This is a genomic window from Micromonospora sp. DT43 (assembly GCF_049841645.1).
Lineage (GTDB): Bacteria > Actinomycetota > Actinomycetes > Mycobacteriales > Micromonosporaceae > Micromonospora.
The window spans coordinates 57,672-113,970 of the sequence record NZ_JBNCKR010000017.1; the positions used below are offsets into that span (position 1 = coordinate 57,672).

Genomic DNA, 56,299 nt, shown 5'->3' on the forward strand with positions numbered 1-56,299 from the left:
AGACCTCCGGCGCGAAGGCCGCCGCGCGCATTCGCAACCCCACCGCGGTACGCGCGAACATCCAGGCCAACGCGCTGACCACCACGCCGATCGTGGCGAAGACGAACAGGTCGTACGGCGACAGCACGGCGACCCCGCCGACGGTGAGGGCGGACCGGCTGAACGGGACGTCGGCGGGGCGGAACTCGTTGCCGTACGCCATTCCCAGCACGGCCTGGAGCACCAGCACCAGCCCGAGCGCGACGATGACCGGGTTGAGCTGCGACGCGTGGTCGACGTGCCGCATCACCACCCGGTCCACAAGCGCGCCGAGCAGCAGACCGGCGACGATCGCGACCACGAAGCCGAGCCAGTAGGAGCCGGTCGCGGCGGACACCGAGTACGCGACGTACGCGGCGGCGACGGCCATCGCCCCCTGGGCGAAGTTGACGACCCGCGCCGCCCGCCAGATGAGCACCAGCGCCAGCGCGAACGCGGCGTACACGGCGCCCCGCGACAGACCGTCGACGGTGAGGAAGACGAAGCGGTCCAACAGTCCTCCTTCCAGGGGACGAGGTGGGTCAGAAACCGAGGTAGGCGTGGCGCAGGTCGTCGTCGTCGCGCAGCGTGGCCGCCGGGGCCGCGACCACCACCCGGCCCAGGGACATCACGACACCCTGGTCGGCCACGGCGAGCGCGCTGCGCACGTTCTGCTCGACAAGCAGCACGGTCAGGCCGGTACGGTCGCGTAGCTGGCGCAGCAGGGCCATGGTCCGGGCGACCACCCGGGGCGCGAGGCCCAGCGACGGCTCGTCGAGCAGCAGCAGGCGCGGCCGGCCGACAAGCGCCCGGCCGAGCGCGAGCATCTGCCGTTCACCGCCGGAGAGCTGGTGGCCGAGGTGCCGGCGACGCCGGGCGAGCGGCTCGAACAGCTCGTAGACCTCGTCGAGGGCACGGCCGGCGTCCGCCCGGTCACGCCGCCACAACCCGCCGAGCCGCAGGTTCTCGTCGACTGTCAACTCGCTGATCACGCCCCGCCCCTCCGGCACGTGCGCCATGCCGCGCCGGACGAGCTGCTCCACAGGCGTACCCCGCAGGTCCTCCCCCGCGAGGAGCACCTGGCCGGCGGCCGGACGGATCATGCCGGAGAGCGCGCGCAGCAGCGTCGTCTTTCCGGCGCCGTTGGCGCCGACGACGGCGGCGATCGTGCCGGCCGGCACGGTGAGGTCGACGGCCCGCAACACAGGCGTGGCCCCGTAACCGGCCACCAACCCCCGCACCACGAGCAGATCCGCTCCGCTCATGAGTTCTCCTCGACGAGCGCCCCGAGGTAGGCGTCGGTGACGGCCGTGTCGTCGCGGATCTCGTCCGGCGTGCCGGCCGCTATCACCCGGCCGAAGTCGAGCACCACCAGCTCGTCGCAGACGGCCATCACCAGGTCCATGTGGTGCTCGACGAGCAGCACCGCGCACGGGTCGGCGTCGCGCCGGGGAAGCTGCCGGACCAGCTCCGCCAGCTCGGCGATGTCGTCGGCCCCGAGGCCGCCGGCGGGTTCGTCGAGCAGCAGCAGCCGGGGCCGCGCGGCGAGCGCGCGGGCCAGGGCGACCCGCTGGCGTACGGCGAAGGGCAGCGTGCCCGGCGCGGCGTCGGCGTGCCCGGCGATCCCCAGGTCGTCGAGGACGTCGAGGGCGTGCTGGCGCAGCCGACGCTCGTCGCGGTCGCTGCGGGGCAGCCCGAACAGCGCCGACGCGAAGCCCGCGCGGGCCGTGTGCGACGCGCCAGTCATCACGTTCTCCAGGACGCTGAGGCCGGCGAAGAGCCCGGTCCCCTGCAGGGTCCGGGCGATGCCGAGTCGGGTCAGCCGGTGCGGCCGTGGTCGCAGCGGCCGGCCGTCGAGGGTGAGCGACCCCGTCTGCGGCGACACGAAGCCGCAGATCACGTTGAACAACGTGGTCTTGCCGGCGCCGTTGGGCCCGATCACGCCCACCACCCGGTCGGGTGGCACCCGCAGCGAGACGTCGTCGAGGGCGGTGAGGCCGCCGAATCGGACGCCGATGCCGTGCAGTTCGAGCCCGCGTTCCATCACCCATCCCTCTGCCGTGGCGGGTGTTATTTACACTCGCAGTGTACGTTTCTCGGGTACGGCGTCAAGACCTTCAATGCCCTGGTCCGGAGCGCGCTGAGGGGCGGCCGCCACCGGCGGCCGCCCCGGTTTCGCGGTCAGTAGCTGGGACAGGTGTTGCGGTACTCCTCGATCGCCGAGCCGCTCGGGCCCGGGCAGAGGAACTGCTCGTAGCGGGTGTCGTCGTCGACGAACCGCTTCAACCAGGCCACCATCTGCCGCGCGGTAGGCGTGTTGACCGTCTGCGGGAAGAAGTGGCTCGCGCCGTTCAACTCCAGGTACGCCTTCTCGGCCGAGGCCGGGATGCTCGTGTAGAACGGCACCGAGTGCGAGGCGACGGGCGCGACCGTGTCGCTCTCGCCTCCGATGATCAGCGTGGGCACCCGCAGCTCGGACCAGCCCTTGTCCAGGTTCCACGGCGCCAGCGGCACCGCGGCCTGCAACGACGGCCGCGACGAGGCCGCCTCCAGGGTGCCGCCGCCACCCATCGAGTGGCCGGCGACCGCGAGGCGGCTGCTGTCGATCCGGCTGCGCACCGAGCTGCGCTCGGTGAGGTAGTCGAGCGCGGCGAGCAACTGCCGGCCACGACTGTCCGGCTGGTCGAACCGGGTGTTGGTCTCGATCCCGATCACCACGAAGCCGTGCGAGGCGATCCGCGGTCCGAGCCAGCTGATGCTGGACCACGCGGCCGTGTAGCCGGGCGAGATGGCGATGGCGCCGAACGTGCCCTCGCTGGTGCTGGTCGGGTAGTAGATGACCCCGCCGCCGAAGCCGGTGACGCTCAGCGAGGACACGCTCTGCGAGGCGGTGGCGAAGGGGCCGCGGCTGGCCTCCAGGATCGCGGTGGTCGGGGCGGGGCCCCGCTCGTACGGGCTGGCCGCCTGGGCGGGGGCGGGTCCGGCGAGGACACCGGCGGCGAGCAGGGTGGCGGCCAGCGCGAGGCGGACGGCGCGCGCGGGCACGGAACGGGTGCGGGTGGTGGTTGGTGACGACACGTCGGGCACTCCCTAGAGTCGAGCGATATCGACGTTCGTCAGTCTTCGCCGCTCCGGTCACCCCGCGCATCGGTGAAATCACCAGTCCCGCCCGCAGATCGGATCTTCCGCGCGTTTCGGCCCTCCGACCAGGGGTAGGGGTGCAGGGGCCTGCCCAAACGCTCCATGGAGAGGTTCGCCCAGTGGATTCCAGCAAGCCCGCCGAGGCGGTCAAGAACGTCGTGAAGACCGCCTCAGAAAAGATCACTGACGCTCTGACGCCCGAGGTGCCCGGTGCCCCGGGCAGCGCAACCCCGCCCGTCGAGGAGCCGACCTCGCCCCACGATCCCCTCCCCCCGAAGCCGGAACAGGGCGCGCCGCAGACCCGTACGCCCACCGGCGCCGAGACCGGCGCGCCGGCGACCGCGAAGGGCCAACAGGGCGCGTACCTGACCACGGCGAACGGTGCGCGGCTGCGCGACACCGACCACTCGCTCAAGGCCGGCCCCCGGGGGCCGGTCCTGCTCCAGGACCACCACCTGCGCGAGAAGATCACGCACTTCGACCACGAGCGCATTCCGGAGCGTGTGGTGCACGCCCGGGGCGCGGGCGCGCACGGGGTGTTCACCGCCTACGGCACCGCCGAGGCGGTCACCAGGGCCGGCTTCCTGAAGAAGGGCCGCGAGACCGACGTCTTCGTCCGGTTCTCCACAGTGCTCGGGTCACGCGGCTCGGCCGACACGGTCCGCGACACCCGTGGCTTCGCCACCAAGTTCTACACCGACGAGGGCACCTTCGACCTGGTCGGCAACAACATGCCTGTCTTCTTCATCCAGGACGCCATCAAGTTCCCCGACATCATCCACGCCGCGAAGCCGCACCCCGACCGGGAGATCCCGCAGGCGCAGAGCGCCCACGACACCTTCTGGGACTTCGTCTCGCTGCACACCGAGGCGCAGCACCACGCCATGTGGAACATGTCCGACCGGGGCATCCCGCGCTCGTACCGGACGATGGAGGGCTTCGGTGTGCACACCTTCCGCCTCGTCAACGAGGCCGGGGAGACGGTGCTGGCCAAGTTCCACTGGAAGCCGAAGCTCGGTGTGCACTCCCTGACCTGGGAGGAGGCGCAGATGCTCGGCGGCATCGACCCCGACTTCCACCGCCGGGACCTCTACGACGCCATCGAGGCCGGCGCGTTCCCCGAGTGGGAACTCGGCATCCAGGTCTTCCCCGACACCCCCGAGGAGACCTTCGCCGGGATCGACCTGCTGGACGCCACGAAGATCGTGCCGGAGGAGCTGGCGGAGGTGCAGCCGATCGGCCGGCTGGTCCTCAACCGGACGCCGACGAACTTCTTCGCCGAGACCGAGCAGGTCGCCTTCCACCTCGGGCACCTCCCGCCGGGCATCGACGTCACGAACGACCCGCTGTTGCAGGGCCGGCTCTTCTCGTACGTCGACACGCAGCTCACCCGGCTCGGTGGGCCGAACTTCGCGCAGATCCCGATCAACCGCCCGCACGCGGCGGTCAACGACATGCTGCGCGACGGCTTCCACCAGCACGCCGTGCACGCCGGGGTGGCGCCGTACCGGCCGAACTCGCTCGACGGTGGCAACCCCTTCCCCGCCGGCGACGCCGAGCACGCGTTCCTCGACGTGCCGGTGACCGTGGCGCAGGCGCCCAAGGTCCGCGCCAACCCGGCGTCGTTCGACGACCACTACAGCCAGGTACGCCTCTTCTGGCTGAGCATGTCGCCGGTCGAGAAGGAACACATCATCCGGGCGTACACCTTCGAGCTGGGCAAGTGCTACCACCAGGCGATCAAGGAGCGCCAACTGCAGTGCCTCGCCAACATCGACCCGGTGCTGTGCGAGCAGGTCGCCACGGGCCTGGGGCTGCCCGCGCCGCAGCCGACGGTGCCGCTGGCCGACGTCGCGCCGAGCCCGGCCCTGTCGCAGGTCGGCAGGGCGTGGCCCGCCGACGGCCGCATGGTCGGGATCGTCGTGGACCCCGACGGTGACCTGGACGGCATCGGCGAGGTCCGCCGGGCCGTGTTCGAGGCTGGCATGGTGCCGCTGCTGATCGCCCCGCACGGGGGCATGGTGGACGGCATGCCGGTCCAGCGGACCTTCGCCACCGGCCGGTCGGTCGAGCTGGACGCGCTCCTGCTGGCCGGAGCGCCGGTGCCCGCACCGGACGCGCTGCCCGCCCGCGACGCCAAGGCCGGGCGGCCGGACGCGGCGACAGTCGATCCCCACGTGCTGCTGCTGGTTGAGGAGTGCTGGCGGCACGCCAAGGCCATCGGCGCCTGGGGCGCCGGCGTCACGGTGCTGGAGCAGGCCGGGGTGGCGGGCACCCCCGGCATCGTGGCCGCCGGCTCGGGCGCCGAGGCGCTGACCGAGGTGCAGCAGTTGATGGCCGCGCACCGGGTGTGGGAGAGGTTCCCCGCCCCGGTCGGCTGACCCGGGTAGTCACACACGAGGGGCTGTCCTCCGAGCGGAGGGCAGCCCCTCGTGGCGTTGGGCGGGATCAGCCGATGTCGGCCAGCCGGGGCAGCACCTCGTCGCCGAGCCGCTGGGCGAACTCCACCGGGTGCCGGTCCGGCGTGACCTGGACCTCGGTGACCCCCAGCGCCGCGTACGCGGACACCTCGGCGAGGAACTCGTCGAGGTCCTCCAGCGGCGGCTTGGAAGCCAGCACGGTCTTCTCGATGCTGTCGTAGTCGCGGCCCTCGGCGGCGCAGTGCCCGCGCAGCACGTCCAGCTTGTGCGCTATCCCCTCCGCGCCCGTGCCGAACAGGTTGCAGGCGTCGGCGTACCGGGCGACAAGCAGCAGCGTCTTCTTCTCGCCACTGCCGCCGATCATGATGGGCGGGTGCGGACGACGCAACGGCTGCGGCGAGTTGATCGTCTCCGTGAGCTGGTAGTGCCGCCCGTCGAACGGCCCGTTGTCGTCGCTCCACATCTGCCGGCAGATCCGCAGCGTCTCCTCCAGGCGCTCGAACCGCTCGGCCACCGGCACCACTGGCACGCCGAGGCCGCGCTGCTCCCGCTCGTACCAGGACGCCCCGATGCCCAGCCGGGCCCGGCCGCCGGAGAGCACGTCGAGGGTCGTCACGGTCTTGGCGAGCAGACCCGGATACCGGTACATCACACCGGTGACCAGCACACCCAACGTCATCCGCTGGGTCTTCGCCGCGACGTAACCAAGCGTCGTGTACGCCTCCAGCATCGGCTCCTCGGCCGGAGCCAGCGCCTCCATCTGGAAGAAGTGGTCCATGACCGTGAACGACGCCACACCGGCCTGCTCGGCGGTGGTGGCCGCCTCGGCGAGCGTCGGTGCGATGGCGGCCGGGTCGGCCGGGGTCGAGAAGTTCCAGTAGTGCAGCCCGAGCTTCATGTCGGCACCTCCACGACCGAGCCTAGAGGTTTCCCCGCCGCGCGACTCCGCACTGCTTCGCCAACCTCTCGCGGTCGGGGATCCGGCGGCCCCGCCGACATCCATTACCGGTTCATGACAATTCGTGGATCACGTACGGATATCCGGCTGACACCTTCGACCGAGTGATCCCGCAGCCAACAACCACCGACCTCCGCCACCCGACGCGTCCACCGCGCGCGCAGTGGGCGGACGCCGCGAAGGGCGTCTGCATCATCCTCGTCGTCGGATGGCACGTCGTCGTCAAGGACTACCTACGCATCGACTGGCACGTCGGCGCACCCGTGCCGGGCCTGTGGGGCACGCTCGGCGAGCAGTTCCTACCGCTGCGGATGCCGCTCTTCTTCACCATCTCCGGCGTCTTCGCGGCGAACGCCGTCCAGCGGCCCTGGCGGACCGTCGCCCGCAGCCGCATCGCCGGGTTCTTCTACCTGTACGCCGTGTGGCTGCTGATCCACAGCACGGTCCTCGCCCTGGTGCCGGACTTCCCGACCGACCGCGCCACATCCGCCCTCGGTCTGCTGGCACAGCTCACGGTCACGCCCTCCAACCTCTGGTACCTGTACGCCCTGGCGCTCTACTTCACGCTCGCCAAGGCGGCCCGCCGACTGCCCCGGGTGCTTGTCGTCGTACCCGCTGCGTTGTTGTCCGCCGTCGCGGCCGCCGGCCTGCTGGCCACGCCGGGCAACCGCGCGGGCCTCTACCAGAACCTGGTCTTCTTCCTCGCCGGCCTGTACCTGCGCCCCCACATCGAGCGGTGGGCGGCCACCGCCAGCCGGCGTCGACTGATGCTCACCTCGGGCGCGTACGCCCTCGCGCTCGCCGCGATGGCGGCGGCCGGCGCCCAGCGGTGGTTCGGCGTGTGGCCGGTGGTCTCGGTCGTGGCGGTGGCGTTCGGCATCACCGCCGCCGCCCGCCTCACGCGGTCACCCACCCTCAGTGACCGACTGACCACGCTGGGGCGCACCACCCTGCCTGTCTACGTCATCCACATGCCGGTCCTGGCCGTGCTCGACCGGCTGGTGCTCGACCCGGTCTCCGGGTTGGACCCGTTCGCCCAGAGCCTGGTCGTGCTCGGCTACCCGGTTCTGCTGACCGCGCTCGTCATCGGCCTGAGCCTGGCCATCCATCGCGGGCTGCTGGCGGTGCACGCCCGCTGGCTGTTCGCGCTCCCCGGGGCGCGTCGTGCGGCGGTGGGCGCATGAGCGGGCTGGCCGAGGCGGTGGTCGACCTCGGGGCGATCGCCGACAACGTGCGGACGATCGCGTCGGTCACCGACACCGCGCTGATGGCAGTGGTGAAGGCGGACGGGTTCGGCCACGGGGCGGTCCCGGTCGCCCGGGCGGCGTTGCGCGCCGGCGCCACCTGGCTGGGGGTGACGTCGGCGGCGGAGGCGCTGGCCCTGCGCGGCGTGGGCATCAGCGCGCCCACATTGAGCTGGCTGCACCGACCGAACGACGACTTCGCCGCGTTGATCAACGCGGGCGTCGACGTGGGCGTCTCGACGACCACCCACCTGCACGCCGTGGCCGACGCGGCCCGACGCCTCGGCGTGCCCGCGACGGTGCAGCTCAAGGCCGACACCGGCCTGACCCGCAACGGCGCCGGCCCCGACGAGTGGCCCGACCTCGTCACCTGGGCCCGGAAGTACGAGGTGGAGGGCGGGATCCGGGTGCGCGGCGTGTGGTCGCACCTGGCCGACGCGGACGTACCGGGCAGCCCGGGGCTGGCCCGTCAGGTGCGGACGTTCTCCGAGGCGCTGCGTTTCGCCCGGGCCGCCGGCCTCGACCCCGACCTCGTGCACCTGGCCAACTCGGCGGCGGCGCTGTCGGCGCCCCGGACCCGCTTCGACCTCTGCCGGATCGGGCTGGCCCTCTACGGCGTCGACCCGTTCGGCGCGACAGGTCCGGGCGAGTTCGGGCTGCGGGCAGCCCTGACGCTGCGGACGACTGTCGTCAACGTGAAGCGGGTGCCCGCCGGCACGGGCGTCTCCTACGGGCCGGAGTACGTCACGGGTGCGCCGACCACGCTGGCGCTGCTGCCGCTCGGTTACGCCGACGGGCTGCCCCGCGCCACCGAGGGCCGCGCGCAGGTGTGGCTCGGCGGCCGACGCCGCCCGGTCGTCGGGCGCATCGCCATGGACCAGTGCGTGGTCGACGCCGGTGACGTGCCGGTGGCCATCGGCGACCCGGTCGTCGTGCTCGGCCCCGGCGACCACGACGCCACCACGCCGACCGACAGCCCGCCGACCGACAGCCCGCCGACCGTCGCCGAATGGGCGCGCTGGGCCGGCACCAACCCACACGAAATCTTGACCGGCATCGGGGCCCGGGTGGGCCGCGACCATCTCCAGGAAAGGGCGGACGTCGCATGACAACGCGACTGGCAGTGCTGTACGGCGGACAGAGCGGCGAACACGAGGTGTCGCGGCGCTCGGGGGAGAGCATCCTGGCCGGGCTGGACCGCGAGCGGTACCAGGTCACCGAGGTGCTCATCGACACCGACGGCGGGTGGCACGTCGGCAGCCGCCCCACTCCCCTGCCCCAGGCGTTGCGGGTGCTGCGCGCCCAGGACGTGGTCTTCCCGGCCCTGCACGGCCCGTACGGCGAGGACGGCACCGTCGCGTCCCTGCTGGAATGGCTCGGCGTGCCGTACGTCGGCAACGGCGTCTTCGCCAGCGCGGCGGGCATGGACAAGGGCGTCACCAAGCGGCTCCTCGCCGCGGACGGTCTGCGGGTCAGCCCCGGTGTGACCCTCCGCTCCGGAGAGCACCTGTCGCCGGCCGAGCAGCAGCGACTGGACCTGCCGATCTTCGTCAAGCCGGCACGGGCCGGGTCCAGCCTGGGCGTGGTCCGGGTGACGGACTGGGCGGCCCTGCCGGCCGCGCTCGACCAGGCCCGGGAGGTCGATCCGAAGGTGCTCGTCGAGCAGGGGGCGCGCGGTCGGGAGATCGACGTCGCCGTCCTGCAGTACCCCGACGGCCGGGTGCAGGCCGGGCCGCCCCTGGAGATCCGGGTCAGCGGCGCGGGCTTCTTCGACTACGACGCGAAGTACGACGGTGGGGCCGTCTTCGAGATCCCCGCCCCGCTCGACCCGGCCACCACCGAGGTGCTCCAGGACCGGGCGATCCGCGCCTTCCACGCCCTCGACTGTCGGGGCCTGCTGCGGGTCGACTTCTTCCTCCCCGGCGAGGGGGCGGAACCCATCGTGAACGAGGTGAACACCTTCCCGGGTTTCACCGCCGCGTCGCAGTTCCCGCAGATCTGGCAGCGGGCCGGCATCGCGTTTCCGGCCCTGCTCGACATCCTGATCTCCGGCGCGCTCGCCGACCGTGGCCCTGTCGCCTCGCCCGGACTGCCCCGACCGGACCGGGCTGTCGATCTGGTGTGAGCGGCGCTCGCCCCGGTCACTCGAGTGGGCAGGGCCAGGGCGGCCGGGTGCCGTCCGGGCCGACGAGGGTGACCGGGGTCGTGCCGTCCTCCGCCACGGCGAACGCCACGGTGCAGATGATCTGGTTGGCCGCGACTGTCGACAGCGACAGCACCGCACCCGACATCGTCACAGTGATGCCGGGCTCGTCGGCGCTCGGCGACACGCTGACCGGCGTGGAGTCCGGCGGCACCTCGCTGCTGAACCCCGCCCTCTGCTCGCTCGGCGTGGGCCCGGACGCCAGCTGCGCGAGGGCCTCGGTAGGCGACGAGGGGCCGGGGCCGGGCTTCGTCGCGCGCAGGATCAGCGCCAGTTCACCGTGCGAGATCAGGTAGAGGCCCGTACCCGCCGGCGGGCCGCTCACCGCGGAGCGGCCGGTGATGACGTCAGTGGGCCGGACTCCGCAGCCCGCGGTGAGCACTGCGAGCAGGAGCCCGCCCGCGAGCAGCGTCCGCGTCACGCGCCGGCGGCCAGGGCGGATCACCGTACGCCTCCGACGTCCGCTGTCTCCGCCGCCACCCGGGGCAGGCGCAGCGTGAACACCGCGCCGCCGTCGGGGGCGTTGCCGGCCACCAGACTTCCCGACTGCCCGGCGTGCCGGTGCAGGCGCGCGTTCTCCCAGGCGATGGCGAGGCCGAGGCCGCTGCCCTCGGAGCGGGTCCGCGCGGTGTCGGCCTTGTAGAAGCGGTCGAAGACGTGCGGCAGCACCTCCGGGTCCAACCCGGGCCCCTGGTCGGCGACCTCGATCGTGATCCAGTCCGGTTCGGCGCGCAGGCGTACGGACACCGGCTCGGTGCCGTGCCGGAAGGCGTTGCCGACCAGGTTGGCGACGATGACGTCCAGCCGGCGGGGATCGAGCCGGGCGATGACACCGGACGGCAGGTCCGTGTGCACCCGATCGGCCCACCGCCGCAGCCGCAGGGTCGCGTTGACCGCCGCGGCGACGTCGACGTCGTCGAGGGCGAGCCGGGCGGCGCCGGAGTCGAACCTGCTGACCTCGATGAGGTCGTTGACCAGCTGGGTGAGGTTCTGCGTCTCCTGACTGACGAGCCGGGCGGCCTGCCCGGCATCCCCCGGCAGCCGGTCCGCCTCTTCGTCCAGCACGTCGGTGACCGCAGTCATCGCGGCCAGGGGCGTACGGAGTTCGTGCGACACGTCGGCCACGAAGCGCCGCGCGTCGGCCTCCATCCGCCGCAGCTCACCGACCTGACGCTCCAGGGTTCCGGCGGTGTCGTTGAAGGTGCGGGCCACGTCGGCCAGTTCGTCGACGCCCCGGACGGCCAACCGGGTGGTCAGGTCGCCCTCGCCGAGCCGGCGTGCCGCGCGGCCCAGCTCCCGTACCGGCCGCAGCACGCCCTGCGCGGCCAGCAGGGCCAGCAGGACGGCGAGGACGAGGGAGAGACCGCCGGTCACCCACGCCAACGTGGCGAGCCGGTCGATGCTCTGCTGCTCGGAGGAGAGGCTGCGCAGCGAGTAGACCTCCACGCCCGACGGCACGGAGGTCCCGTCGGACCTGTCGAACCTGAGTTGCGTGCCGATGAGCAGCACGGGTTTGCCGTAGCGCTCGACGCGTTGCCAGGCGATGTGACCGTCCGCCACCTCCTGCCGCAGCTCCGGGGTGAGCATGTCGACCTCGTCGGCACCCTGCGACCACAGCTCCCCGTAGCGGACCATGGCGTCCCCCTCCCGGTCGGACAGGCTCTGGGACAGCGCGTCGAGTTCCTCCTGGGTCGGCGGCAGGCTGGCGAACGGGTACACCTTCACCAGCTGGTCGGTGAGCGACGCCACCGTCGCGTCCTGCGCCTGCTGGAGGATGACGGTCCGGGCCTGGAAGTAGCTTCCGCTGGCCACCACCGCCGCGGTGGTCACGCTCAGCAGGGCGAAGGCCAGAAGCAGGCGTACGCGCAGACCCAGCGCCATGGCGCGGGCCCAGTGCCAGGGGTTCACAGCGGCCCGAACCGGTATCCGAAGCCGCGCACGGTCTGGATGTAGACGGGCGCCGACGGCTCATCCTCGATCTTGGCGCGCAGCCGCTGGACGCAGGCGTCCACCAGCCGCGAGTCGCCGAGGTACCCGTGCTCCCACACGGCCTCCAGCAGTTGCTGGCGGCTGAGCACCTGGCCCGGCGTGTGCGCGAGTTCGAGCAGCAGCCGCAGCTCCGTCGGGGCGAGGCCGACCGGAGACCCGTCCTTGCTGACCACGAGCGCGGCCCGGTCGATGGTCAGCGCGCCGTGTTGGTGCAGTCCGGACCGCTCGGGGCCGGGACGCCGCGAGTCGCCGCCGGTGCGGCGCAGCACGGCCCGGATGCGCGCCTCGAGCACCCGGGCCTGCACCGGCTTGACGACGTAGTCGTCGGCGCCCGCCTCCAGGCCGGCGACCACGTCCATGTCGTCGTTGCGGGCGGTGAGCATGATGATGGGCAGGTCGCCCTGCTGCCGAATCCGGCGGCACACCTCGAAACCGTCCATGCCGGGCAACATGAGATCGAGGACCACCACGTCGGACGCCGTCGTCGACAGCCGTTCCAACCCCTGCTCGCCGGTCTCCACGGCCACCACCGTGTGGCCCTGACGGGTGAGCGCCAACTGCAGTCCGTCGCGGACCGTCTGGTGATCTTCGATCAGCAGGACCTGTGGCATGCCGCCAAGTATCCCATCATGAAAATGGCTCGCTTTTGCTCGATGCCTGATGGGCGGTATCTACCGGTTTAGTCCGGACTTCTGTTGTGACCAGGCGTTCCATGGCCCCCGGGTCGGCCGGCCGCTCCCGCCGCGGCGGACCGACCGGCCCGACGAACTCCACCGACCGCACCAGGAACACCGCCACGCCCACCGCCACCACACTCAACCCGGCCGCGGCCAGGATGGCCACGAGCGGCCCCCACCGCAGCGAGGCGGCCAGACCGGGCACCAACACCCGAACCACCCAGCCGAGCACGATCAACCCCACCGCTCCCTCGACGACCACGCGCCAGGCGCGGCCGGCGACAGGCGTGGCACGCGGGGGCGGCGTGTCGCCGCCGGGCCGGAACGTCAGCGCCGCCGCGGCCAGGCAGAACAACGTCACGCTCAGCAGGACGCCGCCGAGCACGTCACTGAACCGGTGCCATCCCGCGATCATGGTGGCCGCGCCGATCACCGAGACTCCCGCCGCGCCCGGCACCACCAGCCACCGTCGAGCCCAGCCGGGTAGGACCAACAGGAAGGCCAGCACCAGAGCCGTCGCGACGGCCACGTGACCGCTGGGAAAGCTGTTGTGGGAGGTCGCACCCTCGATCGCGAGGTCCGGGCGGGGCAGCGCCGACTTCACCGCCCCGGCCGTCGCGACCGCGCAGAGCACCACGCCCACGCCCACGACGCCGGCCAGCAGCCGGCGGCCGAGCACGCCCACCACAAGCACCCCACCGAGCAGGACGGCGAGCAGCGTCGGGCTGCCGAAGGTCGCCAGGACGGTCTTCGCCGGCTCGACCAGGTCACTCTCCTGCTCGTAACCGCCACCGGATTCGGCGCGTGGCAGGAGCAGCCCGTCGATCCACTGCCCCGGGTCGGTCCAGACGAACAGCACACCGGTGAGGCCCAGGGCGAGGAGGAAAGAGACTGCCGCGCCGAGCAGCCGCAGGCCCGGCGGCGCGGCGGCGCGACCGGAGGGCAGCGCTCGCGCGGGGCCGGGCGACGACAAACCGACGGGGTACGACGATCCGTGGGACATGTCGACAATGCTCGGCCCGCCAGGTCCGGAGGCCGTCCGTGGATTGTCTTCGTTCTGTCACAACTGCCGATCAGGACCGGAAAAACCGGGCGATCGGGCGTGGTGTCGCCAAGCCGTCCGCACTGCCCTGACGTGAGCCCTCATTCACATGCTTACATGCAACTATGTTTTACCCAGCCGAGACGAGCCACCACTAGGGTCAGGACGCCGATCGATGGCCGTCCTCGGCGGCGCGAAACCATCCGGATTGATTGTGGGGAACCGGAAGGGGTTGGGCAATGCAGGGTATTCCGGTCGCCTCGCTGGTCATCGGCATCGCGTCCTCGCCGGCCGAGCGCCGGCAGTTGGCCCGTCTGCTCGGCGGGACCGACGCCTTCCTGATCGTTTCGAACGTGGACCAGGCACGGGAGTTCCTCGGGGTGGTCGAGATGCCCCCCGTCGTACCTCCTCCGGTTCCGACAGTGCTCGCGGAGGTCACGCCGAGCCCGCAGCCACCACCGGATCTGAGCGTCGACTCCGACCGCCGGGTGCTGCGCTGGCGCGACCAGGAGATCGACCTGACCCGGCTGGAGCACGACGTGCTGCTCTGCCTGGTCGACGCTCCCGGGCAGGTCTGGACCTACGAACGACTGCACCTTGAGGTGTGGGGCAACCGGCACCTCGGCCGCGGCTCCGACATGCACTCCGTGGTCCGTCGGGTACGCCGCAAGCTCGCCCGGCTCGACGCAGCCGCCACGATCCACGCGGTCCGCGGCGTCGGCTTCCGGCTCGCCCCCGTCTGAGCGCACGCGCGATCGTCGCGGAGGCTGGTCCGGCCCGCCTGGTCGAGGACCAGGCGGGCCGGATCTGTGCGCTACCGCTTACCGCTCAGGTGTCAGCACCGGATGGGCGCCAACGCGAAGTTCTCCACAGTGGGAGTGGCGGTGTCGATCCTCGTCTGACGGGTCTGGGGCTTCCAGCCGTCCTTGGCGACGATCATCGTGAGCGGGTTGTTCCGACGGTCCACCCAGTAGGCGTACTTGCCGGCGCTGTCGGTCGCGAACGTCCACGACATCGCCCACGAGTCGACCTGGACCACCGCGCCGGCAAGCGGCGAGGACGCGCCCTGGCAACTCGTACCGGTCACCGTGCCCATCAGCTTGCCCCAGGTCTTCGGGGGCGTCGACGTCATGGTCACCGTCACCGGCGCCACCGAGTACGGCGTGTTCTCCCTGATCGTGACCGCACCGGAGTAGGTGCCCGGCTGGTCCACGTTCGCCGTCATCCCGACGGTGACCGTGACCTTCTCACCCGGCGCGAGGGTGACTGTCGACTTGTCGATGGTCATCCAGCTGACGTCGGCCGCCGACTCGACACACCCCTCGAAGCCCGGCAGCACCTCGCTGTCCGGTGCCGCGTTGAAGCTGCCCGACGAGCCGCCGATCTTGTAGAAGCCACACGCCGCGCCACCCCGGTACCGGGCGGTGTTGGCGTTGGGCAGGTTCGACCACGAGCTGGTGGCCGGGTCGAAGGCGAAGCCGGCGTTGCTGATGGCGCCGCCCTGCGAACCGCCCACCACGAGGAGCTTGCCGCTGGCCACGGCGTACGAGCTGGCCCAGTTGTCGACTGGCGCGTCAGCGATCGCGGTCCACGTGTTGGCGCCCGGGTCGTAGGCGTAGCTGGCCTTCTGTGCCGCGGTGCCGTCGTTGCCACCGGTGCAGTAGAGGGTGCCGTCGATTCCGCCGCAGGAGGCGAAGGCGACCGACTTCGGGTAGTTCGCAAGCGTCTCCCAGGCGTTGGTACCCGGGTCGTAGCGGACCACCGTGTTCGACATCGGCACGCAGCCCGAGGTGGTGCAGCCACCGACGGCGTAGAGCTTGCCGTCGACGACCGCCTGTCCGGCCGCGGCGCGTGGCGCCGGGTTGTCGGCCAGTTCGGTCCAGGTGTTGGCCCCCGGGTCGTACGACCAGGTGGTGGCGTCCGGGCCGGCGTCGGCCCAACCACCGGTCGCGATGATCTTTCCGCCGATCACGCCGACCGCCAGCGCGTTGCGGGCGCCGGGCAGGTCGGCCACCGCCGTCCAGGTCTGCGCGACCGGGTCGTAGGCGTAGGTCTTCACTGTGGAGGCGCTTCCGTCGCCGCCGCCGATCGAGTACACCTTGCCGTCCAGCGTGACCACCCGGTTGTCCATGATGTTGGCCGGGAAGTCGGTGATGTCCGTCCACGGAGCGGCCTGCGGGCCGGCCGCGGCCGGGGTCGCCGTCGCCGCCTTACCGGAGGCCTTGGCCGCGAACGACGTCGGAACACTCAACCGCTGCTCCGGCGCGCCGGCCGCGCCGAGCACCTGCTGCCGGGTCACCCGCGAACCGTCGGCCCGCAGCAGCTCGAAGCCGTCGTCACGCTCACCGAAGCCGACCTCGACCGGCGCGCCGCCGGTGTTGGTCACGGTGAACGTCCTGGTGGCCTTTCCGCCGGGCATCTGGACCGTCGCACTCAGCTGGGTGGGCGTCACCGACAACCGGCCGGCCGCGAGGACGAAGTTCGCGGTGGTGGCCCAGTCGGCCTCGACGTCGACCTGCTTGCTCTGGCTGACGTAGTTGCCGGCCGTCGCGGTGAACTTGTGGGTGCCGGTGAGCGTCGAGTAGATCCAGTAGAACCCGTCGGGCAGCCCCGGGTCGTCCGGGGTCGCCACGGTGACCGCCTTCTCGGCGGGCCTGTCGTTGCTGGTGACGGTGGCGCCGTTGATGTAGCTGTTGTCGTTCTTGTCGCGGACGTTGCCCACGACCAGACCGCCGTCGACAGGTACGCAGGTGACCTGGCTGCCGATGAGGACGTTGTCGACCTCCCACCACCACTCGTACGAGGCGTCGTAGTAGTGGAACCGCACCTGGACCTGCGCCTTGCCGGCCGCCTGCGGGATCGGGATCTCGGTGAGCTTCGGGCCCCGGACGTCGGTCTCCTGGCGGAGCACGTTCGTCCAGGTCGCGCCATTGTCGATGCTCAGATCGACGTCGGCGGTGTCGTCGTTCAACTGGTTGAAGTCCTGGTTGAACCGGATGACCGGGGCCGTGACGCCGGACAGGTCCACCACCGGGCTCACCAGGGAGGTGTCCTGGGTGGTGCCCGCGCCGTACGCGTCACTGTCGATCATCGCGAAGTTGCCGCTGCCACCGGTCAGGTTGCCCCGGTCGCCGTCGTCGGTGAACTTCCAGACGTCACCGCTGCCCGCGTTGTCGACCACCGTCCAGCCGGCCGGCGTGGTCGTCGCGTCGAAGGTCTGGTACTCGCCGTCGGAGCCGAACGTGTAGCCGGGCGCCGTCGTGCAGGTGGTGGTGTCCACCGGCACCGCGACGTTTGCGGTCACGTTGCGCGTGCCGACCACTACCTCCTTGGTGACGGTCTGGTAGCCCGGGTACTGCGACTCGTACGTCAGGGTGTACGTCTGCCCGGCCGGCAGCGTGATGCTGTACCGGCCGTTCGACGGCGTCGTGTAGTCGTACACGCCGGACACGCCGCTCACCGTCACCTTGGCGTACAGCGGCCAGCCGTGGCCGGAGCCGTCGGTGACCGCGCCTGTGACGTTGACGCGTGGCACCGCCGTCAGGGCGACGTTGAGCGTGGTGGTCGCGCGGTTGGTGACAGTCGCCGTCTTCGTGGTGCTGCCGTACCCGAACGCCGAAACGACGACCTGGTAGTCGCCGGTCGGGACCTGGGTCGAGTACTTCCCGTCGGCGCCGGTGGTGATCTCCCGCGAGGCCGGCCCGGTGAGGGTCACTGTCGCACCGGCGATCGGCGCGCCGGTGGCCGCGTCGGTGACCGTGCCGGCGAGGGTGCCGACGTCGCCGGTCGGGGCGGCGTCGAGCAGCGCGAGGGCGTCCAGTCGACCCTCGCCGTAGACGTTGTTATCCGCGGCCGTGCCACCGCACTGGTCGTCGGCCTTGTCGATCGCGGTGCCGTTGAGCAGGGCACGGGTTCCGTCGACGTCACCGATGAGTGACGGCGCCGCCGAGTACAGCAGGGCGATCGCGCCCACCAGGTGCGGGGCGGCCATCGACGTGCCGCTGGCGCTGCCGTACCCGTTGCCGGGAACACTCGACCGGACGTTCACGCCCGGAGCGGAGATGTTGGGCTTGATCTCGCCGTTCTGCCCGGCCCCCCGAGCCGAGAAGCTGGCGACGGTGTTGTTGACGTCGTACGCGCCGGCCGAGTAGTTGCTGGCGAGGCTGCCCGGCGAGCCGCTGGTCTCGCACGCCGGCCCGCTGTTGCCGTTGGAGAAGACACCGAAGATGCCCGACGCGGCCCAGGCCAGCGTCACGTCCTCCATGAAGGGCTCGTTGGACGGGTTCCGGGTGCCCCAGGAGTTGTTGATGATGTTCGGCCGCTTGCTGGCGTCCGGGTTCTGACCGCTCAGGTCGGTCGGCTCGAGCATCCACTGACCGGATTCGACAAGCGCCGCGTCGGTGGGGCAGCAGCCGTTCGCCGCGATCCACTTGACCCCGGGCGCGACACCGATCTGGTTCGCGCCGGCGGAGCCGGCCATGGTGCCCATGGTGTGCGTACCGTGGCCGTCGTCGTCGCAGGGCGCGTCGGCGCACGTCCCGGCGGCGTTGAACCAGTTGTAGTTGTGGTCGAACGTGCCGTCGCCGTTGTTGCCGCGGTAGGAGTTCACAAGCGCCGGGTGGTCGTACTGCACACCGCTGTCGATGCTCGCGATGGTGACGCCCTCACCGGTGACGCCGTACTGGGACCAGACGTCGTCGGCGTTGATGTTGGCAACACCCCACTCGACGGCGTTGACGGTCTTCTCGTCGGTGCCCTTGGTGAGTTCGGGGAGCTGGTAGGCGACCGGGGGGTAGAGACCCTCGACCTCCGCGTGGGCGGCGAACTTCTGCGCCATCGACAGGGAGCCGCTGTTCACCTTGATGGCGTTGGTGGCCCAGAAGGTCTCGTACTTCGTGCCCGAGCTGTCGAGTTCGGCGCGGATCTTGCCCTGGCTCCCGGCGGCGGTTTCCCGCAGCGTCTGCGCGACTGCCGCGCCGCGCTTCGTCCAGTCCTTGATGGCGCTGGCCTTGCTCAGGTCGGCCCGGTCCTTGAACCGAATCCAGAAGTCCCCTGCGCTCTTGGCCTCAAGCTGCCGGGCGAGCTCCGGTCGGATCTTGTCTCCGGCGGCGGTGCCCGCTCCCAGCGAACCGGGCGCGGCCTGCGCGGCGGAGCCGACGCTGGCCAGGCATGTGGCGGCGAGAATCATCGCCGCGCTGGCGCTGACCAGCGATCTGGCCGTTCGTCTCCATTGTGGACGTCTGATCATCGGTGCTGCCTCCCTCAGAACGACCCAGGGGTGTGATGGGCCATGTGAGAAGTGCGGGAGATCCCGCTCGACGGAACCGAGCGAACGGACCCCTCATGCCTCCCCATGCACCGCGCGGGTCACGCCGGTTGCCCGACTGGACACTATGATCGAGAGGAAAGGACGATCAAGAACTTGCTGTGAGCAACTTGTCGCTAACGGTTGCCCTGCTGGCGGCGCGCTTGCCAAACATTGTCAGGACCATGACGATAGCTGGGCAGGGATGACCATCGATCCCGGGCGGTGTGGTGGCCGAGGACGACGAAACGACGTTGGCCGGAGCCGATCCGGCCGACGAACCGTTTCCGTTGCTGATCGCGGTGACACCGTCGCCGACCGAGCGCATCCGGCTCGCGGAGCGTCTCGACGGGATCGCGCCGCTGCTGCTGGTGGCCGACCTCGACGAGCTGCGTCGGCTCATCGCGGTGCCGCAGCAACGGACCGGGCCGCCCGGTGGGCCACCGCCGAGCCGGACGCCCGCCGCCGAGCCCGAAGCCGCCCTGGTCATCGACTCGGCCAGGTCCACCGCGCGGTACGGGGCTCGCGAGGTCGACCTGACCCGGCTGGAACACGACCTGCTGACCTGCCTGATCACCGAGCCGGTCCGGATCTGGAGCTATGCCGAGCTGCACCTGTCGGTCTGGCACGACGAGGGGCGCGAGCGCAGGGCGGACGTGCAGTCCCTGGTGAAGCGGTTGCGGCGCAAGTTGCGGGCCCTCGGCACCGGTGCCACGATCGAGGCCGTACGCGGTGTCGGGCTGCGCCTCAGCGGCCGACAGGAGCCGCGAATCGGGCGTGCCTGACGGCTGCCTGATGTAGGCAGCTTCTCAGCACGGGCCGCCCGTTTTCCGGTAACCGGGGGCGGTGGGCCGGCGACCACGTACCGTGAGATACAGCCGATCAACGGCGAACGCCGGGCGTGTGTCGGGCCGCCTGCCCACTCAGCCGCAGGAGGTGCGGAGCCCATGTTGTCGGTATTCGACCCTCGGCACACAGTCGCTCCCCCGGGATACAGCCGCTGGCTCATCCCGACCGCGGCGCTTGCCGTGCACGTCTGCATCGGCCAGGTCTATGCGACGAGCGTCTACAAGAACTCCCTCATCGCGCACTTCGACACCAGCCAGACGGCGATCGGGGCGATCTTCAGCATCGCCATCGTCATGCTGGGCTCGTCTGCGGCGGTGGGTGGCCGGTGGGTGGAGCGCAACGGTCCCCGCCGGGCCATGTTCGTCTCGGCCTGCTTCTGGGCCACCGGTTTCCTGGTCGGCGCGCTCGGCATCGCGACCCAACAGCTCTGGCTGCTCTACCTCGGCTACGGCGTCATCGGCGGGATCGGGCTGGGCATCGGCTACATCTCGCCCGTGTCCACGTTGATCAAGTGGTTCCCGGACCGGCCGGGTCTGGCCACCGGTCTGGCGATCATGGGATTCGGTGGCGGCGCCCTGGTCGCCGGTCCGCTCGCGCGTCAGTTGCTGTCGCTCTACGACTCCGACTACAACCCGGCCAACCCCGCCGCGGTGGCGTCGGGTTCCGCGCTGGTGGGGCTCTTCGTCACGTTCGGCATCGGCTACTTCGTGATCATGATGTTCGGCCCGTTCAACGTCCGGGTTCCCCCACCGGACTGGCGGCCCGCCGGGTTCGACCCCGCTCGCGTCGCCACCCGGTCGCTGGTGACGAGGGCCAGCGTGTCCGCGTCCAACGCCGTACGGACCCGCTCGTTCTGGCTGCTGTGGATCGTGCTGTTCTGCAACGTCACGGCGGGCATCGGCATCCTGGAGCAGGCCAGTCCGATGATCCAGGACTTCTTCCGGGACAACGGTTCCACAGCCGTCTCGGTGTCGGCCGCGGCCGGCTTCGTGGGTGTGCTGTCGCTGTTCAACATGGCCGGGCGTTTCGTCTGGTCGACGACGTCCGACCTCATCGGCCGCAAGCCCATCTACCTGATCTACCTCGGGGTCGGCATGGTGCTCTACGCCCTGCTCGCCGTGGCCGGGCACGCCGCCACAGCCGTCTTCGTGCTGATCGCCGCGCTGATCATCTCCTTCTACGGCGGCGGCTTCGCCACCATGCCCGCGTACCTGCGGGACCTCTTCGGCACCTTCCAGGTCGGCGCCATCCACGGCCGGCTGTTGACGGCCTGGTCGGCGGCGGGTGTGGCCGGGCCGTTGATCGTCAACCGCATCCTCGACACGCAGGGCAAGCCCGGCACGCTCACCGCGTCGGCGTACCGGCCCGCGCTGTTCACCATGGTCGGTGTCCTCGCCATCGGTTTCGTCGCCAACCTGCTGGTCCGCGCCGTGCCCGACCGGTTCCACGAGCCGGACCGGGGGTCGACCTCACCTGTGGCGCGCGCCAGCGTCACCGAGCCGGTCGCCCTCGGCCCGCAGAGCAGGCCGCCGGTGCCCGAGCATGTCGGCGGCCAGACCGGGCGGCTCTGGTTGTCCTGGTTGCTCGTCGCGGCGCTGCTCGGCTACGGCATCGTCCAGACCGCCATCACGGCCGCGAAGCTGTTCACCGGCTGAGCGCTCGGGCCGCGTCGCGCACGGGCAGTGCCTCTCGCGGGGCGCTGCCCGTCGTGCTCAGCGTCGGCCGTCGGCCACCGTCGGGCCGTGCTCGGCGAGACGCTCCCGCTGGGGTACGACCGTGTACCGCGGATCGCGGGCCGACACGCTTCCCGCCTCGAAGATGCCGAACCGGGTGGCGACCGACGAGGCCACCAGGGCCGCGCCGGCGAACACCGACAGGGCCCGGCTGCGTCGGCTGAGCAGCGCGGCGACCGCGCCCACGCCGAGCAGCACGTTTCCCGCCCGGACCAGCCGTCCTGTGGGACCGTGCCGGTAGGGCTCGCCGGTGATCCTCAGCCGCTCCATCCGGTGACCGCCTACCAGCTTGATGGCCGCGCCGGCGACGGCGAGCCGCCGCAGCGGCACGGTCTCCGCGGCGGGCGCCGCGACGAGGCCGACCCCGGCGGCCGCCGCCAGGGCGCTGCCGCCGAAGACGAACGGCAGATAGGGGTACGCGTCGTGCCAGGCCGGTACGGCGGTGTCGGCGAGCAGGACCCCGGTGTACGTGGCCAGCGCCGGGGCGGTGGCCGCGGCGGCCAGGCCGGCGACGTCGCCGACGGAGGGGGCGAGCCGGCGGGCGAGGCCGAGCACACCGTGCTGCGGGAGCCGTGGCCCGAGCTCGGCGATCGCCGCCACACCGGCGGCCGGCCCGAACGCGGTGAGGATCCAGGTGCCCACCGACATCGGTGAGGTCAGCTTGGCGACCCGGAGCATGTGGTGGAACCGCTCCGGCCGCCCGAGGTCGTGCACAAGCAGGTACGCGCTGGCGACGGTCCCGCCGAGGGCCGTCCAGCGGCCCACGCGGCGCAGGGCGGGGCGTCCGGTCAGCTGGGCTCCCGCGCCGATCAGCGCGCCGCCGGCGGCCAGGCCGCCGCTGAACAGGTAGCCGGCGATGTCGCGCTTCCAGACCGGCGCCTTGAGGACCGGTCGGCCGTAGTAGGAGCTGAAGTCGGCCGGCGGCACGGTGAGCTGCTCGCCGCCGTGGCCGCGACCCCGGCGCGTCGTGTCGGTCATGGCCGCCTGCCCAGGAACGCGACAGCCGTGGCGGCGACCATCGTCAGCGCGGCGACGCCTGCGTGTTTCCACATCGCCGGCAGGTCCCGGGTCGTCACCACCGGATCCGGCGGCAACCCGTACACCTCCGGCTCGTCCAGCAGCAGGAAGAACGCACCGTCACCACCGACGCCGTCGTTCGGGTCGTGCCCGTACAACCGCGCCTCGGGCACTCCATGCTCGTGGAGCTTCGCCACCCGCGCGGCGGCCCGCTCCCGCAACTCGTCCAGTTCGCCGTACTGGATCGACTCCGTCGGACACGCCTGCGCACACGCCGGCGTCATCCCCGCACCCAACCGGTCATAACACAGCGTGCACTTCCACGCCCGACCATCATCCTTACGCTGATCGATCACCCCGTACGGACACGCCGAAATGCAGTAGCCACAGCCGTTGCAGATGTCCTCCTGCACCACCACCGTCCCGAACTCCGTCCGGAACAACGACCCAGTGGGGCAGACGTCCAGGCAGGCCGCATGCGTGCAGTGCTTGCACACATCCGACATCATCAACCACCGGAAATCCGACCGCTGCTCCACACCCGTACCCCGCCCCGGAGGCTGCCCACCCGGCATCCCCAGGAACTCCGGCCCACCCGACATGCGGGTGGCCGCAACCGGTGAGCCGGGCGGCAGACCCGGATCCGTGCCGGTGTCGGTGCTGGTCCGCGCGCCCACGGCCGCCGTTGCCGGGCTGACGGCCGGCCCGTCCGGATAGCCCTCGAACGCCGGGGTCGCCGCCCCCACCGAGCGCGGCTGCTCGACGAACGCGACGTGCCGCCACGAGTTCGCCGTCAACGCGCCGGTGTTGTCGTACGACATGCCCAGCAGATCCAGACCACTCTCCGGAACGCCGTTCCACTCCTTGCAGGCCACCTCGCACGCCTTGCACCCGATACACACGCTCGTATCGGTGAAGAACCCCATCCGCGGCGGCGCGTCCCCATAGCCGGCGTCCGAGGCCGGATCGAGCGGCCCGTACAGGGCGTTGGCGTGGGGCATCGGTCAGGCCTCCTGGTCGCTGCTGCTGTCGGCGACGTCGGTCGTGACCAGCGGTGGGTAACGGTGGCTCAGGTCCCCCGACCGTCGCCGGTAGTCGACGACGAGGTCCAGCAGATCCTGGCCCCTCGGGCGTCGGCCGGGCAGCACGTCGCACGTGCCGACCTTGCTCTCCTGGATGAGGACGTTGGGGTCGAGCGTGATGCCGAACAGGTCGTTGGCCGAGTCACCGGTCACCAGACCCTCGTAGCCGAAGTGGTACGGCAGCCAGACCTGGTGGATGATCCGGCCGTCCACCCGCAGCGGAGTGATCCGGTCGGTGACCAGGACCTTCGCCTCGATTGCCGCGCGGGCGCTCACCAGGTGCGCCCAGCCCAGGTGACGCAGTCCCCGCAGGGCTGCCAGCTCCGGCGACACCTCGACGAACATCTCCGGTTGCAGCTCGGCGAGGTGCCCGACGGTCCGGCTCATGCCGCCGGCCGTGTGGTGCTCGGTGAGCCGGCTGACAGTGATGACGTACGGGAAGACGTCGCTGTGTTGCTCCGGGGGGCTCGGGTTGAGGCTGTTGATCGGGTGGGTGTAGACCTTGCGGGCCGGGTTGGCCTGCTGCCGGTAGAGCGGGTTGCGCACCGGCGACTCCACCGGCTCGTAGTGCGTCGGCAGCGGCCCGTCCAGCACCCCGCTGGGCGCGTAGAGCCAGCCCTTGCCGTCGCCCTGGAGGATGAACGGGTCGTCGCCCGCGATGCCCGCCACGCCCGAGCTGTTCGGCGGCGGCCGGTACGAGGGCGCCTTGTTCTTCTCGAAGTCCGGCACGTCGTAGCCGGTCCACTCGGCCTTCTCCGCGTCCCACCACACGTACTTCTTGCGCTCGCTCCACGGGTTGCCGTCCGGGTCGGCCGAGGCACGGTTGTAGAGGATCCGCCGGTTGGACGGCCACGCCCAGCCCCACTCGAGCGCCACCAGGGACTGCTCCGAGCCGGGCTTGCGGCGGGCAGCCTGGTTGACGCCGTCGGCGTACACGCCTGTGTAGATCCAGCAGCCGCCGGCGGTGGTCCCGTCGTCCTTCATCTCCGTGTAGCTCGACAGCGGGCGGCCGCTGGCCACGTCGTACCCGTTGATCTCGTAGAGCACCGACTCGGCGCTCGGCTCGGCCTGCGGACCGTGCGTGGGGTAGTTCCAGGTCAGGTCGAGCAGCGCCCGGTCGCGGGCGCGGGTCGAGCGGGCCAGCCGTTCCCTGACGATCCGGCCGAGGTGGTAGAAGAACCACAGCTCGGAGCGGGCGTCGCCCGGCGGCTCGACGGCCTTCTCCCGCCACTGCAACAGCCGCTGCGTCTGCGTGAAGGAGCCCTCCTTCTCCACGTGGGAGGCGGCCGGCAGGAAGAACACCTCGGTACGACACTCCTCCGGCACGATCTCGCCCGTCTCGATCTCCGGGGCGTGCTGCCAGAACGTCGCGCTCTCGATCATGAACAGGTCCCGAACCACCAGCCAGTCCAGGTTGGCCATGCCCAGGCGCTGCGCGCGCCCGTGCGCCGAGCCCACGGCCGGGTTCTGCCCGAGCAGGAAGTACCCCTTGATCTTCCCGTCGATCATGTCGAGGACCTGCTGGTAGGTGCCGTGGTCGCCGGTCATCCGGGGCATGTAGCCGTAGCAGTAGTCGTTGTCGGCCGTCGCGGCATCACCCCAGTACGCCTTGAGCAGGTTCACTCCGTAGGCGCGCGCGTTGCCCCAGAAGCCCTTCTGCCCCGGATGCCGGATGCTGTCGACCCACTCGTCGAACGTGGGGTGGTCGGCGTGGTGCGGCATCGGCAGGTAGCCGGGCAGCAGGTTGAACAACGTCGGCACGTCGGTGGAGCCCTGGATGCTCGCGTGTCCCCGCAGCGCCATGACGCCACCACCGGGCCGGCCCATGTTGCCCAGCAGCAACTGGATGATCGCGCCGGCGCGGATGTACTGCACGCCCACGCTGTGCTGCGTCCAGCCGACCGAGTAGACGAGCATGCTCGTCCGCTCCCGGCCCGAGTTGGCCGTCCACGCCTGGGCCAGCTCCAGGAACTTGTCCTGCGGGATGCCGCAGACCCGCTCCACCATCTCCGGCGTGTAGCGGGAGAAGTGCCGCTTGAGGATCTGATAGACGCAGCGCGGATGCTGCAACGTCTCGTCGCGCTGGGTGTCGCCGCCCACCGGCGCGCCGTGCGACTCGTGCTCCAGCCCGGCTGCCGTCTCCCGCTGGGTTTCGGTGTCCCGAGGGGGGATGTTCTGCTCGGCGCCCTCGTACTGCCAACTGCTCTGGTCGTAGCTGGCGTTCTCCTCCGCGAAGCCGGAGAAGAGCCCGTGCAGGTCCTCGGTGTCCCGATACTCCTCGGTCACGATGGTGGCGGCGTTCGTGTACGCCACGACGTACTCGCGGAAGTCCAGCTCGTTGTCGAGGATGTAGCGGATCACGCCGCCGAGCAGGGCGATGTCGGTGCCCGCACGGATCGGCAGGTACGCGTCCGCCACCGCGCTCGTCCGCGTGAACCGCGGATCGACGTGGAACACCTTCGCCCCACGGCGCTTGGCCTCCATCACCCACTGGAAACCCACGGGATGCGCCTCGGCCATGTTCGAACCCTGGATGACGATCATGTCGGAGTTCGACAGGTCCTGCTGGAACTGGGTGGCGCCGCCGCGACCGAAGCTGGTCCCCAGACCGGGGACGGTGGCGGAGTGTCAAATACGGGCCTGGTTCTCGATCTGGAGCGCCCCCATCGCGGTGAACAACTTCTTGATGAGGTAGTTCTCCTCGTTGTCCAGCGTCGCCCCACCCAGACTGGAGATCCCCAGCGTCCGGTTGAGCGGCCGGCCCTCGGCGTCCCGGTCTTCCCAGGTCTCGTCCCGGGCGGCCAGGACCCGGTCGGCGATCATGTTCATCGCCGTGTCGAGGTCGAGATCCTCCCACTCGGTGCCGTACGGCCGCCGGTAGCGGACAGTCGTCTGCCGCAGCGGACTGGTCACCAGGCTCTTGCTCGCCGCGCCCTTCGGACACAACCGACCCCGCGAGATCGGACTGTCCGGATCACCCTCGATCTGCGTGACCTGCCCGTCGGCGACGTACACCCGCTGACCACACCCCACGGCGCAGTACGGACAGACGGACCGGGCCACCGAGTCGGCGGTATCGGTACGGGCGGTGAGCGTCAGCGACCGGGCGGACTTGGCCGCCGCGCCCCGGCCCAACGGGTCGGTGCCGGTGAGCTGGCGGTAGAGCGGCCAGCGCTCGACCCAGCGGCGCACCCCCATCGCTGCACCTTCCCGACGAAAGCCACTAAATATGAACAGTCCGACACTAGATGAGGTGTCGGCCCGGGCGCAGCGGGATCAGCAGAGCGACGCCTCCCCCGGCCACTTTTCGCTGGCCGAGGGAGGCGTGGTGGATGGGGCCCGGATCAGCTCGACGGGCGCTGAACGGCCAGGCGGTCGCCGAAGGTCCGGTAGCGATGCAGTTCCCAGAACAGCCAACCGATGCTGACGATCGCCAGCACGACGAAGACAAGCGAACCGGAGAAGGTGTCCCAGAGTGTGTGCAGGACGACGACGCCCAGGAAGGTGCCGAGGAATCCGAACAGCCGGCCGACGCTCGGGCTGGCCAGCAGCGCCCACAGCGCTCCGGCGGTAAGCCCGGTCCAGGCGGTGTGGCCGGCGGGCGCGGTCAGACCGCGGATGAAGAGGGTCTGTTCCACCGCGCCGATGTTGCCGTGCGAGCTGAGCAGCGCGGTGAAGGCGTACCCCATCGTCTCCAGCGCGGCGAAGCCCATGCCGGCCGCCACACCGATGACCAGGCCGTCGGACGGCAGGCGGCGACGGTGTTGCGCCAGGGCCGTGAACAGCAGCACGACGGGGACGATCAGTTTCGCCGACTCCTCGATCAGCGCCACGAACAGCATGGGCAGGGTGCCCAGGCCGCGCAGGGTGTCGTACTCCAGGGTGCCGGCGACCACCGTGCCGATCACCCCGCCGAAGAACGCCGACGTCACCAGCACCGACGCCGGCACCTGCCAACGCCCGGTGCGGGCCTGGGCGAACGTGAGGAACGTCAGGGGAGCCAGGGTCGCGCCGAGCAGGATGAGCGCCGGCACGAAGTTCGGATTCTGGGTGCGCACGAGGGTCCGCAGCACCGCCAGATAGAGGATCAGCCCGACGACGAGCACTCCGACCCACGCCCACCGGCGAGAACGATCACGCATACCGCGCAGTCTGGCGGATCGATGTTACGAAGACCAGCCTCGGCGCTGAGATCCCCGCGACTGCGATGGCGATCCAGGTGCCCGAGGGACCTTCACCGACACCGGTTCCAACGCGTTCACGCTCAGACGCGCGGTGGCCCGCCCACCTGAGGTTGCCCAGCGGGGCCGACGAGAGCTGGCTGCCGCACCCTAGGCTGGTGACATGGATCGATGGCTGGGGATCGGCGGGTTCATCACCGGCATCGTCGGTCTCGTGCTCACCGTCTACTACGCGCGCAAGGCCGAAGAACTCAACCTGATGCGGAAGCGCCTTGAGTGGGCCGACCTGCAGGCGGCCGCCAATGACCTCGGCCGGCGGATCAAGGCGGAATTCCCCCCGACCGCGATCATCGCTCCCGGTCTTCCCGGCGCCACCTTCGCGAACCTGCTCTCGGCGGAGTTCGACAATCAGCCGCCCGTCTTCGTCGGGACCCGAACCTGGCGGGAAGACCCGCACGATCCGGTCGAGTCGAGCGGGTCCTTCCTCTTCACGACGGCGAAGTGGATCGTCACGATCCCGATGGCGGTCCTGCGCTACAGGGACGGCAACATCCTGATCGTCGACGACTTCGTGATGTCCGGCGACTTCCTCGAGAGACTGCGGGAGCGTCTCGTCGACGAGGGAGTGGCCGCCGACCGCGTACGGGCGGCATCGGTGGCCGTCACGCGGGTGGCCCTCAAGAACCACAAGGCTCCCGAGTACTACTGGTGGCTCGCCGACAGTGACGACTTCTTCTTTCCCTGGGGCAGAGCCAGGTAGGCAGGACCGATCGCGACGCCGGGATCGCACCGCAACCCGTCGCAGCGCCGTTCAGACCGCGTGCAGAAGTCGGAAGCGCTTGGTCACCACCAGGGTGTCGTCGTCGACGGTGAACCCGGTGTCGCCCAGCTCCGCGCGTACCTCGGCGCTGTGCCAGAACGACTCGTGCCCCGCTCGCCACTGCGCCACCGACTCGTCCCCCTCCCCCTCGGCCAGGGCGTGTTCCAGGTCCACGTCGGCGAGCCGGACGACCCGCACCTCGGTCACCTCGATCACCGCGACCCGCCGGCCGTCGGAGTCCACCACCGCGGATCGCTGACCGACCTCGGGCAGCGGCTCGTTGGCGTGCTCGTAGCCGAGCAGCAGCGCGGACGTGGAGGTCTTCGCGCCGGACCGGATCGCGGCCACCAGCGTGTCCCGCAGCGGCCCGGGAAACCCGAACTCCATCACCGGAAGATCGTCCACTCTCATCAACGGAGGGTACGCCCGACCACCGGTGACGAGGGCCGGCGTGGCATGGTCTCGTGGATGGCCACCTACGACGTCGCCCTCGTCCTGCTCGTCGACCCTTTCGGGGCGGTGCTGATGCAGCATCGCGACGAGCACGCGCCCGTCTCGCCGAACCAGTGGAGCCTTCCCGGCGGCCACGTCGAGCCCGGCGAGTCGCCCGAGCAGGCGGCCCGCCGCGAGCTGCTGGAGGAGACGGGCCTGAGCGCCGGCGAGCTGGGTCTGCTGTGGAGCGGCCCGCGCCCGTACGAGGCCGGCTTCCCGCACACGGTGACGGTGCACGTCTTCAGTGGTGTCACCACCGCGCGACAGGAGGACGTCGTGCTCGGCGAGGGTCAGGCCATGGTGTTCGTCCCGCGCGACGAGGTACGCGATCGAGAGCTGGCGGCCTCCACCGTGGTGGCGCTGTCGCTGCACCTCGGGGACGCCTGACATCCGGCGTGGGTGGTTGCCCCGGTGGCTCACGCTCAACGCTCCTGCGCGCGATCGCGTCGCAGCACCGTGAACGCGCCCGCTTCGACGGGTTCCACCACATCGAACCGAAAGTCGGCGGGCGTGCCGGAGGCGAACAGACGGTCGCCCGCCCCGACGATCGTCGGGAACGTGATCAGCCGGTACTCGTCGATGACGTCGGCCGCCGCCAGCAGCCGGACCAGGCTCAGGCTGCCGATCACCACGACGTCGCGCCGGGTGCGTTCGTCGATGGCCCAGGCGACCGGGTCGCCGTCGATCGCCGCCGAGTTCGGCCAGGCCGCCGCGTCGATGCCGCTGGTGGTGGCCACCCTCTTGGGCACGGTGTTCATCACCGTGGCATATCCCCCGTCGCGGGTCGGCCACAGCTTGGCGAAATGCTCCCAGGTGCGCCGGCCGTAGAGCTGGACGCCCTGCTCCATCCGGGCCCCGAGGCGGAACTTGTCGCCGCTGACCGGCCCCGCCCCGTGCCGGAAAGCCCAGCCGCCGTGGCCGGTGCCCCCGCGTCCGTCCGGGTCGGAGACCACCCCGTCCAGCGTGCAGAACGAGATGACGATGATGTCGCCCATGCGGATTCCTCTCACCGTGGCGGCCCGCCGTGGACCGCCTGTACCTGACACCTACCGACGCCGCGCGCCGAACTCATCGGTCCACGCGAGGGAAATCCTGGCCGTACCTCGGCGTACGCTCTCCGGCGTGGCCGAGGCGACAGCGCAGGACCGGGACGACCGGTACGAGGCGTACCGTGGCGACCTGCTGGCGCACTGCTACCGGATGCTCGGTTCCGTGGACGAGGCCGAGGACCTGGTGCAGGAGACGCTGCTGCGGGCCTGGCGGGCCGCCGACCGGTACGACCCGGAGCTGTCGTCGTTGCGTACCTGGCTGCACCGCATCGCGACAAACGCCTGCCTCACGGCGTTGGCGGGACGGGCTCGTCGGCCGCTGCCGAGCGGGCTGAACCCGGCCGGTGAACCGTCCGCGCCACTCACCCCTCGCCTCGACGTCCCCTGGTTGCAGCCGTTTCCGGACGCACGGCTCGGTGACCCCGCCGACGCCGTCCAGCAGCGCACGGGTCTGCGGCTCGCCCTGGTCGCGGCGCTGCAACTGCTGCCCGCTCGACAGCGCGCGGCGCTCGTGCTGCGGGAGGTGCTTCAGTTGTCGGCCGTCGAGGTGGCGCAGGCTCTGGACAGCAGCGTGGCCTCGGTGAACAGCAGCCTGCAGCGGGCTCGGGCGACGCTGCGGGCCGCCGGGCCGGTGCTTGACGAGCTGCGCGAACCCGCCGACCCCGACGAACGCGCCGTGGTCGAGCGCTACCTGGTGGCGTTCGAGGCGGCCGACCTGGCCGGCCTGACCCGGCTGCTCTCCGACGACGTGGTGCTGGAGATGCCCCCGGTGGCGCTCTGGCTCGTCGGCAAAACGCACTACCGCCGGTTCCTGGAACGCGTCTTCGCCATGCGGAGTGCGGGCTGGCGCCTGGTGCCCGTGCGGGCCAACGGCACCACGGCCCTGGCGGCGTACGCACCGGATCCGGAGGCGGCGGGGAGCGTCCGAGCGCACTCAATCCAGCTCTTCAGCGTGCAGGACGGCTTGATCCGCTGCTGTGTGACGTTCGTCGACCCGACGATGTTCGACAGGTTCGGACTCCCGGCGACAATCGCGGGCCACGCGCCGGAGCTGGTGCCTGCGTAAACGCCTCTGACCAGCCTGCGGCGGACCCAGACGAGCGGCCGGGTGGGACAGTCGTCAGGGTAGGAAATCGGCGGTCAGGGCGATGAGGGCGCGGGCGGCGGCGCCCATCGGGCGGTCCACAGGTGTGGCGAGCGACGCCGTCCAGTCGAGGTCGGCGTCGGTGACGGTGAGCGTGCGTACGCCCTCGGCGTCGCCGACGGCGAAGCGGGGCAGCAGCGCGATGCCGAGGCCGTGCCGCACGTGCTCGGCGCCGGTGCCGATGTCGGGGATCTCGATCGTGACGCGTCGGGACAGGCCGGCGGTGGTGAACGCCCGGTCGGTGACGGCGCGGTTGCCGTACCCGACCGGGGAGTCGATGAAGTCCAGGCCGGCGAGTTCGCCGAGCGTCACCGCCTCGCGGGCGGCCAGCGGGTGGTCGTCCGGCACGACGAGGTCGATGACCGAGCGGGCCAGTTCGGTCAGGTGGATCTCCGCCGGCGGCGCGCCGGGCAGGGAGACGAACGCGAGGTCGAGCCGGCGTTCGGTGAGCGCGTCGATGAGCCCCTGGGAGCCGGCGGGGGCGACGCTTGTGTGCAGTAGCACCCCGGGGTGCCGGCGGTGGAACTCGCCGAGCAGGGCCGGCAGGTGCAGGAGTCGGGTCGAGGTCATCGTGCCGATGCGCAGGGTGCCACGGAGGCCGCCGTGCACCTCGGCCACGGCGTCGCGGGCGTCGCGGGCCGCGTCGAGGGCGACGCGGGCGCGGGGCAGCAGCGCCGCGCCGGCGTCGGTGAGGAGTACGCGTTTGGAGTTGCGGTCCAGCAACGGCGCCCCGAGTTCGCGTTCCAGGGTCTTGACGGCCGCCGAGACGGCGGACTGGACGACGTGCAGGCGGGCGGCGGCGCGGGTGAAGTTCTGCTCCTCGGCCACGGCGACGAAGTACTCGAGTTGGCGGAGTTCCACGCCGCCAAGTATCACTCATTCTGATCGTTGCTAGCGTCAACTTTCGTTGGACGTGATGATCGGATGGGGTGACAGTGGGGTCATGTCCTCGACCACCCTGCCCTTCCGCCGGCCCGCCGCCGCGACCGCCCGCGACGAAGGATCCGCTCGCCGCCACGGCCGGGGCTTCTGGGCGATCGCCCTGGCGTTCCTGACCGCGATGGCGTTCTGCACCGTGCCGTCCCCGCTGTACCCGCTGTACATGGCCCGGGACGGCTTCTCCACGTTCATGGTCACGATCGTGTTCGCGGCGTACGCGGTGGGCGTGGTGATCAGCCTGCTGCTCGCCGGGCACGTCTCCGACTGGGTCGGCCGGAAGAAGATCCTCATCCCGGCGCTGGCGTTGGAGCTGGTCGCCGCCGCGCTGTTCCTGGGCGACGCGTCCCTGCCGGTGCTGCTGGTCGCCCGCCTGGTGAGCGGACTGGGCATCGGCATGATCACCGCGACCGCCACCGCGTACCTGCAGGAACTGCACGCGGCGCACCGGCCCGGCGCGTCCCGCCAGCGCTTCGAGGTGGTCTCCACGGCCGCCAACATCGGTGGCCTCGGCGTGGGCGCGTTGGTCGCGGGCGTCCTCGCCCAGTACGTCCACGCGCCGCTGCGCACCCCGTACCTGGTGTTCGCCGTGCTGCTGACCGCCAGCATCGTGGCCGTCGCGGCGACCCCGGAGACCGTGCGGGAGCGGCTGGTCACACCCACGTACCGGCCGCAGCGGATCAGCGCCGACCACGGCGACCGGGCCGGGTACGTGGCAGCTGCCGCCGCCGGCTTCGCATCGTTCGCCGTGTTCGGCCTGTTCACCTCCGTCGCCCCGGGCTTCGTCGCGGGCGCCCTGCACCTGCCGTCGCGGGCGCTGGCCGGCGCGGTCGTGTTCGCCGTGTTCGGCGGCGCCGCCGTGGCGCAGACCGTGACCAACCGTCTCCCCGCCCCGACGAAGGTACGGCTCGGGCTGCTGGCGCAGGCGGTGGGCGTGCCCGTCGTGCTGGTGGGCATGCACACCGCCAGCCTGACCGCGTTCCTTGTCGGTGGCGTGGTCGCCGGAGTCGGTGCGGGCGTGCTGTTCAAGGCCGCCGTCGGCACGGTCGCGGCGATGGCCGCGCCGGCCCGGCGCGGTGAGGCCCTGGCCGGGCTGTTCCTCATCGCCTACCTGGGGATGAGCCTGCCGGCCGTCGGCATCGGGATCGCCACCCGAACCGTCAGCACGATCACGGCGATGACCTGGTTCACCGGGCTGCTGCTCGTCCTGCTCGCCGGCGTGACGGCGTTGTTCCGCCGCAGCTCCGCGACCCGCTGACCCGGCGACCGGGGGCGGGCCGACGCGGCCCGACCCCGGTCCCGGCGGTCACCGCGGCGGGTCGGCCCACCACGGTTCGAGGACCACCGGGTCCGCGACATAGGCCCGCGCCCGCGTACGTTCCTCCTCGGTCAACGTCAGCGCGCGCAGCCGGGCGCCCCACTCGGGCACCCGATCGGACTTCCCCAACGCGATCGACAGCTCGATGAGGCCGGCCAGCGCCGTCGCCTGCTCGACCGCCGGGGCGTCCTCGGCGCGACGGCGCATCCCCGAGTCGAGCGCCCGGTAGGCGGCCCGGTCGTCCATCTTGAACTCGCGCAGGATCCGCGCGTTGTCGAGCACCCGGGTCAGCCCCTCAAGCTCGGACGACCCGCCGTACTCCAGGTCCTCCGGCTCGTCGCGCTGGATGAAGATGACTGTGTTTCCCGACGGGTCGACGACGCTGAACCGGGACGCCCCGGCGCGGTAGCGGGTCAGTCGGGGCAGGCCCTTGACCAGCACCTTGCCGTGGGCGCGGCGCATCGCCTCGGCGAACGCGGCGTGGTACGGCGCGAGCGCGTCGACCATCACCAGGCAGCCGCCGGTCTGCTCCTTCGCCGGGTCGAGGCCCTTCGGCGCGGGCCCGTAGTGCAGGGCGAACCCGCTGAACTGCACGACCAGGTACACGTACGGCCGCAACTGCTCGTGGGGCACCTCGAAGCCGAGGGAACGCCAGAAGGCAAGGGTCTCCTCCGGCGCAGGGCAGGGCAGCAGCGGCACTGTGGTCTCGTTCGGCCGCACACGGTCCTCGTTGGTCGTCATTGTCACTCCCGGTCCGCTCGGCAGGCCGGTCATTGTGCCAGCACCCGCGGCGGGTCGCGCCGGATCCGGCCTCCTACCCAGGGAGGAGGCGCGCTCCGACCAGCGGCCGCAACCGGGGCCGCCGGTCGGACGCGACAGGCGGGAATGGCCACGAGCATCTACAGACATGACTACCGTTCTGCGTCGGGCGACACAGTGGAACCGCCCCCTCGTGCTCCTCGCCGGCGCGATGGCGGCGCTCGCCGTCGTCGCCACTGTCGGCATCCTCGTCGACCCTCGCGTCCTCACCGGGGCGCCGATCTGGCTCAAGCCGTTCAAGTTCGCGGTGTCCTTCGTGCTGTACGGCGCTACGCTCGCCTGGATGCTCTCCCTGCTGCCCCGGCGTAGCCGGATCGCCGAACGAGCCGTCCTGGTCATCGTCGCGGTGGCGGTGCTGGAGAACGTCTGGCTCGTCGGGCAGGTGCTGCGCGGGCAGACCAGCCACTTCAACTCCAGCACCCCGCTGAACACCGCGCTGTTCGCGGCGATGGGCACGGCGATCGCGGTGCTGTTCGTCGCGCACCTCGTCATCGCGATCGTGGTGCTGATCCGGCGGATTCCCGACCGGGTCGCCGCGACAGCCGTCGGGTGGGGGCTCGGTCTGTCCCTGCTGGGGATGCTCGCGGCGGTGCCGATGGCGCTGCCGATGCAGGACCCGGGCATCGAGGGCATCTCCGGGGCGCACAGCGTGGGCGTGGCCGACGGTGGGCCCGGACTGCCAGTGGTCGGCTGGAGCACCACCGGCGGCGACCTGCGGATCGGGCACTTCGTGGGGCTGCACGCGCTCCAGGCCCTGCCGATCCTGGCGATCCTGCTGACCCGGTTCGCGACCCGGCTCGACGCGGGCACCCGCGTCCGGCTGCTGGTCATCGCGGGCGGCGCGTACGGCGTACTCACTGTGCTGTTGACCTGGCAGGCCCTGCGCGGGCAGCCGCTGCTGCGCCCGGACACCCTCACCCTCGGCGTCGTCGCGGCCCTGGTGGTCGCGACGGCGACCGCCAGCGGCCTGGTCCTGGCCCGCCGACGCCGCCCGGAACTGGCACTCGCGGCATGACCGCGACGCTGTTCTCCCTGACGTTCGCGGTGGCCGCGCCGTTCTGGGCACTGATGATCCTGGTGCCGCGCTGGTCCTGGACCGCCCGGATCATCGGCTCGCCGCTGATCGTGCTGCCGGTCGTGGTGATCTACGCGCTGTTGGTGATCCCGGCGTTCGGTACGGTGCTGCCGGCCGTGACGTCGCCGACCCTGGACGGGGTACGCGAGCTGCTCGGCACGCCCGACGGCGCTGCCGCAGGGTGGGCGCACATGGTCGCGTTCGATCTGTTCGTCGGCCGCTGGGCGTGGCTGGACAGCCGGGAACGGGGGGTGCCGGCGCTGGTCATGGCTCCGGTGCTGGTGCTGACCATCCTGCTCGGGCCGCTCGGACTGGCCGCCTACCTGGCCGTACGCACCCGGTGGCGGCGGCCGGCGGTCGCTGCCACCGACCGCGTGCACCTAGGCTGACGGCCGTGGGGTGGCTGGGACGAGTGTTCGACGCGCGGGACGCGCGCGTGCGGATGGCGCTGCTCGACCTCAGCGGGTTGTGTTACCTGCTCGTCGTGCCCCACCCCCACCTCACGCCGACCGCGACACAGTGGATCCTCGCGGTGGCGGCGTTCGCCGGCGCGCTCGTGACGTATCGCCGGCCGGTGGTCAACCTGGTCCTCCAGACGGCCCTGCTGGCCGTCGCGATCTGCCTCATCGACGACCTCACCATCAACCAGGTGGGGGCGAGCTGGGCTCTGCTCGAGGTCACCATGCTCGCGGGTCGCGCCCGCACCATCTGGCTGGCCGCCGGGCTGCTGGCCGTCGTCGACCTGGCCGACTCGATCGGCGACCCGCTGCGCCAGGCCGCGTCCGGTGTCGTCGGGCTGGGCCTGGAGGTGGGCGTCCCGGTGCTGCTCGGTTTGGTCATCCGGGCCAACCGGGAGCTGAGCCGGCAGACCGTGGAGCGGGCACTGGCGGAGCAACGGCGCCGCGAGTCGGAGAGCCGCGCGGCGCGCGCCGACGAGCGCAGCGCCATCGCCCGCGAGCTGCACGACGTCCTCGCCCACCACGTGGCGTCGATGGTGCTGCGGGTCGGTGTGGCCCGACACGTCCTCACCGACCTGGACCCCCGGGTGGGCGAGGTGTTCCACGACGTGCACGGCACGGGCACCGCGGCCCTGGCGGAGCTGCGCCGGCTGGTCGCGGTGCTGCGCAACCCCGACGGGGTACGCGGCGACGCGGCGCTGACCGCGATCGAGCCCTCGGCGCTCCCCTCGGCGCTCGGCGCCGCCGTCGACCGGGCCCGCCAGGCCGGCATCACCGTGGAGGCCGACATCGACGCGGCGATCGGCTCGCTCGACGCCGTACGTGGCCTGGCCGTACTGCGGCTGACGCAGGAGGCGCTCACCAACGTGGCGCGGCACGCCGGGCCGTCCGCGCGGGCGCACCTGACGGTCGCCGTGCACGACGCGGCAGTGCACTGGGAGGTCACCGACGACGGGGGCGGGCGCGACGGCGACAGCGCGCCGACGACTGCGGTGCCGGCCGGCGGCGGCCACGGCATCACCGGGATGCGGGAACGCGTCGAGGTCCTCGGCGGCCGGCTGGAAGCGGGCTCGACCGGCACCGGCTGGCGGGTGCGGACGGTCCTGCCGAACACACTCCCCGAGACCGCCGCCGCGACGCCTGTCGGGCCGGCGCCCCGAGCCCGCGAGGCCCCGGCCGAGTCGCCGACCCCGGAGCCGGCGTGATCCGCGTCCTGCTTGTCGACGACCAGCATCTCATCCGCGCGGGCCTCCGCATGCTGTGCGACGCGCAGCCCGACATCGAGGTCGTCGGTGAGGCCGACAACGGCCGCGAGGCGGTCACCCTCGCCGCGCGGCTTCTCCCCGACGTCGTCGTCATGGACCTGCGCATGCCCGGCGTCGACGGGATCACCGCGACCGGGCGGATCCTCGCCGAGCGTCCCGCCACCCGGGTGCTGGTGCTGACCACGTTCGGCGACGACGACCACCTCTATCCCGCGCTGAGCGCCGGCGCGTGCGGCTTCCTGCTCAAGGACGCGCCCCCTACCGAGTTGCTGGACGGCATCCGCCGGGCCGCCGCGGGCGACAGCCCGTTCAGCCCCGAGGTGCTGCACCGCCTCGTACAGCGCGCCGTGCGCGCCCGCGCCGAGCCGCCCCGACAGGTACAGGGGCTGACCGCCCGCGAGCGGGACGTGCTGACACTTGTCGCCGAGGGCCTGTCCAACACCGAGATCGCCGAACGGCTCCACATCGGCGTCACCACCGTCAAGACCCACATCACGAGCCTCATGACCAAGACCGACAGCCCCAACCGCGTACGCCTCGCGCTGTTCGCGCGCGGCGCCTGACCTCCGGCCGCGCTCGCTACCGGCCGCAGGCGTAGCCCTGCATGCCCCTCGGGTTCGCCCCGGCGGCGAGCACGCCCGTGGCCGGGTCCCGGGTCACGGCGCAGAGCCGGCCCAGACTCCATCCGTCGGCGAGCCGCACCTCGTGCCCGTACGCCCGCAGTGCCGCCACCGCGTCGGCGTCGAGCCGGTCCTCCACCACCAGGACGCCGGGCTCGGTGTCGCGGGGGTAGAACGACGCCGGCAGGCTGACGGTGTGCCACGCGGGCGCGTCGATGGCCTCCTGCAGGTGCTGACCCGCGACGAGGTGGCGCAGCAGGAACGGCACCTGCCACTGGTCCTGCTGGTCGCCGCCGGGTGTGCCGCACGCCAGGATCGGCTCCCCGTCGCGGTGCACCATCGTGGGGCTCAACGTGGTGCGCGGTCGACGCCCCGGGGCGAGCGACGAGGCGAGGCCCTCCTCCAACCAGAACATCTGGAGTCGACTGCCCAGCGGAAACCCGAGCTGCGGGATCGTTGGCGAACTCTGCAACCAGCCCCCACTGGGCGTCGCCGAGATCATGTTGCCCCACCTGTCGACGACGTCCACGTGACAGGTGTCGCCCCGGGTCACCCCGTCGGAGCGCACCGTCGGCTCCCCCGTCGTCGGGTCCGCCGGATCGACCCGGTGACCGGCGCCGGATCGGACGTGCGCCGGCAGACGCGGCGACGCCCCGTCGGGACGTCCCGGCCGCAGCTCGGCCGACGCGCTGTCACCGATCAGGGCCGCCCGCTCCCGCGCGTACGCCGGGGAGAGCAGCGCCGCGGCGGGCACGTCGGCGCTGTCGCCGTACCACGCCTCACGATCGGCGAAGGCGAGCTTGAGCGCCTCCACCTGGGCGTGGATGCCGGCGGCGGTCGCCGTCTCGTACGCGCCGGGGTCGTCGAGCGCGTCGAGGGCGGCAAGCGTCTCCAGCAGCACCGGCCCCTGACCCCAGAACCCGGTCTTCGCCACCGAGTAGCCCTGCCAGTCGAGGGTGGCCGGAGCCTCCCAGCTCGCCGAGTACGCGGCCAGGTCGTCGCCGGTGACCAGCCCGGCATGTGCGCGCCCACTGGAGTCGCGGAACGGCTGCCGGCTGAACTCGTCGATCGCCTCGGCCACGAAGCCCGTACCCCAGGCTCGGCGCGCTGCCTCGATCTGCGCCTCCCGGTCGGCGCCGGCCGCCTGCCCGGCCTCGACGAGTCGGCGCAGGGTGCGCGCGTACGCCGGGTTGGTGAACCTCTCCCCCGCGGCCGGTGGCCGGCCGCCGCGCAGCCAGAGCTCGGCGGACGTGGGCCAGTGCTCCTCGAACAGCGACCGGACGGCCGCCACTGTCGCACCCACGCTGCCCACCAGGGGGTGACCGGCGGCGGCGTAGCCGATCGCCGGTTCGAGGACGTCGGCGAGGGACATCGTGCCGTGCTCGCGCAGTAGCAGGAGCCACGCGTCGACCGCGCCGGGCACGGCCGCCGCGAGCGGGCCGGCGCCCGGGACGAGATCCATGCCGAGGGACCGGAAGTGGGCGATGGTTGCGCCGGCAGGTGCCGGGCCCTGCCCGCACAGCACCTTCGGGCGGGGATCCGCAGCGGTCGCCACGATGGCCGGCACCTCGCCCCCCGGACCGTTGAGGTGCGGCTCGACGACGTGCAGGACGAACCCGGCGGTGACCGCGGCGTCGAAGGCGTTCCCGCCGCGTTCGAGGGCCCCCATCGCGGACTGGCTGGCGAGCCAGTGCGTCGACGACACCATGCCGAAGGTGCCCTGCAACGTCGGTCGGGTCGTGCACGTCATGACCACACCTCACTCCTGAGCGCGGCCCGGAGCGTACGACGGGGGCGACGGGTCAGGGCCGGCGGGGCCGGGCGTGCAGGACCGCCCGCAGCGCCGGCCCGAAGACCCGCCGGACGTCGGCCGGTGACAGCGCGTCGATCGACCGGATCGGGTTCAGGTACCGCGTGAAGATCAACCCTCCGAGTACGCCGACGGCGGCGGTGGCCCGTTCCGTCGCGTCCGGGCCACCGAGAAATTCAGCGATGCGGAGGCGCAGCTCACCGTCCAGGTAGTCCCGCAGGGCGCGCATCGTCTCGTCGTCCTGCACCGCCATCCGGTTCTCGGCGGGCACGCCGGCGTCCCACAGACCGGTGACCGAGTCGAGCAGACGGTCGGCCAGGCCGGCCTGGTCGCCCCGCAGAGCCTGATCCAGAGCGGAGGGGTCGACGCAGAGCAGGTTCAGTGACTGGCTGAAGAGGCCCTGCTTGGAGCCGAAGTGATAGCTGATGAGCGCCGGGTCGACCCCTGCGGCGGCGGCCACCGCCCGCACCGTCGTACCCGGGTAGCCGTGCTCGCGGAACAGGTCACGGGCGGCCGCGGCGATGCGGGCCCGGGTATCGGGGTTGCCGCGGGGTCGACCCCGAGTTTTATTCAACACGGTTGAATAATGCGCTCCCGCGCTGGCACGGTCAACGCCGACACCAGCACAGCGAGGAGTGCACAGATGCGTACCGTCGTCTTCGGCGCCACCGGACCCACCGGCCGCCAGATCACCGAGCAGGCCCTGGCCGCCGGCCACGAGGTCGTCGCGGTCACCCGCCGCCCCCACGACGTCCGACCCCGCGCCGGCCTCACAGTCGTCGGCGCCGACGTCACCGACCCCGACGCGGTCGACCGGGCCGTCGCCGGCAGCGACGCCGTCCTGTCCAGCCTGGGCGTACCGCTCACCCCGAAGCCGATAAGCGTCTACTCGCGAGGCAACGCGCACATCGCCGCGGCGATGCACCGCCACGGCGTGCGGCGGCTCGTCACGGTCAGCTCAAGCGTCCTGGACCCGACCTGGCGACCGAGCGGCGAGTTCTTTTTCAACAACGTGCTTGATCCCCTGTTCAACCGCCGGGTGGGCCGCACCGCCCACGAGGACATGCGCCGGATGGAGACACTCGTCCGCGAAAGCGGCCTGGACTGGACCATCGCCCGCCCGTCCGGCCTGTTCGACCACCCCACCACGACGCGCTACGAGGTGGCCGAGAACGTCGCGGACGGCCTGTTCACGGCACGCGCGGACCTGGCGGCGAGCATGCTGGCCCAGGTGACCGACGACCGGTTCGTCAAGCGGGCGATGGCAGTGATCACCACCGAGGTCCGGCCGAGCATCGCGGGTCTGCTCTGGCGCGAGGCCGTCGTCAAGAAGAAGTGACGCGGCACGGTGTGGCCCGCTACTCCCCCGGCCGCGTCCGGACGCCGTCCAGCGCGACAGTAAGCACGTGGTCGCGTTGCTCGGCTCGGGGGAAGTGCCCGGACGCGATGGCGCTGGCGAGCCGCATCACGTCGTCGATAGTCACGTCGTCGCGGACCTCGCGCGCCCGCTGGGCCCGCTCCAGCAGCGGCTCGCCGGCCGCGTAGAGGGCCCGCCGACATTCGTCGTACGCGGCGGACTCCCGGTTGAGGCCGGCGGCCAGGGGCTGCTTCGCCCCGATGTACTCCACGAAGCGCCGCAGCCACGCGTACAGGCCGTCGCGGGGTGCCCGACTCCCGGCCTCCTCGGCGGCCTCGCACACCGCCTCGACCTCGCTGATGTAGACGTTCTCGATCAGCACCTCACGGGTCGGAAAGTTGCGGTAGAGCGTCGCGATGCCCACCCCGGCGCGGCGGGCGATCTCTTCCAGCGGCGCCTCCGCGCCCTGCTCGGCGAAGGCGACCCGGGCCGCCGTGAGGATCGCGTCGTAGTTGCGTGCCGCGTCCGCCCGGTGCGGACGGGCGGCGCGTAGGTGAGTGAGGGCCGTCACGGTGCCGATGTCTCCCCGGGTTAGCAAGTGGAGGCCACCTATCACTAGAGTGATAGTGCGCCTCCACTTATCTGGAGGTTCCCTATCAGTCTAGCTCGGAAGAAGGCCACCCATGTCCCCGACTCCCGCCCCCCGACGCGGGATCGCCCTGGCGCTCATCCTCGGCTCGCAGCTGATGATGACCCTGGACACCTCGATCATCACGACGGCGTTGCCGCACGTGCAACGACAGTTCGGTTTCACCCAGTCCGGGCTCTCCTGGGTCCAGAACGCCTACGTCCTCGCCTTCGGCGGCCTCCTCCTACTCGGTGCCCGCGCCGGTGACCTGCTGGGCCGCCGACGCGTGTTCCTGGCCGGCATCGCCCTGTTCACCGCCGCGTCACTCGCCGCCGGCCTCGCGCAGAGCGGCAGTTGGCTGATCGTCGCCCGCACCGTGCAGGGCCTCGCCGCCGCGCTCGCCGTGCCCTCCACGCTCGCGCTGCTGGTAGCCGACTACCCGCAGCCGGGCGCCCGCGCCAAGGTGATCGCCCTCTACAGCGCGGTCATCGGTGCGGGCGGCAGCGTCGGCATCGTGATCGGCGGCGTGTTCACCGACCTGCTGTCCTGGCGCTGGGGAATGCTCGTCAACGTCCCCATCGGCATCGCCATCGCGCTGCTCGCGCCACGGTTCCTGGCCGAGACCGAACGCCGCTCCGGCACCTTCGACCTCGGCGGCGCACTGACCTCCACCACCGGCATGACCGCCCTGGTGTACGGCTTCATCCAGGCCGCCGCCGCCGGTTGGAGCGCCCCGAGCACAGTCATCTCGCTGGGCCTCGGGGTCGTCCTCCTGGTCGCCTTCGTGCTGATCGAGCACCGGGCACCCCAGCCCATCACCCCGCTGCGGCTCTTCCGCAGCGTCGAGCGCTCCGGGTCGTACGCCGGGCGGATCCTCATCGTCGGCGCGACCTTCTCCACCTTCTACTTCCTCAGCCAGTACCTCCAGGAGGTGCTGCACCTCAGCGCCCTGGAGACCGGTTTCGCGTACGTGCCGATCACCGGCATGTTCTTCGCCATGGTGTACGCCATCCGGCCGTTGCAGGACCGCCTCGGTCGCCCCGCGCTGCTCGTCGCGTCCCTCGTCGTCGCGCTTGTCGGCATGGCGTGGCTGTCCCGGATCTCGACCGGATCCAGCTACTTCCCGGACGTGCTGCTGCCGCTGCTGGTGATCGGCATCGGCCAGGGCATCGCCATCATCCTGATGACCCAGGGCGGCGTGGCCGGTGTCGAACCGCAGGACGCCGGCGCCGCGTCGGGCCTCGTCAACGTCGCCCACCAGCTCGGCGGCTCACTCGGCATCGCGATCCTCACCATCGCGTACGCCCGCGCCAGCTCCCCGACCGACCCGACCGCCGGCTTCCACGCGGCCTTCACCGGCGCGGACGTCTTCTTCCTGATCGCCCTGGCCCTGGCCGGCGTCGTGGCCGTCGCGGGCCGCCGCGCCAAGCGGCTCACCAGTCTCGCGGCGACCTGAGAATGCCGGGCTACTAGCGCCATGGGTGCGGGGTTGCGGAGCGCCGGGTGCGGGGGCTGGAGCGGGCAGGCTCCTGGGGCCTGGGCCTGGGCCTGGGCTTGGGCTTGGGCCTGGGGCCTGAGGACCTGGGGGCCGTGGGGCAGCACGGTTGGCGCGCTGCCTTTGGAGCTGATGTCGCAAACGAATCAGCTCCATAGGCACCGACCAACACCTCCCCGACCCGCGCGACGCGGAGGCGGATCGGCCGGAGATCACCGTGCGACAGGCCCGTCGATCGGCGGCGCCGCGACTGCCGAGGGCTGGGCGAGGCGTCCACCCGTACCCTCGGCTGACGGCACCGCCTACACCCGGGAGGTGAGCGCGGCGCTCGTCGACCACCTGGCTCGGTGACGACCGTGCGGTCAGCTCGCTGGCCCGGTGTCGCGGCGCTCGGGATCGCGACTGTGGTACTCGGGGCGGAGCTTGGCGCTCGCGAACGCCGCCTTCACCGCCGCCGACAGCGCGGCGATGTCGTACGCGCCGTGGTGGCGCCGGCCGTTGATGAAGAACGTCGGGGTGCCGGTGACGCCGCTGAGGTCGGCGGAGTCGACGTCTTCGGCGATCCGATCGACGCCCATCCGCTTCGCCATGTGCTCCCGGAACCCGTCGAGGTCCAGGCCGAGCTGGTCGGCGTAGCCGAGCACGTCCGGGGGATCCAGTGCGTCCTGGTGCGTGAGCAGCAGGTCGTGCATCTCCCAGAACGCGCCCTGCTCGCCGGCCGCCTCGGCGGCCTCGGCGGCGAGTTGGGCGTGCGGGTGGACGTCGATGAGTGGCAGGTGCCGCCAGACGTACCGGATGTTCGCGAAGTCGGCGAGCAGTTCCCGGACCACCGGCTCGGCCTGCCCGCAGTAGGGGCACTCGAAGTCGCCGTACTCCACGACCGTCACCGGCGCGTCGAGCGACCCGCGCAGGTGGTCGCGCTCCGGGTCGACAGGCAGCTTCAGGTCGACGATTCCCTCGGTGACGCCCAGCAGGGCGCGCGCACGCCGGGCCGGTGAGAGCCGCCCGACCGAGCGGAACACCAGCCAGGTGACGAGGGACGCGAGCACCGTCGCGACGAGGATGCCGAGCTTCGCCTCGTCCAGGGCGGGGCCGCTCAGGGCGTGGGTGGCGATCAGGAGCGCGACGGTGAATCCGATGCCGGAAACCGTGCCGACCCCCGCGATGGCAAGCCAGCCCACCGGTGGACGGAACCGGTTGCCGCTGAGCCGGGCCACCAGCCACGAGGTGGCCACGATCCCGGCCGGCTTGCCGACGACGTACGCCACCACCACGCCGAGCGTGACCGGGGAGGTCACCGCCCTGGACAGCAGGTCACCGTCGATCACGATCCCCACGTTCGCCAGCGCGAAGAGCGGCACGATCACGTAGCTCGCCCAGGGGTGATAGAGGCTCTGCAACCGTTCGTTCGGCGACAGCGCCGAGGTGAGCCCGGCCTGGGCCAGACGGGCGAGCTGCGGGGTGGGCTGTTCCCGGAAGAGGCGGAACTGGTCGCTCGCCCGCTGCAACTCGGTGCGACCGGGCGCGTAGGCGTAGGTCAACAGACCCATCACCAGGCCCACCACGACCGGGTCGACACCCGACTCCGAGACGGCCACCCAGGCGGCCACCCCCAGCAGCGCGTAGACCGGTCCGAACCGCACACCCCACGCCCGGACGAGCAGGACGACTGCGAAGATTCCCGCTGCGACGAGCAGCGCGGTCGGCGACGGATGATGCGGGTAGGCGATCGCCAACACCACGATCGCCACCACATCGTCGACGACGGATACGGTCAGCAGGAAACCCCGCAGCCGATCCGAGAAACGCGGCCCGAAGACGGCCAGCGCACCGAGCGCCAGCGCCGTGTCCGTCGCCATCACCGCACCCCAGCCCACGGCAGTCGTCTGCCCGGCGTTGAAGGCAAGATAAATCGCGATCGGTACGAGCATGCCGCCGAACCCGGCCAGCATCGGCAACGCCAGTCGACGCCGCTCCCGCAGCTCGCCGATGTCGAACTCACGGCGCAACTCCAGACCCGCGACCAGGAAGAAGAACGTCATGAGCCCGCTGTTGACCCAGGTCCGCAGGTCGTCTGTCAGGTGCCAGTCGCCGAGCTGAACCGCGAACGACGTGCCCCAGACCGACTCGTACGACGACGGGCTCAGGTTGGCCCACAGGAGAGCCACCACCGCGGCGACCAACACCACCCGCGCGCCGCCGGTCTCGGTCTGCAGGAACGCGCGCAGCGGCGCGTTGAGCCGGTCCGACCAGGCGGTTCGGCTGGTCCATCCCCGGTACGTGTTGCTGCCTGTCACGCGGACAATCCTCGTCGATCTGATCCGCTTTGGTGGTCGAATCGTCGGTCGGTGCGGCGTCCGTCCCCATGCAGGGGCACACACGCAGCGCCACCGGTTGATAACGTGCCGGTGATCCCGCCGGTCGCCGCCGGCAGCGGTCCCCTGGGGAGGGTCACGATGTGGTCGGATGAGGCCGCGCTCGACGCGGCGGGACGTCGGCTCGACGAGTGGGAGTCGTCGCTGGCCGAACGGGCCGAGCGCGCCAAGACGCTGTCGGCGCGGATGCGGGAGCTGAGGGGCACCGCCCACAACACCGACCGGACCGTCGCGATCGCCGTCGACTCGGCTGGCCTGCTGATCGACCTGCGGCTCGACGAGCGCATCCGGCAACAGTCCGCGGCGCACACCGCCCGGCAGATCCTGGACACCACCAGAGCCGCGCACACCGACCTGCTACGCCAGGTCCGTGAGGTAACTGTGGAGCTTCTCGGCGACGACGCGAGCGCCCGGGCCATCATCGACTCGTACCGTGACCGGCTGGCTGGTGACCAGGGTTCGAGCGATGCCGACCGGTGACGGCATCCAGGTCGACCCGGACGACCTGACCGCCCACGCCGCCCGCCTCGATCGCTGCGCCGGCAGCCTCGACACCGCCCAACAGGCAGGCCAGCACGTCCGGCTGGGCACCGACGCCTACGGGCAACTCTGCGCGCTGATGCCGACACTGCTCGACGGCCTCCAGCGGACCCTGGTCGACGGCATCGGCGCCGCTGCCGCGTCAGTGCGGGACACCGCCGGCAAGCTGCGGGCCGGGGCAGACCGCTATCGGAACTCCGATGCCCATGCCCAGCGCCTGCTCGATGGGGTGCGGCAGCGCCCGTGACGTCCAATCCGCTCGTCGCCGCCGCAGCGGACACCCCGCCCAGCGCCTGGGCGGGTGTGTGGATCTGCGAGGACATCGAACTCATCGCGCAGGGCGTCCGCAATGGCAGTTGGATCGACGGCAGCCTCGGTGTGGTGAGCGCCGGCCTCGACGCCCTCGCCTTCGTCTCCGACCCGGTCGGCGCCCTGCTCCAGTACGGGATCGCCTGGCTCATCGAGCACGTCAAGCCGCTCAGTGAGGCGCTGGACTGGCTCGCCGGCGACCCGGCGCAGATCACCGCACACGCCCAGACCTGGCGCAACGTGGCCGCCTCGCTCCGCGACGAAGCAGCCGAGATGGCTCGCGCCGTCCGCAACGACGTCACCGACTGGGGCGGCAGCGCCGGCCCCGCCTACCGCGCCTGGGCCGCCGAACAACAACAGGCCATCACCGGCCTGGCCCAGGGCGCCGACACCATGGCCGCGATCACCGAAGGCGCCGCAGGCCTGGTGGCCGCCGTCCGGCTCCTGGTCCGCGACGCCATCGCCACCTGCGTGTCCCGCCTCATGGTGTACGCGGGCGAACTCGTCGTCACCGGCGGACTGGCCGCACCGCTGGTCGTGGAGCAGGTCACGACGCTTGTGGCGTCGTGGGGGGCGCGGATCGCGCGGCTGTTGCGAGGGCTGCTGGCCAGCCTGCGGCGGTTGATCCCGACGGTACGCCGGCTCGGCGACCTGATCGAGAAACTGAAGCAGGCACTCGGGCGACTCCACGCCTCACCAGCAGACCCCCACGACCTCAGTCGGGTTCGCGGTCGAGGCGCCGGTCCTCGAATGCCGATGAACATGGAGGCGGTGACATCCATTGCCGCGAAGTACGGGATTGATATCTCCGACGTTCGCCTCACGGTCAATAACCGAGTGTCTGGCGTGTGCGGACTCACGAAGCCGGACGAGTCGGTCATGCTCTGTCGAGAAGCCTTCCGCAGCGAGGAGGATCTCGCACGTACCCTTGAGCATGAGCGGTTCCATGTCGCTGAACTCCGGCAAGGGCACCCGTACCCAGCCACCCGTCATGAGATCGACGCATTCGAGGATCGGGCTTATGCGCATGAGGAACAGTGGTGGACCAACCATTCGGTCAGGCCCGAAGGAGCGCACTGATGGCCACGTTCGATGAGTGGTTGACTGCGTACGACGTCGTCTACCGTGCGCTGCCGGCGACGTCGGATCTTTCCTGCCCGAACTGCGGGCACCGGACCCTACGGATCGTCTTCACAGCGCGGCCCGCAGCTGAACAGGGGTACGTCTCGTTCTGGTGCGACACCTGCCTAGAGGGGATCTACGTTTCCCGGGCACCTATTCCAGTCGGCGTCACCGCCCGATCCACCGACGAGCTGCCCGAGGACCGCAACCATGGCATCCCCGACTACCGCCTTGTGACGTAAGAACCCAGTCACCGCGGAGACGACGGAGGCAGCTGCCGTGGCCATTTCACGGAGCCCGTCGGCGTGCGCACGCTGCGGAAGAGACTTGGTCCGAGTCCTTGACGATCGAAAACGCCACGCGTCCCTCACCCGCGCCGCAGCAGGGCGGCGAGCCGGTACGATGCGGCCATGAGCTCAGAGGCGGTTGGCAGGTACATGCCCCCGGTCGTGACGCTCGATGATCTGACGGCAATGATGGCCGCAGACGAGAACCACCGGTACGAAATCAGCCCCGAGGGAGTCGTCTCGATCATGCCGCCGCCGGGCTACAACCACGCGATCATCGCGACCCGGCTCATGGTGTGGCTCGCCCAGGGCGGTGTTCCGGCGGAACACATTGCCCAAGCGGTCGGGTTACGCATACCGGGCCGCGGCGGCGGCGTCGGTGGACGGATCCCCGACCTGGTTGTATGGAGCAAGGCTCAAGCAGATGGTGTGTGGCTATCGGTCGCCGATGTACTTCTCGTGATCGAGATCGTCTCGCCGGGCTCCGAGGGTGTCGACACGGTGACCAAGCGCAGCGAATACGCTGCCGCCGGCATCCCCCAGTACTGGGTGGTCGATCAGGATTCAGCGCAGACCGTCACCATGCACCGCCTGGACGGCGACCAGTACGTCACCCAGGCGACCATGCCGCTCGCTTGGGTTCTCAACACCGGCCTGGACGAGCACGGCCTCGGCTGAGGCGGCCCAGACCTGCCCGATCCGGCGTGACAGACCGGCACTCACTTCGGTGCTGTTGCCGATCGAGGTGTTGGCTGTCGTCAGCCGCAGGTAACGCGGCGTTCCGCGCTGGCGCGCGCCCCGACCGGCTCGTGCTACGAGCTCGGGCGCTGCCTGTCACCTGCACCCACCGACGCTGCTCGGCCTGCACGAGACAACGATGCGGGCTGTGCGTGAGTCCCAGGCGGCCGGTTCCGTCAATGACCACGTCTTCGCCTCCATTGCGACCAGGGACGTCGACCTGCGCAAGCAGCGGCACCTGTTCTCATCGCTGATCCGTCGTGCCCGGCGAGGAAACCTTGCTGGCCATCGCCGATGTCAACCTCGACCGACTCGTCGGCGAGGACGCCTACCTGGGAGTGACACCCGAGCGGTTCTTCATCTCGACACAGAACGCTGTACGCAAACAGGGCACGATTGAACGCGAATTTCCCCTGTCGGACGTTCGCTACGTGCGGTTCCGCGAACGCGACAAGCGAGGCCCTGTTCTGGACGTCATCACCACCGACGAGAACATCCGGCTCACCTTCGACGACTGGGCCGGCAAAGGCCAAGGGCTGGATGGCACCCGCCGGGTCGCCAATCTTCTAGCCGCCGCGATGAATTTGCCCGAGGCCGAGCGGCGCACCGACCCGCTGCTCGCCGGCACATCCTCGACGCAGCCGGCGATTACCCCGTAACCACGAGGCGTCGCCGTCGACGGGTGCATCGACGACGACCGCCACGGTCATCACCAGTCACGGGCCCAGTCCGGCGGCGGTACGACGGCGAGCTGCGGCTCGCCGTCGATCGGTTCGAGGGCGTGCACGATCCGCAGGTCACCGTCGGCTGCGGCGTCCTCGTCGGTGACGACTCGACCGCTGCTGCCGTCGGTGCTGACCAGCAGCCACCGGTCGGGGTGGATGGTGCCGTCGTCGACCAACGCCCGCACCCCGAAGGTTCGGGCGAGAGCGGCTGCCACCTCGCGCTCACCCTGGCCGGTGGCGTCGGCGAGCTCCGTGTCCCCGGTCAGGATCCACCCGAATGCCTCGTCGCCGTCCGGAGGATTGAGCATGGCGACGGGCCGGGGGTCGTTGACCGTTCGGTCCTCGATCCGGCCGACGTAGACCGCGTCGGGTGAGATGCGGTACTCCTCGCTGAGGAACCGGCGGAGGCCGGCCACGGGCAGTTCCTTCTCGAAGTGGATCTGATAGCGCAACCCTTACCCCCGGTGTCAGTGCCTCCACGAAACGGGCGCCGAGATGGATACTGCCTTGGGGCCGGGACCCTGCACGAGCTGGCTCGGCTGCTATCGACAGGAGCGCACTGTGGACGTTTCGATGGTTGACCTACGCGCCGGGCTCCTGGCGACGACGCTCGTCGTCGCCCTCGCCGGATGCTCCGACAGCGCCCCCGACAATGGGCCGCCAGACAGGACCGCCAGCGCCAGCCCGGCACCGGTACGGACCGACAGAGACCCGATCGCCGAACGGTTTCCCCGCCTCGGCACCTTCATCGAAACCCACTGGCAGACGGCACCGGCCGGGCCCGAGAGCCGCACCACCGTGCCGGGCCCGACCGACACGCGCATCGAGGCACTTGTCGTGCTGCGGCCCGACACGATCGCCACAACCATCAAGGAGTACGACTGGCAGCCCGCTCCGCCCGGTTGGGACGCGTCGCTGAGCGCCGAGCTGCGTCCCTTCCTGCCCACCGGCGGTACCTGGCAGGTAAGCGAGAAGTTCGCCGCGGACGTGCGGACGGCACAGTACGGCGGCACCGTCTATCTCGACGCCGGCAGCGGCACGGTCTTCCTACGGGTCTTCGACAGTTGACCGAGCCGATGGTGACGCGCCACTCGTACGGGTAAGGTCCCGATCATGGCGATTCCTCACCTGACGGCCGCCGACGGCACCTCCCTGCCGGCGGTCGGGCTCGGCACGTATCGGCTGAACGGCGCGGCGGGCGTCGACGCGATCGGTCAGGCGATCCGGGCGGGTTACCGGCTGATCGACTCGGCGGTCAATTACGAGAACGAGGGCGCGGTCGGTCGGGCCGCCCGTGCGGCGGACGGCGTACGCGGCGAGTTGGTCGTCACGTCGAAGCTGCCGGGGCGGCACCACAGCTTCGACGAGGCGCTGACCACAATCGAGGAGAGTGTCTACCGCACCGGTCTGGACCGGATCGACCTCTACCTGATCCACTGGCCGAACCCCAAGGTCGACAGGTACGTGCAGGCGTGGCGGGCGCTGATCGAGGCACGGGAGCGCGGGCTGGTCCGGCACATCGGCCTGTCCAACTTCCTGCCCGAGCACATCGACCGGCTGGTGGCCGAGACCGGGGTTGCCCCGGTGGTCAACCAGATCGAGGTGCACCCGTACTTCCCGCAGCAGGACGCGATCGACTACCACCGGGAGCACGGGATCCTCGTGCAGGGCTGGAGCCCGCTCGGCCACGGCAACGACCTCCAGCGGCACCCGACGATCGTGGAGATCGCGGCCGCACACGGCATCAGCCCGGCGCAGGCCATCCTCGCCTGGCACGTGGCCCGCGAGGTGATCCCGCTGCCCAAGGCCGCCTCCCCGCAGCGCCAGATCGAGAACCTGGACGTCTTCGGGGTCAAGCTCACCGACGCGGAGGTCGAGGCGATCACCGCGCTGGGCCGCCCGGACGGGCGGCTCGCGGACCAGGACCCGGCGGTGTACGAGGAGTTCTGACGGTCCCGACCCGCAGACTCTCCCCCTCCCCTCCCCCGACCCGGGCCGGACGCTCGCTGAGTGGTCGATCCGTGTCCGGCGCTCCGCTGGCGTCCACGAGGTCGGCCGGGCTCGGCGGTCAGGCCGCCGCCGCGGTGGCCGATTCCTGCAGCGGGCCGGCGAAGTGGCATGCCGCCGCATGCCCGTCACCCACCTGACGCAGCGGCGGGGTCGTGGTGGCGCAGACGTCCTCGGCCTTCCAGCAGCGGCTGCGGAACCGGCAGCCGGTCGGCGGATCGGACGGGCTGGGCACGTCGCCGGCCAGCCGGATGCGTGTCTTCGGCGCCCCGCCGCGCACGACCCCCAAATCGGGTACGGCGGAGAGCAACGCCTGGGTGTACGGGTGCTGCGGCGCGCCGTAGAGCGCGTCGCGGTCGGCGATCTCGGCGACCCGACCGAGGTACATCACGGCCACCCGGTCGCAGAAGTGCCGCACCACGCCCAGGTCGTGGGCGATGAAGACGAACGCGATGGTGAACTCCTTGCGCAGGTCCTCGAGGAGGTTCATCACCTGCGCCTGGATCGAGACGTCGAGGGCGCTTACCGGTTCGTCGGCGACGATCACCTTGGGCTGCACGGCCAGCGCGCGGGCGATGCCGATGCGCTGCCGTTGACCACCGGAGAACTCGTGCGGGTACCTGTTGTAGTGCTCGGGGTTGAGCCCCACCACCTCCAGCAACTCCCGGACCCGGTCCAGTTCCCTGCCCTTCGGCACGAGGTTGTGCACGCGCAGGGGCGCGCCGATGATGGTGCCCACCGTGTGCCGCGGATTGAGCGACGAGTACGGGTCCTGGAATATCAGCTGCAGCTCCCGCCGGTACGGCCGCAGGTCCTTCTCCTTCAGGTGCGTGATGTCGTTCCCCTGGTAGAGGACCTGCCCGCCGGTCGGTTCGAGCAGCCGGGTGATCAGGCGGCCGGTGGTGGTCTTGCCACACCCGGATTCACCGACCAGGCCGAGCGTCTCGCCGGCGCGCAGTTGCAGCGACACCCCGTCGACGGCGCGGATCCGGTGGTCGTTGCGGCCGAACCACCCGTCTCCCCGACCGGTGAAGTGCATCTGCAGGTCCCGCAACTCCAGCAACGGCGCCCCGCTCGCGTCGGCAGGCGCAGCGAGGGTCGCGGTGTCGGTGGTGGCAGTGGTCATCACGTGTTCCTTCAGGGCAGCCGGGGCAGGATGTCGGTCTCGAAGATCCCGGCCGGGTCGGGCAGGTGGCAGCGGGAGGTCCGGGTGGTGTCCGCCGTGCGGGAGACCAGGTCGGGCAGGTCCACGGCGCAACCCTGCACCCGACCGGCGAACTCGCACCGGGGGTGGAACGAGCATCCGGTGGGCAACGCGAGCAGGCTGGGCGGCGTGCCGGGGATGGGGTGCAGCCGGGCCGGTTCGCCGGAGACCGCCGGGATGCTCTCCAACAAACCCCAGGTGTACGGGTGCAGTGGCCGGCCGAGGATCGACTGGGCCGGGCCGTACTCGACGCCGCGTCCGCCGTACATGACCAGCACGTCGTCGGCGATCTCGGCGACGACACCGAGGTCGTGGGTGATGAAGAGGACCGCCGAGCCGAAGTCCTGTTGCAACTCCATGATCAGGTCGAGGATCTGCGCCTGCACGGTGACGTCCAGCGCGGTGGTGGGCTCGTCGGCGATCAGCAGTTTGGGGTCGTTGACCAGTGCCATCGCGATCATCGCGCGTTGCCGCATGCCGCCGGAGAACTGGTGTGGGTAGTCGTCCAGGCGGCGGCGGGGGTTGGGGATGCCGACCCGGCCGAGCATGTCGACCGCCCGGCCCCGGGCCACCCGCTTGGACACCCGGTGGTGCGCCCGGTACGCCTCGACGATCTGGTCGCCGACCGTGAAGTACGGGTGCAGCGACGACTGTGGGTCTTGGAAGATCATCGCGGCGTTGGCGCCGCGTCGCTTGCGGAGTTCGGCGGGCGGCATGCCGACGATCTCCTCGCCGCCGACGGTGATCGAGCCGGTCATCCGGGTGCTGCGCGGGTCGTGCAGGCCCATGATGGCCATGCTGGACACGCTCTTGCCGGAGCCGGATTCGCCGACCACCGCGAGGGTGCGACCCAGTGGTAGGGAGTAGCTGAGCCCCTGCACGGCCTGTACGAGGCCGTCGGCGGTCGGGAAGGTGACGGTGAGGTCCGTGACCTCCAGGTAGGACGGCCCGGCGGTGCGGTCGCCGGTGGCACGCCGGGCGCGGGAGACCGTCTCGGGCCGTCGGTCCGGGGTCGACAGCAGGTGCGGTTCGGTCATCCCAGCCTCACTCGCGGGTCGAGAATCGTGTAGAGGATGTCGACGAGCAGGTTCATCACGACCAGCACCACCGAGCCGACCAGCACGCCGGCCATCAGCACCGGCAGGTCGTACTGGTTGAACGCGCGCAGGGTCAGCACGCCGAGGCCGGGCAGACCGAACATCGCCTCGGTGAAGATCGCACCGGTCAACTGGAGCGCCAGGTCGACGCCGAAGATGGTGGCGATCGGGGTGATCGCGGCGCGCAGGCCGTGGCGGTAGACCACCCGGCGCTCGCTGATGCCCTTCGCGCGGGCGGTGCGGACGTAGTCCTCGCCCAGCGTTTCGATCATGGACGCTCGGGAGTAGCGAGTGTAGGAGGCGGCGTTGGCCAGGCCGAGTGTCAGCCAGGCGGCCAGCAGCCCGCCAGCCCAGGTGAGCGGGTTCTCCAGCAGCGGGTGGTAGGCGGCGTGCGGCAGGAACGTCGCGTACAGCGAGACGAGCAGCGCCACCACGAAGTACGGCACGGCGTTGATCCCGAGCGAGGTGCCGACCATGAGCCGGTCCACGTACGTGCCTCGTCTTCGGGCCGCGACGATGCCGGCGAGGATGCCGACGATCAGGTACACCACCGCGCCGCCGAGAACGATCGAAACGGTGATCGGCAGCGCCTGCCCGATCAGCTTGGTCACCGGCTGGCCGAGGGTGTACGAGTAGCCGAGGCAGGGCGCGTCGCAGTCGATGGTGAGCCCACCGGATTGGTACGTCCGCCCGACCGCGAGCCCCTTGAGATACCCGCCGATCTGCTGCACGACGGGCTCGTCGAGGTTGAGGCTGGCGCTGATGTCGGCGTAGCGCTCCGGGGTGCAGCGCTGGCCGCAGATCGTCCCGGCCGGGTCGGTGGGGGCGACGAAGAACAGGCCGAAGCTGGCGACAAGCGTCACGATGACGACGGAGAGCGCGCTGGCGATCCGTCGCAGGATGTAGATGAGCACCGCCGAGGCTCCTGGTGGCAGCGGGCCGGGGCCGAAAAGCCCAGGCCGGAACGGGAGGGGGTGGACGCCGGCCGGCACAGGTGCCGGAGGCCGGCCGGCGTCCACGACGGGGGATGCGGAAGGTCAGTTCTTGAGGAACATGTTCACGTAGAACGGCTCACCTGCGGAGGCGTCGCCCTCGGCGCCACCGATGTTCGTGCCGATGGCGAAGGCGAGCTTGCCGTAGTAGCGCGGCAGGGCCACGTACTTGCCCATGATTTCCTTGTCCAGCTCACCCCACTTGGCGACGGCCTGGTCGGCCGGGAGGTTGCCGATCTCGTCGATCTTGGCGTCCAGCGCCTTGTCGCTGAGCATGCCCCAGCTGAGGCCGTCGGCGATGCCGTGCGTCTGGAACAGCACCGGGAACCAGCTGCCGCCGCTCGGCCAGTCCGAGCACCAGCCCTGCGGCGCCTGGCCCATGTTGACCGGGGCGTCGTAGTCGGCGATCTTGGAGCGCAGTTCCGCGGTGGTGACACCGATCGGCTTCACGGTGAAGCCGGCCGCCTTCAACGCGTCGACCCGGATCTGGTTGGTCTGCTGCGGGATCGGCTTGGTGTTGTCGTAGTACCAGCTGAGCTCGAAGCCGACCTTGCCGGCCGTCTCCAGGTCGGCCTTGGCCCCGGCTGGGTCGCCCTGGCCGACACCGCTCAGGCCCGGCAGCGGCTCGTACTTGGTGTAGCCCGGCACGCTCGGCGGCAGGACGGTGCTGGCCGGCTGGGAGTTGAAGCTGTTGAGGCCGGCGGCCTTGTTGACCTGGTCGTACGGGTACGCCTTGGCGATCGCCTTGCGCACCTCCAACGGGATCTTGCGGGTGTCCATCTGCACCGAGTAGGTGCAGGGCTGCTCGCCCTGGATCAGCTGGGCCTTCTTGTCCCCGGTCACCTGCGGGATCAGCGAAGCGTCGATGGGGCCGTAGTTGAGGGCGTTGGCGTCCTCGCCGGCGCTGTTGAGCACCTGCTGCTGGGTCTTCGCTTCCTCGCTGCCCCACTTGAAGTCGAAGCCGTCCGCGTACTGGTGCCGCACCGCGTCGGTGTTCGGGTCCCAGTTCGGGTTCCTCTTCAGCTTCAGCTCGGTACCGGGGGTGTAGGTGTCGAACTGGTACGGCCCGGTCGCGAGGGGGTTGTTCTTGTAGTTCTCCTTGGTGTCCTTGGCCTTCGGGATCGGCGTGAACACCGGGAAGGTCATGTAGAGCGGCAGGTCCGCGAACGGCCGGGCCAGGTGGACGACGAGCGTGGTCGGGTCCGGGGTCTCCACGCCGGCGTAGGTGTCACCGCTGGCGTAGGGGCCCTTGTACTTGTCGCCGTCCTTGAAGGAGGTCAGCTGGTACGTCGGGGCGTTGGCGTACACGTCGTGGGCGAACGAACGCTTGATCGCGTACGCCAGGTCCTCGACCTTGACCTCGGTGCCGTCGGCGTACTTGATGCCCGACTGCATCTTGAACGTCCAGGTCAGCTTGTCCGCCGAGACGGTGCCGAGGTCGGTCAGGTCCGGCACGAGCACCGGCTTGCCGTTGCGGATCGCGAACTGGGTCGGGCTGCGGAAGAGCAGCTTCTCGATCGCCAACGCGTCGGCGTAGTAGGTGTCGGTCGGGTCGAACGTGTTCGGGGTCAGCTGGGAGTAGACCGTGATGACGCCGCCCTTCTTGGCGCCGGGCACCTCGGCCGCTGGGCCCTTGGCGGTCGGGTCGAATGCGCTCTCCTGGGTCTCGATGCCCTTGGCGCCACCCCCGTCGCTGCTGCCGTTGTTCGACGAAGGGCTGCCGCAGCCGGCCACCGCCATGGTGGCGGCCAGCGCGGC

52 protein-coding genes (2 of these 52 only partly in view) are annotated in these 56,299 nt (G+C 71.1%); 25 read left to right on the forward strand and 27 right to left on the reverse strand.

Annotated elements, in window-relative coordinates; genetic code table 11:
• From ACLQ26_RS29280 to ACLQ26_RS29295, 4 genes are all read right to left on the reverse strand, one after another.
• Positions 1-532 carry the 5' portion of a branched-chain amino acid ABC transporter permease gene (locus ACLQ26_RS29280; RefSeq protein ID WP_425747577.1) on the reverse strand. 347 nt of this gene lie to the left of the window's left edge, so only the first 532 of its 879 coding nucleotides appear in the window; it begins with the start codon at positions 530-532; its stop codon lies beyond the left edge, outside the window.
• A 28-nt stretch (positions 533-560) separates the two neighbouring features.
• Positions 561-1,283 carry an ABC transporter ATP-binding protein gene (locus ACLQ26_RS29285; protein WP_425747578.1) on the reverse strand — a complete coding sequence of 241 codons (723 nt, stop codon included), beginning with the start codon at positions 1,281-1,283 and terminating at the stop codon, positions 561-563.
• Entirely contained in the window at positions 1,280-2,062 is a 783-nt protein-coding gene (locus ACLQ26_RS29290; RefSeq protein WP_425747579.1) for an ABC transporter ATP-binding protein, read from the reverse strand. Before ACLQ26_RS29290 ends, ACLQ26_RS29285 begins: the two co-directional genes overlap by 4 nt.
• Positions 2,063-2,199: 137 nt before the next feature.
• On the reverse strand, positions 2,200-3,096 hold the full coding sequence (locus ACLQ26_RS29295; protein WP_425747580.1) for an alpha/beta hydrolase family protein: 897 nt from the start codon (positions 3,094-3,096) through the stop codon (positions 2,200-2,202).
• A gap of 182 nt (positions 3,097-3,278) precedes the next feature.
• Here ACLQ26_RS29295 and ACLQ26_RS29300 point away from each other — a divergent pair, with 182 nt between their 5' ends.
• Positions 3,279-5,540 carry a catalase gene (locus ACLQ26_RS29300; RefSeq protein WP_425747582.1) on the forward strand — a complete coding sequence of 754 codons (2,262 nt, stop codon included), beginning with the start codon at positions 3,279-3,281 and terminating at the stop codon, positions 5,538-5,540.
• A 67-nt stretch (positions 5,541-5,607) separates the two neighbouring features.
• Here the strand turns inward: ACLQ26_RS29300 and ACLQ26_RS29305 are convergent, their stop codons facing one another.
• On the reverse strand, positions 5,608-6,477 hold the full coding sequence (locus tag ACLQ26_RS29305) for an LLM class F420-dependent oxidoreductase (protein WP_363682105.1): 870 nt from the start codon (positions 6,475-6,477) through the stop codon (positions 5,608-5,610).
• A gap of 164 nt (positions 6,478-6,641) precedes the next feature.
• Between ACLQ26_RS29305 and ACLQ26_RS29310 the strand changes: the two genes are divergently transcribed.
• Genes ACLQ26_RS29310 through ACLQ26_RS29320 form a run of 3 tightly spaced genes read left to right on the forward strand, consistent with a single transcriptional unit; the run spans position 6,642 to position 9,906 of the window.
• Complete coding sequence (locus ACLQ26_RS29310) at positions 6,642-7,721, forward strand: acyltransferase family protein (RefSeq protein ID WP_425747583.1); 1,080 nt, start codon at positions 6,642-6,644, stop codon at positions 7,719-7,721.
• Positions 7,718-8,890 carry an alanine racemase gene (gene alr / locus ACLQ26_RS29315; protein ID WP_425747584.1) on the forward strand — a complete coding sequence of 391 codons (1,173 nt, stop codon included), beginning with the start codon at positions 7,718-7,720 and terminating at the stop codon, positions 8,888-8,890. Before ACLQ26_RS29310 ends, alr begins: the two co-directional genes overlap by 4 nt.
• Positions 8,887-9,906 (forward strand): D-alanine--D-alanine ligase family protein, encoded by a 1,020-nt coding sequence (locus ACLQ26_RS29320; RefSeq protein ID WP_425747585.1) that lies wholly within the window; start codon positions 8,887-8,889, stop codon positions 9,904-9,906. The genes alr and ACLQ26_RS29320 overlap by 4 nt, the downstream gene beginning before the upstream one ends.
• 16 nt (positions 9,907-9,922) lie before the next feature.
• Here ACLQ26_RS29320 and ACLQ26_RS29325 read toward each other — a convergent pair whose 3' ends face one another.
• Genes ACLQ26_RS29325 through ACLQ26_RS29340 form a run of 4 tightly spaced genes read right to left on the reverse strand, consistent with a single transcriptional unit; the run spans position 9,923 to position 13,653 of the window.
• The gene (locus tag ACLQ26_RS29325; protein ID WP_425747587.1) at positions 9,923-10,429 is read right to left on the reverse strand and encodes a hypothetical protein; all 507 of its coding nucleotides are present in this window, start codon (positions 10,427-10,429) and stop codon (positions 9,923-9,925) included.
• Complete coding sequence (locus ACLQ26_RS29330; protein WP_425747588.1) at positions 10,426-11,892, reverse strand: ATP-binding protein; 1,467 nt, start codon at positions 11,890-11,892, stop codon at positions 10,426-10,428. Before ACLQ26_RS29330 ends, ACLQ26_RS29325 begins: the two co-directional genes overlap by 4 nt.
• Positions 11,889-12,584: a response regulator gene (locus ACLQ26_RS29335; protein ID WP_425747590.1), complete on the reverse strand. Its 696-nt coding sequence runs from the start codon at positions 12,582-12,584 to the stop codon at positions 11,889-11,891. Before ACLQ26_RS29335 ends, ACLQ26_RS29330 begins: the two co-directional genes overlap by 4 nt.
• A 16-nt stretch (positions 12,585-12,600) precedes the next feature.
• Positions 12,601-13,653 carry a phosphatase PAP2 family protein gene (locus ACLQ26_RS29340; protein ID WP_425747591.1) on the reverse strand — a complete coding sequence of 351 codons (1,053 nt, stop codon included), beginning with the start codon at positions 13,651-13,653 and terminating at the stop codon, positions 12,601-12,603.
• Positions 13,654-13,931: 278 nt separating this feature from the next.
• Between ACLQ26_RS29340 and ACLQ26_RS29345 the strand changes: the two genes are divergently transcribed.
• On the forward strand, positions 13,932-14,435 hold the full coding sequence (locus ACLQ26_RS29345; RefSeq protein WP_425747592.1) for a winged helix-turn-helix domain-containing protein: 504 nt from the start codon (positions 13,932-13,934) through the stop codon (positions 14,433-14,435).
• A 92-nt stretch (positions 14,436-14,527) separates the two neighbouring features.
• Here ACLQ26_RS29345 and ACLQ26_RS29350 read toward each other — a convergent pair whose 3' ends face one another.
• Positions 14,528-18,940 carry a S8 family serine peptidase gene (locus ACLQ26_RS29350; RefSeq protein ID WP_425747593.1) on the reverse strand — a complete coding sequence of 1,471 codons (4,413 nt, stop codon included), beginning with the start codon at positions 18,938-18,940 and terminating at the stop codon, positions 14,528-14,530.
• A gap of 287 nt (positions 18,941-19,227) precedes the next feature.
• Between ACLQ26_RS29350 and ACLQ26_RS29355 the strand changes: the two genes are divergently transcribed.
• On the forward strand, positions 19,228-19,782 hold the full coding sequence (locus ACLQ26_RS29355; RefSeq protein ID WP_425747594.1) for a winged helix-turn-helix domain-containing protein: 555 nt from the start codon (positions 19,228-19,230) through the stop codon (positions 19,780-19,782).
• Positions 19,783-19,944: 162 nt separating this feature from the next.
• Positions 19,945-21,501, forward strand: a complete 1,557-nt coding sequence (locus ACLQ26_RS29360) for an OFA family MFS transporter (RefSeq protein ID WP_007461415.1) — start codon at positions 19,945-19,947, stop codon at positions 21,499-21,501.
• A 57-nt stretch (positions 21,502-21,558) separates the two neighbouring features.
• Here ACLQ26_RS29360 and nrfD read toward each other — a convergent pair whose 3' ends face one another.
• The 4 genes from nrfD to ACLQ26_RS29380 form a co-directional block, all read right to left on the reverse strand.
• On the reverse strand, positions 21,559-22,557 hold the full coding sequence (gene nrfD / locus ACLQ26_RS29365) for an NrfD/PsrC family molybdoenzyme membrane anchor subunit (protein WP_425747595.1): 999 nt from the start codon (positions 22,555-22,557) through the stop codon (positions 21,559-21,561).
• Positions 22,554-23,597, reverse strand: coding sequence for a 4Fe-4S dicluster domain-containing protein (locus tag ACLQ26_RS29370; protein ID WP_425747596.1), 1,044 nt, complete (start codon positions 23,595-23,597; stop codon positions 22,554-22,556). Before ACLQ26_RS29370 ends, nrfD begins: the two co-directional genes overlap by 4 nt.
• Positions 23,598-23,600: 3 nt before the next feature.
• Entirely contained in the window at positions 23,601-26,876 is a 3,276-nt protein-coding gene (fdh, locus tag ACLQ26_RS29375; protein WP_425747597.1) for a formate dehydrogenase, read from the reverse strand.
• 146 nt (positions 26,877-27,022) lie between these two features.
• Entirely contained in the window at positions 27,023-27,820 is a 798-nt protein-coding gene (locus tag ACLQ26_RS29380; protein ID WP_425747598.1) for a PrsW family intramembrane metalloprotease, read from the reverse strand.
• A gap of 202 nt (positions 27,821-28,022) precedes the next feature.
• On the opposite strand from ACLQ26_RS29380, the gene ACLQ26_RS29385 reads away from it, so the two are divergent.
• Positions 28,023-28,619: a phosphoribosyltransferase family protein gene (locus tag ACLQ26_RS29385; RefSeq protein WP_425747599.1), complete on the forward strand. Its 597-nt coding sequence runs from the start codon at positions 28,023-28,025 to the stop codon at positions 28,617-28,619.
• Between the two features lie 51 nt (positions 28,620-28,670).
• On the opposite strand, the gene ACLQ26_RS29390 is transcribed toward ACLQ26_RS29385, so the two are convergent.
• Positions 28,671-29,090 carry an ASCH domain-containing protein gene (locus ACLQ26_RS29390; protein ID WP_425747601.1) on the reverse strand — a complete coding sequence of 140 codons (420 nt, stop codon included), beginning with the start codon at positions 29,088-29,090 and terminating at the stop codon, positions 28,671-28,673.
• A gap of 57 nt (positions 29,091-29,147) precedes the next feature.
• Here ACLQ26_RS29390 and ACLQ26_RS29395 point away from each other — a divergent pair, with 57 nt between their 5' ends.
• A complete protein-coding gene (locus ACLQ26_RS29395; protein ID WP_425747602.1) occupies positions 29,148-29,558 on the forward strand; it encodes an NUDIX hydrolase in 411 nt (136 codons plus the stop codon).
• A gap of 35 nt (positions 29,559-29,593) precedes the next feature.
• Here ACLQ26_RS29395 and ACLQ26_RS29400 read toward each other — a convergent pair whose 3' ends face one another.
• Entirely contained in the window at positions 29,594-30,166 is a 573-nt protein-coding gene (locus tag ACLQ26_RS29400) for a dihydrofolate reductase family protein (RefSeq protein ID WP_425747603.1), read from the reverse strand.
• Between the two features lie 127 nt (positions 30,167-30,293).
• Between ACLQ26_RS29400 and ACLQ26_RS29405 the strand changes: the two genes are divergently transcribed.
• Positions 30,294-31,286 (forward strand): RNA polymerase subunit sigma-70, encoded by a 993-nt coding sequence (locus ACLQ26_RS29405; protein ID WP_425747604.1) that lies wholly within the window; start codon positions 30,294-30,296, stop codon positions 31,284-31,286.
• 54 nt (positions 31,287-31,340) lie between these two features.
• Here the strand turns inward: ACLQ26_RS29405 and ACLQ26_RS29410 are convergent, their stop codons facing one another.
• A complete protein-coding gene (locus ACLQ26_RS29410; RefSeq protein WP_425747605.1) occupies positions 31,341-32,225 on the reverse strand; it encodes a LysR family transcriptional regulator in 885 nt (294 codons plus the stop codon).
• Positions 32,226-32,307: 82 nt separating this feature from the next.
• On the opposite strand from ACLQ26_RS29410, the gene ACLQ26_RS29415 reads away from it, so the two are divergent.
• A complete protein-coding gene (locus ACLQ26_RS29415) occupies positions 32,308-33,558 on the forward strand; it encodes an MFS transporter (protein WP_425747606.1) in 1,251 nt (416 codons plus the stop codon).
• A 48-nt stretch (positions 33,559-33,606) separates the two neighbouring features.
• Here ACLQ26_RS29415 and ACLQ26_RS29420 read toward each other — a convergent pair whose 3' ends face one another.
• A complete protein-coding gene (locus ACLQ26_RS29420; protein WP_425747607.1) occupies positions 33,607-34,359 on the reverse strand; it encodes a glyoxalase in 753 nt (250 codons plus the stop codon).
• A 166-nt stretch (positions 34,360-34,525) separates the two neighbouring features.
• On the opposite strand from ACLQ26_RS29420, the gene ACLQ26_RS29425 reads away from it, so the two are divergent.
• Genes ACLQ26_RS29425 through ACLQ26_RS29440 form a run of 4 tightly spaced genes read left to right on the forward strand, consistent with a single transcriptional unit; the run spans position 34,526 to position 37,798 of the window.
• Positions 34,526-35,452 (forward strand): hypothetical protein, encoded by a 927-nt coding sequence (locus ACLQ26_RS29425; RefSeq protein ID WP_425747608.1) that lies wholly within the window; start codon positions 34,526-34,528, stop codon positions 35,450-35,452.
• Positions 35,449-35,901: an ABA4-like family protein gene (locus ACLQ26_RS29430; RefSeq protein WP_425747609.1), complete on the forward strand. Its 453-nt coding sequence runs from the start codon at positions 35,449-35,451 to the stop codon at positions 35,899-35,901. Before ACLQ26_RS29425 ends, ACLQ26_RS29430 begins: the two co-directional genes overlap by 4 nt.
• A gap of 5 nt (positions 35,902-35,906) precedes the next feature.
• The gene (locus ACLQ26_RS29435) at positions 35,907-37,175 is read left to right on the forward strand and encodes a sensor histidine kinase (protein ID WP_425747610.1); all 1,269 of its coding nucleotides are present in this window, start codon (positions 35,907-35,909) and stop codon (positions 37,173-37,175) included.
• Positions 37,172-37,798, forward strand: coding sequence for a response regulator (locus tag ACLQ26_RS29440; protein ID WP_425747611.1), 627 nt, complete (start codon positions 37,172-37,174; stop codon positions 37,796-37,798). The genes ACLQ26_RS29435 and ACLQ26_RS29440 overlap by 4 nt, the downstream gene beginning before the upstream one ends.
• A gap of 16 nt (positions 37,799-37,814) precedes the next feature.
• On the opposite strand, the gene ACLQ26_RS29445 is transcribed toward ACLQ26_RS29440, so the two are convergent.
• Together ACLQ26_RS29445 and ACLQ26_RS29450 are read right to left on the reverse strand one after the other, a co-directional pair.
• Entirely contained in the window at positions 37,815-39,605 is a 1,791-nt protein-coding gene (locus ACLQ26_RS29445) for a gamma-glutamyltransferase family protein (RefSeq protein WP_425747612.1), read from the reverse strand.
• Positions 39,606-39,657: 52 nt separating this feature from the next.
• Positions 39,658-40,242, reverse strand: a complete 585-nt coding sequence (locus ACLQ26_RS29450; RefSeq protein WP_425747613.1) for a TetR family transcriptional regulator — start codon at positions 40,240-40,242, stop codon at positions 39,658-39,660.
• 66 nt (positions 40,243-40,308) lie between these two features.
• Here ACLQ26_RS29450 and ACLQ26_RS29455 point away from each other — a divergent pair, with 66 nt between their 5' ends.
• On the forward strand, positions 40,309-41,004 hold the full coding sequence (locus tag ACLQ26_RS29455; RefSeq protein WP_425747615.1) for an NAD(P)-dependent oxidoreductase: 696 nt from the start codon (positions 40,309-40,311) through the stop codon (positions 41,002-41,004).
• Between the two features lie 19 nt (positions 41,005-41,023).
• On the opposite strand, the gene ACLQ26_RS29460 is transcribed toward ACLQ26_RS29455, so the two are convergent.
• Entirely contained in the window at positions 41,024-41,593 is a 570-nt protein-coding gene (locus ACLQ26_RS29460) for a TetR/AcrR family transcriptional regulator (protein WP_425747616.1), read from the reverse strand.
• Positions 41,594-41,705: 112 nt separating this feature from the next.
• On the opposite strand from ACLQ26_RS29460, the gene ACLQ26_RS29465 reads away from it, so the two are divergent.
• The gene (locus ACLQ26_RS29465; protein ID WP_425747617.1) at positions 41,706-43,106 is read left to right on the forward strand and encodes an MFS transporter; all 1,401 of its coding nucleotides are present in this window, start codon (positions 41,706-41,708) and stop codon (positions 43,104-43,106) included.
• A 401-nt stretch (positions 43,107-43,507) separates the two neighbouring features.
• On the opposite strand, the gene nhaA is transcribed toward ACLQ26_RS29465, so the two are convergent.
• Positions 43,508-45,442, reverse strand: a complete 1,935-nt coding sequence (nhaA, locus tag ACLQ26_RS29470; RefSeq protein ID WP_425747618.1) for a Na+/H+ antiporter NhaA — start codon at positions 45,440-45,442, stop codon at positions 43,508-43,510.
• Positions 45,443-45,601: 159 nt separating this feature from the next.
• Between nhaA and ACLQ26_RS29475 the strand changes: the two genes are divergently transcribed.
• The 6 genes from ACLQ26_RS29475 (at position 45,602) to ACLQ26_RS29500 (ending at position 49,175) form a co-directional block, all read left to right on the forward strand.
• Positions 45,602-46,000: a YbaB/EbfC family DNA-binding protein gene (locus tag ACLQ26_RS29475; RefSeq protein ID WP_425747619.1), complete on the forward strand. Its 399-nt coding sequence runs from the start codon at positions 45,602-45,604 to the stop codon at positions 45,998-46,000.
• Complete coding sequence (locus tag ACLQ26_RS29480; RefSeq protein WP_425747620.1) at positions 45,987-46,307, forward strand: type VII secretion target; 321 nt, start codon at positions 45,987-45,989, stop codon at positions 46,305-46,307. The genes ACLQ26_RS29475 and ACLQ26_RS29480 overlap by 14 nt, the downstream gene beginning before the upstream one ends.
• 56 nt (positions 46,308-46,363) lie before the next feature.
• The gene (locus ACLQ26_RS29485; protein ID WP_425747621.1) at positions 46,364-47,449 is read left to right on the forward strand and encodes a WXG100 family type VII secretion target; all 1,086 of its coding nucleotides are present in this window, start codon (positions 46,364-46,366) and stop codon (positions 47,447-47,449) included.
• Positions 47,449-47,733, forward strand: a complete 285-nt coding sequence (locus tag ACLQ26_RS29490; protein WP_425747622.1) for a hypothetical protein — start codon at positions 47,449-47,451, stop codon at positions 47,731-47,733. Before ACLQ26_RS29485 ends, ACLQ26_RS29490 begins: the two co-directional genes overlap by 1 nt.
• A gap of 168 nt (positions 47,734-47,901) precedes the next feature.
• Positions 47,902-48,456 carry a Uma2 family endonuclease gene (locus ACLQ26_RS29495; protein WP_425747623.1) on the forward strand — a complete coding sequence of 185 codons (555 nt, stop codon included), beginning with the start codon at positions 47,902-47,904 and terminating at the stop codon, positions 48,454-48,456.
• Between the two features lie 320 nt (positions 48,457-48,776).
• Entirely contained in the window at positions 48,777-49,175 is a 399-nt protein-coding gene (locus ACLQ26_RS29500; RefSeq protein ID WP_425747624.1) for a hypothetical protein, read from the forward strand.
• A 50-nt stretch (positions 49,176-49,225) separates the two neighbouring features.
• Here ACLQ26_RS29500 and ACLQ26_RS29505 read toward each other — a convergent pair whose 3' ends face one another.
• The gene (locus tag ACLQ26_RS29505) at positions 49,226-49,693 is read right to left on the reverse strand and encodes a hypothetical protein (protein ID WP_425747625.1); all 468 of its coding nucleotides are present in this window, start codon (positions 49,691-49,693) and stop codon (positions 49,226-49,228) included.
• 121 nt (positions 49,694-49,814) lie between these two features.
• Between ACLQ26_RS29505 and ACLQ26_RS29510 the strand changes: the two genes are divergently transcribed.
• Positions 49,815-50,309, forward strand: a complete 495-nt coding sequence (locus ACLQ26_RS29510; protein WP_425747626.1) for a hypothetical protein — start codon at positions 49,815-49,817, stop codon at positions 50,307-50,309.
• A 45-nt stretch (positions 50,310-50,354) separates the two neighbouring features.
• Complete coding sequence (locus tag ACLQ26_RS29515; protein ID WP_425747627.1) at positions 50,355-51,191, forward strand: aldo/keto reductase; 837 nt, start codon at positions 50,355-50,357, stop codon at positions 51,189-51,191.
• A gap of 118 nt (positions 51,192-51,309) precedes the next feature.
• Here ACLQ26_RS29515 and ACLQ26_RS29520 read toward each other — a convergent pair whose 3' ends face one another.
• The 4 genes from ACLQ26_RS29520 to ACLQ26_RS29535 form a co-directional block, all read right to left on the reverse strand.
• Positions 51,310-52,374: an ABC transporter ATP-binding protein gene (locus ACLQ26_RS29520; RefSeq protein WP_425747628.1), complete on the reverse strand. Its 1,065-nt coding sequence runs from the start codon at positions 52,372-52,374 to the stop codon at positions 51,310-51,312.
• An 11-nt stretch (positions 52,375-52,385) separates the two neighbouring features.
• The gene (locus ACLQ26_RS29525) at positions 52,386-53,489 is read right to left on the reverse strand and encodes an ABC transporter ATP-binding protein (RefSeq protein ID WP_425747629.1); all 1,104 of its coding nucleotides are present in this window, start codon (positions 53,487-53,489) and stop codon (positions 52,386-52,388) included.
• Positions 53,486-54,463: an ABC transporter permease gene (locus ACLQ26_RS29530; protein WP_425747630.1), complete on the reverse strand. Its 978-nt coding sequence runs from the start codon at positions 54,461-54,463 to the stop codon at positions 53,486-53,488. The genes ACLQ26_RS29525 and ACLQ26_RS29530 overlap by 4 nt, the downstream gene beginning before the upstream one ends.
• Positions 54,464-54,586: 123 nt before the next feature.
• On the reverse strand, positions 54,587-56,299 hold the 3' portion of the coding sequence (locus ACLQ26_RS29535) for an ABC transporter substrate-binding protein (protein ID WP_425747631.1). 27 nt of this gene lie beyond the right edge of the window; 1,713 of the gene's 1,740 nt are visible here — the last part of the coding sequence; its start codon lies beyond the right edge, outside the window; the stop codon is at positions 54,587-54,589.

Bases quoted from the DNA above. Each gene is read 5' to 3' on its own strand.
- ACLQ26_RS29285 (WP_425747578.1), bottom strand. From the start codon at position 1,283: ATGAGCGGAGCGGATCTGCTCGTGGTGCGGGGGTTGGTGGCCGGTTAC.
- ACLQ26_RS29290 (WP_425747579.1), bottom strand. From the start codon at position 2,062: ATGGAACGCGGGCTCGAACTGCACGGCATCGGCGTCCGATTCGGCGGC.
- ACLQ26_RS29305 (WP_363682105.1), bottom strand. From the start codon at position 6,477: ATGAAGCTCGGGCTGCACTACTGGAACTTCTCGACCCCGGCCGACCCG.
- alr (WP_425747584.1), top strand. From the start codon at position 7,718: ATGAGCGGGCTGGCCGAGGCGGTGGTCGACCTCGGGGCGATCGCCGAC.
- ACLQ26_RS29320 (WP_425747585.1), top strand. From the start codon at position 8,887: ATGACAACGCGACTGGCAGTGCTGTACGGCGGACAGAGCGGCGAACAC.
- ACLQ26_RS29335 (WP_425747590.1), bottom strand. From the start codon at position 12,584: ATGCCACAGGTCCTGCTGATCGAAGATCACCAGACGGTCCGCGACGGA.
- ACLQ26_RS29340 (WP_425747591.1), bottom strand. From the start codon at position 13,653: ATGTCCCACGGATCGTCGTACCCCGTCGGTTTGTCGTCGCCCGGCCCC.
- ACLQ26_RS29345 (WP_425747592.1), top strand. From the start codon at position 13,932: ATGCAGGGTATTCCGGTCGCCTCGCTGGTCATCGGCATCGCGTCCTCG.
- ACLQ26_RS29350 (WP_425747593.1), bottom strand. From the start codon at position 18,940: ATGATCAGACGTCCACAATGGAGACGAACGGCCAGATCGCTGGTCAGC.
- ACLQ26_RS29360 (WP_007461415.1), top strand. From the start codon at position 19,945: ATGTTGTCGGTATTCGACCCTCGGCACACAGTCGCTCCCCCGGGATAC.
- nrfD (WP_425747595.1), bottom strand. From the start codon at position 22,557: ATGACCGACACGACGCGCCGGGGTCGCGGCCACGGCGGCGAGCAGCTC.
- ACLQ26_RS29370 (WP_425747596.1), bottom strand. From the start codon at position 23,597: ATGCCCCACGCCAACGCCCTGTACGGGCCGCTCGATCCGGCCTCGGAC.
- ACLQ26_RS29380 (WP_425747598.1), bottom strand. From the start codon at position 27,820: ATGCGTGATCGTTCTCGCCGGTGGGCGTGGGTCGGAGTGCTCGTCGTC.
- ACLQ26_RS29385 (WP_425747599.1), top strand. From the start codon at position 28,023: ATGGATCGATGGCTGGGGATCGGCGGGTTCATCACCGGCATCGTCGGT.
- ACLQ26_RS29390 (WP_425747601.1), bottom strand. From the start codon at position 29,090: ATGAGAGTGGACGATCTTCCGGTGATGGAGTTCGGGTTTCCCGGGCCG.
- ACLQ26_RS29395 (WP_425747602.1), top strand. From the start codon at position 29,148: ATGGCCACCTACGACGTCGCCCTCGTCCTGCTCGTCGACCCTTTCGGG.
- ACLQ26_RS29400 (WP_425747603.1), bottom strand. From the start codon at position 30,166: ATGGGCGACATCATCGTCATCTCGTTCTGCACGCTGGACGGGGTGGTC.
- ACLQ26_RS29415 (WP_425747606.1), top strand. From the start codon at position 32,308: ATGTCCTCGACCACCCTGCCCTTCCGCCGGCCCGCCGCCGCGACCGCC.
- ACLQ26_RS29420 (WP_425747607.1), bottom strand. From the start codon at position 34,359: ATGACGACCAACGAGGACCGTGTGCGGCCGAACGAGACCACAGTGCCG.
- ACLQ26_RS29425 (WP_425747608.1), top strand. From the start codon at position 34,526: ATGACTACCGTTCTGCGTCGGGCGACACAGTGGAACCGCCCCCTCGTG.
- ACLQ26_RS29430 (WP_425747609.1), top strand. From the start codon at position 35,449: ATGACCGCGACGCTGTTCTCCCTGACGTTCGCGGTGGCCGCGCCGTTC.
- ACLQ26_RS29445 (WP_425747612.1), bottom strand. From the start codon at position 39,605: ATGACGTGCACGACCCGACCGACGTTGCAGGGCACCTTCGGCATGGTG.
- ACLQ26_RS29455 (WP_425747615.1), top strand. From the start codon at position 40,309: ATGCGTACCGTCGTCTTCGGCGCCACCGGACCCACCGGCCGCCAGATC.
- ACLQ26_RS29465 (WP_425747617.1), top strand. From the start codon at position 41,706: ATGTCCCCGACTCCCGCCCCCCGACGCGGGATCGCCCTGGCGCTCATC.
- ACLQ26_RS29475 (WP_425747619.1), top strand. From the start codon at position 45,602: ATGTGGTCGGATGAGGCCGCGCTCGACGCGGCGGGACGTCGGCTCGAC.
- ACLQ26_RS29480 (WP_425747620.1), top strand. From the start codon at position 45,987: ATGCCGACCGGTGACGGCATCCAGGTCGACCCGGACGACCTGACCGCC.
- ACLQ26_RS29490 (WP_425747622.1), top strand. From the start codon at position 47,449: ATGGCCACGTTCGATGAGTGGTTGACTGCGTACGACGTCGTCTACCGT.
- ACLQ26_RS29495 (WP_425747623.1), top strand. From the start codon at position 47,902: ATGAGCTCAGAGGCGGTTGGCAGGTACATGCCCCCGGTCGTGACGCTC.
- ACLQ26_RS29510 (WP_425747626.1), top strand. From the start codon at position 49,815: ATGGTTGACCTACGCGCCGGGCTCCTGGCGACGACGCTCGTCGTCGCC.
- ACLQ26_RS29515 (WP_425747627.1), top strand. From the start codon at position 50,355: ATGGCGATTCCTCACCTGACGGCCGCCGACGGCACCTCCCTGCCGGCG.
- ACLQ26_RS29520 (WP_425747628.1), bottom strand. From the start codon at position 52,374: ATGACCACTGCCACCACCGACACCGCGACCCTCGCTGCGCCTGCCGAC.
- ACLQ26_RS29525 (WP_425747629.1), bottom strand. From the start codon at position 53,489: ATGACCGAACCGCACCTGCTGTCGACCCCGGACCGACGGCCCGAGACG.